This is a genomic window from Streptomyces sp. NPDC056373, assembly GCF_042262425.1.
In the GTDB taxonomy this organism is placed as follows: domain Bacteria; phylum Actinomycetota; class Actinomycetes; order Streptomycetales; family Streptomycetaceae; genus Streptomyces.
In genome coordinates this window covers 217,711-274,346 of the sequence record NZ_JBHJPX010000001.1, presented here as the reverse complement: position 1 = coordinate 274,346, position 56,636 = coordinate 217,711, and the positions used below count along the sequence as shown (strand labels likewise).

Genomic DNA, 56,636 nt, shown 5'->3' with positions numbered 1-56,636 from the left:
GACCGCCTCCAGGTCCTCACCACTCGCCTCGGCCTCCGCGATCGTGCGGCGGTGCAGGATGTTGACCGCGCCCTGGGCGCCCATGACGGCGATCTGGGCGGTGGGCCAGGCGAGGTTGAGGTCGGCGCCCAGGTGCTTGGAGCCCATGACGTCGTAGGCGCCGCCGAATGCCTTGCGCGTGATGATCGTGATGAGCGGGACGGTCGCCTCGGCGTAGGCGTAGATCAGCTTGGCGCCGCGGCGGATGATGCCGTCGTGCTCCTGGCCGACGCCGGGCAGGAAGCCGGGGACGTCGACGAACGTGATCACCGGGACGTTGAAGGCGTCGCAGGTCCGCACGAAGCGCGCGGCCTTCTCGCTCGCCTTGATGTCCAGGCACCCGGCGAGCTGCGTCGGCTGGTTGGCGATGATGCCGACCGGGTGACCCTCGACCCGGCCGAAGCCGGTGACGATGTTCGGCGCGTACAGCGGCTGCGTCTCGAAGAACTCGGCGTCGTCCAGGACGTGCTCGATCACCGCGTGCATGTCGTACGGCTGGTTCGCGCTGTCCGGGACGATCACGTCCAGCTCGCGGTCCTCGTCGCTGACCTCCAGGTCGGCCTCTTCGGGGAAGACCGGTGCCTCGGAGAGGTTGTTGGACGGCAGGTAGGACAGCAGCTGCTTGATGTACTCGATGGCGTCCTTCTCGTCGCCCGCCATGTGGTGGGCGACTCCGGAGGTCGCGTTGTGGGTCCGGGCGCCGCCCAGCTCCTCGAAACCGACGTCCTCACCGGTGACGGTCTTGATGACGTCGGGGCCGGTGATGAACATGTGCGAGGTCTGGTCGACCATGACCGTGAAGTCGGTGATGGCCGGGGAGTAGACCGCGCCGCCCGCGCACGGGCCGACGACCAGGCTGATCTGCGGGATGACGCCGGAGGCGTGGGTGTTGCGGCGGAAGATCTCGCCGTAGGCGCCGAGCGAGGCGACGCCCTCCTGGATCCTCGCCCCGCCGGAGTCGTTGATCCCGATGACCGGGCAGCCGGTCTTCAGGGCGAAGTCCATGACCTTGACGATCTTCTGGCCGTAGACCTCGCCGAGGGCACCGCCGAACACGGTGAAGTCCTGCGAGAACACGGCGACCGGGCGGCCGTCGACGGTGCCGTACCCGGTGACGACCCCGTCGCCGTAGGGGCGGTTCTTGTCGAGGCCGAAGTTGGTGGAGCGGTGCCGGGCGAACTCGTCGAGCTCGACGAAGGAGCCCTCGTCGAGGAGGAGCTCGATCCGCTCACGGGCCGTCAGTTTGCCCTTGGCATGCTGCTTTTCGACGGCACGAGCGGAGCCGGCGTGTGTCGCTTCCTCGATGCGTCGCTTCAGATCCGCGAGCTTGCCCGCGGTCGTGTGAATGTCGGGCTGCTGCTGCTCTTCCGGCTCGGACATCGGGATGCGGCTCCCTGCCTGCTCAAAAGGGGGGACGGTTACTCATCCGTAGACTAGTGGGGTGCCTCCACATCGGCAGTGCGGCGTTTACCACACCTAGGGTGGCTTGCATGACGCCGCGAGATGCATCAGAGCCGAACGGAAGCCGCTGGTCCGACCTGGACCGTCCGCCCCTCAACATCACCGCCCTGCGCCGGGGTCTGGTGCGGCCGGGAGGGCTGTGGTCGGAGGTGGAGGTGGTGCAGCGCACCGGCTCCACCAACTCGGATCTGGTGGCCCGGGCGGCGAAGGGGGAGATCACCGAGGGCGCGGTGCTGATCGCCGAGGAGCAGTCGGCCGGGCGCGGGCGCCTGGACCGGCAGTGGACGGCACCGCCGAGGTCCGGTCTCTTCTTCTCCGTCCTGCTCACGCCGGGTGAGGTGCCCGTGGCGCGGTGGGGCTGGCTGCCCCTGCTCACGGGGGTCGCGGTGGCGACGGGCCTGTCGCGGGCGGCGGGCGTGGACACGGCCCTGAAGTGGCCGAACGATCTGCTGGTCACGGTGGGGGAGCAGGAGCGCAAGGCCGGCGGCATCCTGGCCGAGCGGGCCGGCGACGGCGGGGTCGTCATCGGCGTCGGCATCAACGTCTCGCTGCAGGACGACGAGCTGCCCGTGCCGACGGCGGGCTCCCTCGGGCTGGCCGGGGCGGTGAGTACGGACCGCGATCCACTGCTTCGCGGGGTGCTGCGTTCCCTGGAGAACTGGTACGGCAAGTGGCGCGCGGCCGAGGGCGACCCGGGGGCGTGCGGGCTCCAGGAGGCGTATGCGGCCGGGTGCGCGACGCTCGGGCGGGTGGTGCGGGCGGAGCTGCCGGGAGATCGGGCGGTCGTCGGGGAAGCGGTGGCTGTGGACGGAGACGGGCGGCTGGTACTGGCGACGGAGGAGGGGATGCAGGAGCCGGTCGGGGCCGGGGACATCGTGCACCTGAGGCCGGCGTGAGCGCCTGAGGCGTGGCGCGGGCCAGGCGCTTCCAGCCCGTCCGGCGATTCAGGACGAGGCCGTTCAGGCCGATCGGGGGTCCAGGGGGCGGAGCCCCCTGGAGGCAGCGGGACAGCGCCGAGTCCCTTGTCGGCACCGGGCACCCGTCCCTCGGCTGAACCTCACGGAGTGAGCTGGCGCACACCTGCCGTAGAGTTGAGGCCGGTCGATACATGACCGTGACAGATCGGAAGGGCAACACGCGTGACCGTCGACGACTCGGGTTCCGGCGAGGACGCGCAGGGCGCCGACTCCGGCGAGGATCCGCTCGCCCTGCGCCTCGAAGGGCTCATCCTGGGCGCCGAGCGCCGCTACACCCCGTTTCAGGCGGCCCGCAGCGCCGGTGTCTCCATGGAACTGGCCTCCCGCTTCTGGCGGGCCATGGGCTTCGCCGACATCGGCCAGGCCAAGGCCCTCACCGAGGCCGACGTCCTCGCGCTGCGGCGCCTGGCCGGTCTCGTGGAGGCGGGCCTGCTGAGCGAGGCGATGGCCGTACAGGTGGCCCGGTCCACGGGGCAGACCACCGCGCGGCTCGCCGAGTGGCAGATCGACTCCTTCCTGGAGGGGCTGACCGAGCCGCCCGAGCCGGGCATGACCCGCACCGAGGTGACGTACCCGATCGTCGAGCTGCTCCTGCCCGAGCTGGAGGAGTTCCTGGTCTACGTCTGGCGCCGCCAGCTCGCCGCCTCGGCGGGACGGGTCGTGCAGGCGGCCGACGACGAGGAGATGGTCGACAGGCGCCTCGCCGTCGGCTTCGCGGACCTGGTCGGCTTCACGCGCCTGACCCGCCGCATGGAGGAGGAGGAGCTCGGCGAACTCGTCGAGGCCTTCGAGACGACGGCCGCCGACCTGGTGGCCGCGAACGGCGGGCGGCTGATCAAGACCCTCGGTGACGAGGTGCTCTACGCCGCGGACGACGCGGGCACGGCCGCCGAGATCGCCCTGCGGCTGATCGAGACGATGGCGCACGACGAGACGATGCCGGAGCTGCGCGTCGGCATGGCGTTCGGCACGGTGACCACCCGAATGGGTGATGTGTTCGGTACGACGGTGAACCTGGCCTCCCGGCTCACGTCGATAGCCCCGAAGGACGCCGTGCTGGTGGACACCGCCTTCGCCGAGGAGCTGATCCGTACGCAGGACGCCCCGGCCTCGGAGGCGGAGGCGGCCGAGGAGGCCGTGGCGGCGGAGAAGGAGGGCGAGGAGCCCCCGGCGTACCGGTTCGGGCTGCAGCCGATGTGGCAGCGGCCGGTGCGTGGACTGGGCGTCGTGGAACCGTGGCTGCTCACGCGGCGCGACGGGACACCGTAGCCGCACGTCGGTGCGAGCGGGAGTGCCGGATCCGGGCGGGGGTGCCGGGTCCGAGCCGGAGTGTCGGGTCCGGGCCGCAGTGTCGGGCCGCTGTGCCGGTGCGGGGCCTTGCGGGCCTTGTGCCGGGGTACGGGGCATAGCGCCGGAGCGCCTCGGCGCGGGGCCTCTTGCCGGAGCGCCGGTCCCTGGGCCGGAGTGCCTTGCCCGGCTCGTCACGGGCGGTCGACCGGGGAGTCCACGCACAGGCCGATGACGGGCACGCACAGGTCCGGGTCGTGGGGCTTCTTCGGCTCCTCGGGTGCGGGTGCCGGGGCCGGTGTGGTCCGGGTCGGCGGTGCGGGTGGAGAAGGGGCCGGGCGCGGCCGGTCGCCGGAGTCCGAGGCCTTCGGTGCGGGCCCGGGGGTGTTCGGAGTGCCGGGGATGGTGGTGGGTGCCGGGGCGGCGGCCGTGGCGGTCCCCGGGGTGCCGGCCGTGGCGGACGGGGACGGCCGGGCGCCCTTCGTGACCGGCGAGGGAGTCAGGCCGCCCAGGGCCGTGGGCGAGGAGGGGCTCGCGTCGGGGCCGGCCGGGTGGGTCGCGGCGGTGCGGGAGGCGTCGTCCGTGGAGTCCGTGGAGGTGGCGGCGGGGCCCGAGCGGGGTCCGGCCCCGAGGGTGCCGGCCCCGAGGGTGCCGGCCTCGGAGCCCGGGCCGGAGGTCAGGCGCAGCAGGCTCAAGGCGCCCGCTGCGAGGGCGAGGCCGCCGGCGGCGAGCAGGACCTTGCGGGGGCGGGGCTTGCGGTGGCGACCCCGGACACGCGCTGCGGCGGGGCCGCCCTCGGCCGGGTCCGGCTCGGGGGGCGCGGGCTCGGGGCGGTGCGGTGCCGTCGTGGCCTGGTGGTGCTCCGGCTCGGGGCGCTGGGGTGCCGTTGTGGCCTGGTGGTGCTCCGGCTCGGGGCGCTGGGGTGCCGTCGTGGCCTGGTGGGGTGCGGGCTCGCGTCGGTGTGGTGCCGTCGTGGATCTGGTGGCCTCTCGTGGCCTCGTCGGCGTGTTCGTCGTCCTCACGGTCCCTCCCCGAACCCCTGAAACGGTTCCTCCTCGCAGCACATGCGCCCCCTGTGCGCCGTGAGGGACGCACGCTATGCGCTCCCATGGGCGGTTGTGCCGGAGTTGGGGTGTTGTCACTCGAACGGGTGGACGGGGGTGAGGGAAGCCGGGTGCGTCCGCCCTTTCGCGGGCCCGGTGCGGCTGCGATGATCGAGCCGTCGACCTTGTTAACCCGCGTTAACCGGAGGGTGTCATGAGTGAGGAACGGTTCGGGGAGTTCGTGCTGGTGCGGCGGCATGAGCAGGGCCATGTCGCGGAGCTCGTCCTCGACCGGCCCAAGGCCATGAACGCGGTGTCGACGGAGATGGCGCGGTCCATCGCCGGGGCCTGTACGGCGCTCGGGGAGGACCGGGACGTACGGGCGGTCGTGCTGACCTCGACGCATGAGCGGGCCTTCTGTGTCGGGGCGGATCTGAAGGAGCGGAACTCCTTCAGCGACGCGGACCTGCTGCGGCAGCGGCCGGTGACGCGCGGGGCGTACACCGGCGTGCTGGAGCTGCCGGTGCCGACGGTGGCGGCGGTCCACGGCTTCGCGCTCGGCGGCGGGTTCGAGCTGGCGCTGGCGTGCGACGTGATCGTGGCGGACCGGACCGCGGTGGTGGGGCTGCCGGAGGTGTCGGTCGGGGTGATCCCCGGCGGCGGGGGCACGCAGTTGCTGCCGCGACGCGTCGGTGCGGCCCGGGCGGCCGAGCTGATCTTCTCCGCGCGGCGGGTGGAGGCCGTGGAGGCGGGCGAGTTGGGGCTGGTCGACCAGCTGGTCGAGGAGGGGCGGGACCGGGAGGAGGCGCTGGCGCTGGCGGCGCGGATCGCCGGGAACTCACCGGTGGGGCTGCGGGCGGCGAAGCGGGCCCTGCGGCTGGGGCAGGGGCTCGACCTGCGGGCGGGGCTGGAGGTCGAGGACGCGGCATGGCGGGCGACGGCCTTCTCGGGCGACCGGGCGGAGGGGGTCGCGGCCTTCAACGAGCGGCGCAAGCCGCAGTGGCCGGGGGAGTGAGCTCAGGGCCGGTTGCCCGGTGAGAGGTACCGGGGCCCCACGCCGGGGCGCCGGCGCCGGCGGCGCGGATCGCCGGGAACGCGCCGGTGGGCCTGCGATCGGCGAAGCGGGGGGACCCCGGGGCCCCGGGGTCCCCCCGCTTCGCTCGGGCAGGCGGAAGCCCGGTGGCCGCCCGGGGGGGGGCGGGGACCGGGGACCGGCCGAGAATCGCCGGGAGTCGCACGGTCGCCCGCCCCGCGGCACGGTCGCCCGTCCCGCGGCACGAGCGCCCGCAGCCGGACGGCTTCCCTGTGAATGCCGCCCGCCGCCTGTGAACCCCGGCCCTCCCCGTTCGCCCCGTCAAGAGAACGGTTTGGCCGAAAACTCCCTAGCCTGGAGTGATGGGTGAGGACAGACGGCTCGCGGCCGTCGTCGCTTTGGCTCAGGGGATGGCGGCCGCGCACGGGTCACGTGAGGCGTGGCGCGCCGCGGCCGCCGGGGCGTGCCGGGCGCTGGGCGGGAGTTTCGCCGCGCTGTCGGTGTGGGAGCGCGACCTCGGGCGGCTGCGGGTCCTGGTGAACGTGGGCGAGCTGGCGGAAGGGGAGGAGGAGTTCCCGGAGGACGAGGCCTACCCGGTGCACCAGTTCGCGGAGATCACCGAGTTCCTGCACGAGCAGTGGGCCGGTGGCGGGGAGCCCGACGCATGGGTGGAGACCGCCGAGGGGCCCGCCGCCGGGCGGCCCGGGTACTGCCACCAGCGGGTCGCCGCCCTGCGCCGTCGCGGCCGGGGCTGCTGCGTGGTCGCGCCCATCGTGCTGCACGGTCGGGCGTGGGGCGAGTTGTATGTCGCGCGTCCGGCCGGTGAGGCCGTCTTCGGACGGGGCGACGCCGACTTCGCCACCGTCCTGGCCTCCGTCGTGGCCGCCGGCCTCGCCCAGACCGAGCGGCTGGAGGAGGTCCGGCGGCTCGCCTTCACCGACTCCCTCACCGGACTGGCCAACCGCCGCGCCGTTGACGTACGGCTGGAGCGGGCGATCGAGCGGCACCGCCGGGACGACGCCGTGGTCAGTCTCGTCGTCTGCGACCTGAACGGGCTCAAGAGGGTCAACGACACCCATGGGCACGCCGCGGGCGACCGGCTCCTGGAGCGGTTCGGGTCGGTGCTGTCGCTGTGCGGGGCCATGCTGCCGGGGGCGCTGGCCGCGCGGCTGGGCGGGGACGAGTTCTGTCTGCTCGCGGTCGGGCCGTCCGCCGACCAGGTCGTGAAGGCTGCCGACGAACTGTGCCGCAGGGCAGCCGAATTGGAGCTGGGGGACGGGGTGGCCTGCGGGGTGGCCTCCACCGAGGATCCGATCGGGCCGGTGCGCTCGGCCCGCCGGCTGTTCCGGCTCGCCGACGCCGCCCAGTACCGGGCCAAGGCCGAGCGGGCGGCCAGGCCGGTCGTCGCGGGCCGGGCCGGACCGGACGACCCCGTCGTACGGCTCGCGGACGAGCCCTCCACGGAAGCGGGCGGAGAGCGCCGGCGCTTCCGGGGCCGGCACGCGCCCTGATCCCGCACGCCTTGATCCCGCACGCCTTGATCCCGCCCCCCCTGCCCCTGCACGCCATGCCCCCGCCCCCTCCGGCCGCCCGCGCATCCTGATCCCGCCCGGCCGCTGGAATCCCGCTCGCGCCTGATCCGGCACGCCGTCCGCCCCCGGCCGGGCCGTGTGACGCATTCGGTAAGGGGTGAACGCCGCCCCCAGTGGTGACATCATCGAATTCACTGCGTACGCTCCTGAATATGGATATGCACACTGTGGTGGTGGGGACGGCCGGGGTCACGGCGTCCGACGTGCTCGCCGTGGCGCGCGGCGGCGCCCGCGTCGAGCTCTCCGAGGAGGCCGTGGCCGCCCTCGCCGCGGCCCGCGAGATCGTGGACGCGCTGGCGGCCAAGCCGGACCCCGTGTACGGCGTGAGCACCGGCTTCGGCGCCCTGGCGACCCGGCACATCAGCCCGGAGCTGCGCGCGCAGCTGCAGCGCAACATCGTCCGCTCGCACGCCGCCGGGATGGGCCCGGCCGTGGAGCGCGAAGTCGTCCGCGCCCTGATGTTCCTGCGGCTGAAGACCGTCTGCTCGGGGCGCACCGGCGTACGCCCCGAGGTCGCGCAGACCATGGCCGACCTCCTCAACGCCGGGATCACCCCGGTCGTGCACGAGTACGGCTCCCTCGGCTGCTCCGGCGACCTCGCGCCGCTGTCCCACTGCGCCCTCGCGCTGATGGGCGAGGGGGACGCCGAGGGCCCCGACGGTGTCGTACGCCCGGCCGCCGAACTCCTCGCCGCGCACGGCATCCAGCCCGTCGAACTGCGGGAGAAGGAGGGCCTGGCCCTCCTCAACGGCACCGACGGCATGCTCGGCATGCTGGTGATGGCCCTGGCCGACCTGGACACGCTCTACCGGTCCGCCGACGTCACCGCCGCCCTGTCGCTGGAGGGCCTGCTCGGCACCGACAAGGTCCTCGCGCCCGAGCTGCACGCCATCCGGCCGCACCCGGGGCAGGCCGCCAGCGCCGCCAACATGCTGGCCGTGCTGAAGGGTTCCGGCCTGACCGGGCACCACCAGGACGACGCCCCGCGCGTCCAGGACGCCTACTCGGTGCGCTGCGCCCCGCAGGTCGCCGGCGCCGGGCGGGACACCATGGCCCACGCCCGGCTGGTCGCCGACCGCGAGCTGGCGTCCGCCGTGGACAACCCGGTCGTGCTGCCCGACGGGCGCGTGGAGTCCAACGGCAACTTCCACGGCGCGCCCGTCGCCTACGTCCTGGACTTCCTCGCCATCGCCGCCGCCGACCTCGGCTCCATCGCCGAGCGGCGCACCGACCGGCTGCTCGACAAGAACCGCAGCCACGGCCTGCCGCCGTTCCTCGCCGACGACGCCGGTGTGGACTCGGGCCTGATGATCGCTCAGTACACGCAGGCCGCGCTGGTGAGCGAGCTGAAGCGGCTCGCCGTACCGGCGTCCGCGGACTCGATCCCGTCCTCCGCCATGCAGGAGGACCACGTGTCGATGGGCTGGTCGGCGGCGCGCAAGCTGCGCACGGTCGTCGACAACCTGACGCGCGTGATCGCCATCGAGTTCTACGCCGCCGCGCGCGCAGTGGAGTTGCGTGAGGGGCTGACCCCGGCGCCCGCGACGCGGGCGGCCGTCGACGCGGCTCGGGAGGCCGGAGTCGAGGGGGCCGGGCCGGACCGGTTCCTCGCACCCGACCTCGCCGCGGCGGACGCGTTCGTGCGCGACGGGCGGCTGCTGGCCGCCGTGGAGAAGGTCACCGGGCCGCTCCGATAGGGCAGGAGGGGTCCCGTCGTCGAGGCGGGGCCCCGCCTCGACGGCCGTCAGAAACCGAGGCGTTCCCGGCGCACCGAGTACACGACGAACCCGGCGCCCAGCGTCAGGCAGAGGGTCCCGCCGATCACGTACGGGGTGCTGTCGAAGGTGCCCGTGTCGGCGAGGCGGGTACCGGTGACGGAGGCGTCGGCGGTCGTGGCCGCGATCCGGGCCTGCTCCGTGACCTGCGGCGACGGGCTCGTCGAGACCGCGTCTCTCACCGGGGAGTCCGGCGTCGCGTTAGCGGACGGGACGAACCACATGGCGCCCAGCAGGGACGCCGCGGCGGTGGCGGTCAGCAACGGGCGGCGAGCGGATGACACGGAATATCGATCCCCTTGTGACGTCGGCGAATTGGCCGTGTGGGGCGATGTTAGTGAAAGTCGCGGGTCACGGGAAAGTCACGGGAGGGCCTGGACGTACGCTCCGGCCATGAGCACTCCAGAGACATCACGTTTTGTACGGCTTCGGGTGGACCTCGTTCTTGAGGTCGACGACGCGGACGCGGTCACCAAGGCCGCGCTGCGCAGGATCGCCGACGAGGCGGAGATGCCCGCGGCGGAGCGGGCCCACGCCGAGAGCACTGTGACGGAAGACACCGCGGAGGCCCTCGCGTACCTCGTGGATCCGTTCGACCTGGTCAGCGAGGTGCCCGGGGTCGAACTCCAGCAGGCTTCGTGGAGCAGCGAGCGGGTCGATCACGATCCCGAGTCGCCGGACTGGGACCTGGACGAGGATGATGGCGAGGACAGCGACGGCTGAAACCGTCCGGGAACTCGTGACCCCGGGTGGCAACCGCCGCCCGGGGTCTTCGCGTCTCAAACGGCGCACCGACCGCACCCGTATCGCCGGCACCGTCCGTCACGGACGTGGTGATCCCCACACCTGCGCGACCTGGGGAACCGGACGAGCCGGCCGTAGCGTTGAAAGTTCCGGATGAGGACTCACGAGTTCCGGCGGGGGCACTCAGTGGTGACGGGGCACTCGGTGTGACGGGGACACTCGGGGTTTTGGGGAAATCGGCAACGATGGAGAAGCGTGTGATGACGGTCAGTAAGCGGCGCAAGGGCCTGACGGTCGCGTCCGCACTGCTCGGCGGAGTTCTGATGCTCTCGGCGTGTTCCGGCGGCGACGACAACGCCTCCGGCAACGACGGAGGCGACAGCTCCCAGTCGAAGGTCGACGAGGCCGCGGCGAAGAAGACCTCCGAGGCACAGATCAAGATCACGCCGGAGGACGGCTCCGACAACGCCTCCATCAACAACTCCGCCGCCGTCACCGTGAGCAAGGGCACGCTCACGGACGTCAAGATGACGACGTCCGAGGGCGCCGAGGTGAGCGGCCAGATATCCGCCGACAAGACCAGCTGGAAGCCGACCGCCCAGCTGGAGCGGTCCACCACCTACAAGCTGGCGGCCGAGGCGAAGGACTCCGACGGTCGCGTCGCCCACGAGAACGCCTCGTTCACCACGGTCTCCCCGGCCAACAGCTTCATCGGCAACTTCACGCCGGACGACGGCACCACCGTCGGCGTCGGCATGCCGGTCTCGATCAACTTCGACAAGGCGATCACCAACAAGGCCGCGGTCCAGAAGGGCATCAAGGTCAGCACGACCAGCGGCCAGGAGGTCGCCTGCCACTGGTTCAACGCCAACCGCATGGACTGCCGGCCCGAGGACTACTGGAAGGAAGGCTCCACCGTCACGCTGAAGCTCGCGCTCGACGGCGTCGAGGGAGCCAAGGGCGTCTTCGGTGTCCAGCAGAAGACGGTCACCTTCAAGATCGGCCGCAACCAGGTCTCGTACGTCGACGCGAAGACCAAGAAGATGAAGATCACGCAGGACGGCAAGGTCGTCCGCACGATCCCGATCTCCGCCGGCTCGCCCGAGAACAAGACCTACGAGGGCACCATGGTGATGTCCGAGAAGTTCAAGGAGACGCGCATGAACGGCGCGACCGTGGGCTTCACGGACGACGACGGCAAGGGCGAGTACGACATCAAGGACGTGCCGCACGCCATCCGCCTCTCCAGCTCCGGCACGTTCATCCACGGCAACTACTGGGGCGCGAAGTCCATCTTCGGCAGCGTGAACACCAGCCACGGCTGTGTCGGCCTGCAGGACGCCAAGGGTGCCAACGACCCGAACACGCCGGGCGCCTGGTTCTACAACAACTCGATCATCGGTGACGTGGTGGTCGTCCAGAACACCGGCGACAAGACGGTCGCGCCGGACAACGGCCTCAACGGCTGGAACATGAACTGGGCCGACTGGAAGGCCGGCTCGGCGGTCTGACGGCGCACCGGTTCTCACCGCTCCGCTGACGAAAGGCCGCCGCCCACCCCGGACAAGGGGTGGGCGGCGGCCTTTCGGCTGTTCTCATCCACCTCTTATGCCAGGCTCAAGCCCTCATCACGGACCGTCCCTAGCTTGCGGCCATGTTCTTCACCTACCTGAGGCGCGAGTTGCGCCGCCGCAGAAAGGCGGCCCTCGTCGTCGCCTCCGGACTGGCGCTGGGTATCGCGCTGGTCATCGTCGTCACGTCCGTGTCCGCCGGCATGGGCAGGGCGCAGGACAAGGTCCTCCAGTCGCTGTACGGACTGGGCACGGACATGACCGTCACCAAGGCCGCGGCACCCGCCGCGAGCAGCTCCGAGCGGCCGCGCTTCCGCTTCGACGCCCAGGACGACGGCTCGACCGGTGAGCAGAGCAGCGACCGCGTCATGGTGCGGGGTTTTCAGACGCTGGCGAGTTCGACCGTGGGCAAGGTGGACGCACAGAGCGGCGTCGCCGACGCGGTGGGCGGGCTGAGCCTCCAGGTCGTCAAGGTCAGCGGTGCGTTCACGCGCGGCCGGTTCGAGCAGGGTGCGGGCGGCGGCGGTGGGCAGGGCCGCGGCCGGGGCGGGGCCCTGCCCTCGCCGCAGGGCCGGGTCGAGGGTGGCGGCGCCGACTTCGACGTCAACAACTACTCGGTCTACGGCACCGACGTCACCAAACCGGCCCTCGGCCCGCTGACCTCCTCGAAGATCACCAGCGGCCGTACGTTCACGACGGCCGAGACGAACGCGAAGGTCGCCGTCGCGGACTCGGCGTACGCCAAGGAGAAGAAGCTCAAGGCCGGCTCCACGGTCACCATCAAAGGCACCGCCTTCAAGGTGATCGGCATCGCCACGGCCGACAGCGGTGACGCGGCCGCGAACCTCTACGTCCCGCTGCAGCGGGCGCAGACACTCGCCGGTGCGAAGGGCAAGGTCACCACGATCTACGTCAAGGCCACCGACTCGCAGCGGATCGCCGGAGTCAAGTCGGAGATCCAGAAGAACATCGCGGGCACGACGGTCACCACCTCCGCCGACCTGGCCGACACCGTCTCCGGTTCGCTGTCCACGGCCTCCTCCCTCGCCGCGAGTGTCGGCAAGTGGCTGTCGATCGCGGTGCTCGTGGCCGCGTTCCTCGTGGCGGGCCTGCTGACGTCCTCGGCGGTCTCCCGGCGGGTCCGCGAGTTCGGCACGCTCAAGGCACTGGGCTGGAAGTCGAGCCGGGTGACGCGGCAGGTGGTCGGCGAGGCGGTCGTCAACGGCCTGGTGGGCGGCGCGCTGGGGATCGCGCTGGGACTGGCCGGGGCATACGCCGTGACAGCCGTCAGCCCCACGCTGCAGGCGCAGTTGGGCGGGGGCGGCGGGGGCGAGGGCTTCCGCGGCGGTTTCGGCGGCGGCCCGGGCCGTGCGGCGGCCACGAAGACCCTCGACGTGGCCCTCACCGCGCCGGTGAGCCTGACGACCATCGCTCTGGCGGTGGCTCTGGCCGTGGCGGGCGGGCTGATCGCAGGAGCCTTCGGTGGCTGGCGGGCTTCCCGGCTGCGCCCGGCGGACGCGCTGCGGCGGGTGGAGTAGGCACTTCCCCCCGGCCGGCGGCATTGCACCGGCCTAAGGGCGCCGGGCTGTATCGACATGCGGCTCCGCCGCGTGAGCGCGAACAACCCCCGAGCGCCCGCACTCGACGAATCACCCCAGGAGCCCACACATGTACGACCTCAGAGCCGTGACCAAGCACTACTCCCGGTCCAAAGACACCGTCCAAGCCCTGGACGGCATAGACCTGACCATCCCCGACGGTGACCGGCTGGTCATCCAAGGCCCCACCGGTGGCGGGAAGTCCACGCTGCTCCAGATGCTCGGCGGTCTCGACCGCCCCACCTCCGGCGAGATCGTCCTGGACGGCACCGACCTCGCCGCCCTGCCGGAGGCGAGACTGACCCGGGTGCGAAGCGAAAGCATCGGTTTCGTCTTCCAGTCCTTCAACCTCATCCCGACACTCACCGCGCAGGAAAACGTGGAGACCGCCCTCGTCCCGCTCGGCGTGAAACCGAAACAGCGACGCGAACAGGCCGCCGAGGCGCTGAAGTCGGTCGGTCTCGGCGAGCGTCTCGCCCATCTGCCCGGCGAGATGTCAGGCGGTCAGCAACAACGCGTGGCCATCGCCCGGGCCCTGGTGAAACAGCCGAAGGTGCTCCTCGCCGACGAACCCACCGGAAATCTCGACGAATCGATGCGCGACGAGATCATGGACGTACTCGAACGCATGTGGGCGGAACTCGGCCTCACCTTCGTGATGGTCACCCACGACTCGGCGATAGCGCAGAAGGCCCCGCGCGTGGCAACGATCCGCAAAGGCCGGATCACCGTCAAGGAGAACGCGCGCGCGTAACCACGCGGCCCTGTAACGGAGTTCCGGCGGCCGTGTAACAGTCGGCCGACGGATTTCTTACCGTCCTCTCATCTATTGAGCACCTGATCACCCCTCGGCATACTGCGTGTTCCGGGGGGTGTACGTGCATGCGTACGAGACCACCCCCGGCCGGGTGAACGGGGAATTCACCCGGTTCTTCTGCAAGGGGGAAACTTGCGCAGACAAGTGAAAAGGGCGTACGCGGCCACCGTCGCGACAGCGGCGGCCGTGGCACTGGCGGCGGGCATGACCAGCCCGGCGTCGGCCGACGGCGAACAGGCGGCAGCGGCCGCCAAGCCGGCGTCCCTCACCGCCAAGCACCGCATCACACTCATCACCGGCGACCGCGTCGTGCTGGACGCCAAGGGCCGTGTCATCGGCCTGGAGCACGCCAAGGGCCGTGAGAACGTACCCGCCCAGGTCCGCAAGGTCGACGGCCACACCCTCGTCATCCCGGCCGACGCCGCCCGCCTGGTCGCCTCGGGCAAGCTCGACCAGCGGCTCTTCGACGTCACCGAGCTGAACAAGTCCGCGACCCGCAAGGCCCAGAAGAAGGGCCTGAAGGTCATCGTCGGCTATCGGGGCAGCGCCGCTACCACCAAGGCCGACGTCCGCGAGGCCGGCACCCTGAGCCGCGCGCTGAAGTCCGTGAACGCGGACGCGGTGCAGACACCGCAGAAGGACACCCCCGAGCTCTGGGACGCGGTCACCGACGGCGAGAAGACCGCCGCCGGGATCGCACACGTCTGGCTCGACGGCGTCCGCAAGGCCAGCCTCGACAAGTCCGTCGCACAGATCGGCGCGCCCAAGGCGTGGTCGGCCGGCTACGACGGCAAGGGCGTCAAGATCGCCGTCCTGGACACCGGTGTCGACGCCACCCACGACGACCTCAAGGGCCAGGTGGTCGGCGCCAAGAACTTCACCACCGCGCCCGACGCCTCCGACAAGGTCGGCCACGGCACGCACGTCGCCTCCATCGCGGCCGGCACCGGCAAGAAGTCCGGCGGCAAGTACAAGGGTGTCGCGCCCGGCGCGAAGATCCTCAACGGCAAGGTCCTCGACGACGGCGGCTTCGGCAGCGACTCCGAGATCCTCGCCGGCATGGAGTGGGCCGCCGCCGAGGGCGCCGACGTCATCAACATGAGCCTGGGCGGCGGTGACACGCCCGCGATCGACCCGCTGGAAGCGGCGGTGAACAAGCTGTCCGACGAGAAGGGCGTCCTGTTCGCCATCGCGGCGGGCAACGAGGGCGACTTCGGCGAGCAGACCATCGGCTCGCCGGGCAGCGCCGCCGCCGCCCTGACCGTCGGCGCCGTCGACGACAAGGACAAGCTCGCCGACTTCTCCAGCCGAGGCCCCGGCATGGACGGCGCCCTCAAGCCCGACGTGACCGCGCCCGGCGTGGACATCACCGCGGCCTCCGCCCCGGGCAACCAGATAGCCCAGGAGGTCGGCGAGAACCCGGCCGGCTACATGACGATCTCCGGCACGTCGATGGCGACCCCGCACGTCGCGGGCGCGGCGGCGATCCTCAAGCAGCAGCACCCGGACTGGAAGTACCCCGAGCTCAAGGGCGCCCTCACCGGCTCCACCAAGGGCGGCAAGTACACCCCCTTCCAGCAGGGTTCGGGCCGCATCCAGGTCGACAAGGCCATCACGCAGTCCGTGATCGCCGACCCGGCCTCGGTGAGCTTCGGGGTGCAGCAGTGGCCCCACACCGACGACAAGCCGGTCACCAAGGAGCTGACGTACCGCAACCTCGGTACGAAGGACGTCACGCTGAAGCTCTCGTCGACGGCCACCAACCCGAAGGGCCAGGCCGTCCCGGCCGGCTTCTTCAAGCTCGGCGCCACCTCGGTGACGGTCCCGGCCGGCGGCCAGGCGTCCGTGCCGTTCACCGTCGACACCAAGCTGGGCGGCACCGTCGACGGCGCGTACTCGGCGTACGTGACGGCGACGGGCGACGGCCAGACCGTCCGCACGGCGGCGGCGGTGCAGCGCGAGGTCGAGTCGTACGACGTGACGCTGAAGTTCCTCGACCGCGACGGCAAGGCGGCGAAGAACTACAGCGCCGACCTGACCGGCATCGCGGGCCTGGGCAAGGGCAAGGAGGCCATGCCGTACGACGCGGACGGCACGGTCACCGCCCGCCTCCCCAAGGGCACCTACATCCTGAACACGAGCGTCTTCGTGGGCGACGACCCGGAGAAGTTCGAGGGCGTGGACTGGCTCGCCCAGCCCAAGCTGAACCTCACCAAGAACACGACCGTCACCCTGGACGCCCGCAAGGCCAAGCCGGTGGACATCACCGTCCCGGCCACGGGCGTCAAGTCGGAGTTCGCCTCGGCCGACTACACGGTGGAGACCGATGACACCAGCTACGGCTTCGGCTGGTGGCTGGACTCCTACGACCAGTTCCGCAGCGCCCACGTCGGCCCGCAGATCACCGACGGTTCGGTGACCCAGCAGTGGGACGGCCACTGGTCCAAGGGCGGCGCGGAAGAGTACGACATCATCGCCGGCGGCCCGGTCAAGCAGCTGGCCACCGGCTTCACCAAGCACTACAAGGCGAGCGAACTCGCCACGGTGAAGGCGGGCCTCGGCGCCTCGGCGAGCGGCAAGAAGGGCTCGATCAACGCGGTGGGCTGGATGCCGTGGAGCTCCAGCGCCTCCTCGATCGGCATCCCGCAGACCCTGCCCGGTACCCGCACACTCCACCTGTCCGCCCAGGGTGGCGTGAAATGGCAGCTCGAATTCGCCCAGACCGGCGGGGTGGACGCGGACGGCTTCCCGGTCGACGATGCCGCCTACGCGATGGGCACGCACACGTTCGCCGCCGGCAAGAGCTACTCCAAGACCGTCAACACGGCTGTCTTCGGGCCGCGTCTGACCGGCGACTTCGGCATCATCCGTGAGGGCGACCAGATCTACGGTTCCCTGCCGCTGTTCGCCGACGGCAAGGGCAACGTGGGCTACTCGAAGTTCTCCGCGGTCGACACGACCCTCTACCGCAACGGCACCAAGGTCGGCAGCAACGACGACCCGCTGTTCGGCGACAAGCAGTTCAAGGTCCCGGCCGCCGACGCCGAGTACAAGCTGACGACCTCGGTCAAGCGCAGCGTCAAGGTCGCGTCGGCCTCCACCCGCGTCGACGCGAGCTGGACGTTCCGCTCGAAGAAGACCAGCGGCATCACGAAGCTGCCCGTCTCCACGGCCCGCTTCCTCGCGGCCACGGACCTGGGCAGCAAGGCCCCGGCCGACAAGACCGTCAAGGTCCCGGTCACCGTCGAGGGCGCGGCCAAGGGCAGCAACCTGAAGTCGCTGTCGGTCTACGTGTCGTACGACTACGGCAAGACGTGGAAGAAGCTCACCGTCAAGGACGGCAAGGTGAGCGTCAAGAACCCGGCCAAGGGCAAGGGCATCTCCTTCCACGCCAAGATCGCCGACAAGAAGGGCAACAAGTCGACGATCTCGATCTACAACGCGTACTACGGCAAGTAGACCGCGCGGCGACCGAGCAGTAGCGCGAGCGCATTGACGGGCCCGTCGGGAGCTTCGGCTTCCGGCGGGCCTGCCGCGTCACTCCGACGGAGTCGAAGCCCTGGTCCCGGAGCGTGTGGCGTCCGACCCCCAGCTCGCCAGCAGCCGCAGCGCCTCCGCCGACGGGGTGTCCGGCTCCGCGTGGTAGGTGACCAGGGACTGCTCGGCGTCGTCGACGAGGCGGAACGTCTCGAAGGAGAGGGTCAGGTCGCCGACCAGGGGGTGGCGCATGCGCTTGACGCCGTAGCTCTTCTCCTTGACGTTGTGGGCGGCCCACAGCCGGCGGAAGTCCTCGCTCTTCACCGACAGCTCGCCCACCAGCGCCGACAGCCGCGGGTCGTCCGGGTGGCAGCCCGCGTCCATGCGCAGGTAGCCGACCATGTCGGACGCCTTCTGCTCCCACTCCAGGTACAGCTCGCGGTACTCCGGCCGCAGGAACACCATCCGCGCCCAGTTCCGCTCCTGGGCCGGCACCTCCGCCCAGTCGCCGAAGAGAGCCGACGCCATCCGGTTCCAGGCCAGGATGTCGGAGCGGCGTCCGACGATGTACGCCGGAACGCCCTCGATCGAGTCCAGCAGATGCCGCAGCGTCGGCCGCACCTGCTGGCTGCGGGGCACCGGCTTCTTCTTGTGCTGCTTCGGCTTCGCCAGATGCGTCAGATGCGCGTGCTCGGCGTCGCTCAGCCGCAGGGCCCGGGCGATCGCGTCCAGCACCTCCGCCGAGACGTTGCGGCCGTTGCCCTGCTCCAGCCGCGTGTAGTACGCCACGGACACCCCGGCCAGCTGCGCGAGCTCCTCACGGCGCAGCCCGGGCACCCGCCGCCGCCCGAGGTCGGGCAGCCCCACGTCCTCGGGCTTCAGCCGGGCCCGCCGGGTGCGCAGGAACTCACTGAGCTCGGCGCGCCGGTCCAGGCCGCCGGCGGCCGTCCGCGCGGGGTCGGGATGTTCGTCCATGCGTTCCAGTATTGCCGGTCGTACGCACGCCAGCCTGACCCCGCCAGTGGTACGCACCGTGTGCGTACGCAAAACCGTGGTCTGGGTGAGCCCTCGTGAATCGGGCACGCTGGTGATCGTGCCCGCTCAGAAGATCCAGAAGGCAGCCGGGCACACAACCCCGCTAGGAGAACCCCCGGCATGACCACTGTTGCTGCGTACGCCGCGCCCGCCCCCAAGGCTCCGCTGGAGCGCACCACCATCGAGCGCCGCGAGGTCCGCGAGTTCGACGTCCTGATCGACATCAAGTTCGCCGGCATCTGCCACTCCGACATCCACCAGGCCCAGGAGGGCTGGGGCGAGGCGATCTTCCCGATGGTCCCCGGCCACGAGATAGCCGGTGTCGTCTCCGCTGTCGGCCCGGGCGTCACGAAGTTCGCCGTCGGCGACCGCGTGGGCGTCGGCTGCATGGTCGACTCCTGCCGCGAGTGCGAGAACTGCAAGGCCGGCCGCGAGCAGTACTGCGTGCAGGGCAACGTCCCTACGTACAACGGCATCGGCCGTGACGGCGAGCCCACATACGGCGGCTACGCGCAGAACGTCGTCGTCGACGAGAACTTCGTCGTCCGCATCCCCGACGGCCTCGCCCTCGACGTCGCCGCGCCGCTGCTCTGCGCCGGCATCACCCTCTACTCCCCGCTCCGCCGCTTCGGCGCCGGGCCCGGCAAGAAGGTCGCGATCGTCGGCCTGGGCGGCCTCGGTCACATGGGCGTCAAGATCGCCCACGCGCTCGGCGCCGAGGTGACCGTGCTGTCGCAGTCCCTGCGCAAGCAGGAGGACGGCCTGCGGCTGGGCGCGGAGCACTACTACGCCACCAGCGACCCGAAGACCTTCGAGGAGCTGGCGGGCACGTTCGACCTGATCGTGTCCACGGTCTCCGCCCCGCTGGACTTCAACGCCTACCTGTCCCTGCTGAAGACCGAGGGCACGCTGGCCAACGTCGGCGCGCCCGAGGAGCCCGTCTCCCTCAACCTCTTCTCGGTGATCGGCGGCGGCAAGACCCTCGCCGGTTCCATGATCGGCGGTATCGCCGAGACGCAGGAGATGCTGGACTTCTGCGCCGAGCACGGTCTCGGCGCCGAGATCGAGCTGATCCGCGGCGACCAGATCAACGAGGCGTACGACCGGGTGCAGAGCAGCGACGTGCGCTACCGGTTCGTGATCGACACGGCGACGATCTGATCCCCGCCCGGGTGCAGCGGGCCCGAGGGCCCCGGCCCGGATGCAGCAGCCCTGAGGGCCCCGGCCGTGTGCCGGGGCCCTCAGGGCTTCGGGGGTGCACGGCCGGCCGCACGCGGGGTACACGTGGGGGAGTGCACCGCAGGGGTTCGCTCGCCGGGTACGTCAGGGGAGGCCGTCATGACCGTGCAGCTGAACCACACCATCGTCGCCGCCCACGACAAGCGCGCATCGGCCCGGTTCCTCGCCGGGCTCCTCGGGCTCGAGGTGAGTCCGCCCTACGGCCCCTTCCTCCCGGTCGAGATCTCCAACGGGGTGACCCTCGACTTCATGGACAGCCCCGGCGCCATCACGCCGCAGCACTACGCCTTCCTCGTCTCGGAGGACGAGTTCGACGAGATCTTCGGCCGCATCCAGGAGGCCGGCCTGACCTACTGGGCGGACCCGTTCCACAGCCGCCCCGGGGAGATCAACCACAACGACGGCGGACGCGGGGCCTACTTCGACGACCCCGACGGCCATCGTCTGGAGATCATCACGAGGCCCTACGGCAGCGGCGGCTGAACCGCCGCGTCCCCGCCCGCACCCCCGCTCGTCACATCGTCGTGCCGCCGTCCGTCATACCGGCGAGGGCGACACCGCCCGACGAAGAAGCGGTCACACCGCAGAGCTGGGGAGCAGTCATGACAGCACCGATCCTGGTCACCGGCGGCACGGGCACCCTCGGCGCCCACGTCGTACCGCTGCTGCGCGCGTCCGGCCACGAGGTGCGGATCCTCACCCGGAGCGCCCGCCCCGCCGCCGACGGCGTCGAGTACGTCACCGGTGACCTGCTGAAGGGCGAGGGCGTCGAGGCCGCCGTCGACGGGGTGAAGACCGTGCTGCACCTGGCGGGCGGCCCCAAGGGCGACGACGAGGCGACCCGCGCCCTGGTGGCCGCCGCGGCCCGGGCCGGCGTACGGCACCTGGTCTACGTCTCGGTCATCGGGGCCGACCGGGTCCCGCTGGCCTGGATGCGGACGAAACTGGAGTCCGAGCGGGCCGTCGCCGAGTCGGGCATCCCGTGGACGACCCTGCGCGCGGCGCAGTTCCACGAGCTCACCCTGACCATGGTCGAGAAGATGGCGAAGCTGCCGGTCCTCCCGGTCCCCGGTGGACTCAGGCTCCAGCCGGTCGACTCCCGCGAGGTCGCCGCCCGCCTCGTGGAGCCGGCCCTCGGCGCCCCCTCCGGCCTGCTCCCGGACCTGGCCGGCCCGCACCTGTACGACCTCGCCGCCCTGGCCCGCCCCTACCTGCGCCTGAGCGGCAGGCGCCGCGCCATGCTGCCCGTGCGCATCCCCGGGAAGGCGGGGCGGGCGTACCGGGCGGGGGAGAACCTCGCGCCGGCGGGGGCCGACGCGGGGAAGCGGACCTGGGAGGAGTTCCTGGCGGAGAGGCTGGGCTAGGGCCTGCCCGACGGGACCGGCCGGACAGACCCGGGCCGTGGTCCTACCCGGCGTCCGGCCGGTCCTGCTCCTCGAAGGTCCACACCGCTCGGGACCCCGGGCCGACCACGAGGGCCGAGTGGCCGATCCGCTCCGTGTGCCGGTACGGCACCGGGTGGTTCAGCGCCATCTCGATCTGCTTGAGGCCCACCTGCTCCAGGGGCACGGAGTCGAACCGGATGGTGGTGCCGCCGCCCTTGGCGAGGACGCCCCCGCCCGGCAGGGAGCGGACGGCGAACCCGCCGGCCTTGAGCAGCGGCACCGTGGCGGCGAGGTCGCGTGCGGTCACCGCGAGCCTGATGCCGGTCACGTCCCGCATCAGGTGGTCGCGGTACGCGTCGGACAGGTAGCGCTCGCGGCCCACGTCACCGGGGTGGGAGGCGGGTTCGGTGTTGCTGCGCGGGTCGGCGAAGTACTCCGGCCGGTACTCCATGCCCCAGGCGCCGAAGAGGTCGTACTGGTCGGTGGTGAGGACCGCGTCGAACCAGGGCACGGGGACGCCGTCGCCGAAGTCGCGGGTCTGCGGGAACTCGACCGGGTCGCTGATCCCGGCCTTCCGCAGCCGCTCGACGACCGTGGGCAGGTCGCCGGCGCGCTCGGTGGACACGCCCAGGCCGGCGGAGCCGAGGGTGCCGTCCTTGCCCGGTACATCGCCCACTCCGAAGAGCTCGAAGTAGGTCTCGCGCCCCATCAGATAGCGGCCGGTCCAGGTCTGGCCGCCGGAGCCGGTCGTGGTGCGGACCTGGAAGTGGGCGAAGTCCCGCAGATAGGAGGAGTGCTCGATGGCGTCCGCGGTCTGCCGGTCGAACACACCGTAGGCGTGGTTGTAGAACAGCAGTTGCCACCCGTCCGAGGGTCCGTTCTCCGCCGCCCGTGCCGTGCTCACGCCGCCCTGGGCCGCCCCCGCGAGGGCCAGAGCGATGACCATGATCAGCTGTAACGCTCGTCTGAGAACCATGCGAGGGAGCGTAGGGCGGGAGGAAACCGTTCCGCTGCGGATCGTTCCCTTTGCGCTGTCAGGCCTTGGTCAGTGGGTCCGCCGGCGGGGGCGGCGCCGCTGGTGGCGACGGTGAGGGCTCCTGCCCGCCCTGGTCGAGCCGGAACGGCGGGTACTGGTCCGTCAGCAGAGTGACGTAGGCCGTCACCCGGGCCGCCCAGCGGGCGAGTCCGATCAGGAAGTCGAAGAGGTGCCGCGGGTAGCGGGCGGTGAAGAGCAGGATGACGACGGCGACCAGGGAGAGGAAGGGCAGCAGCCCGCCACCCCGCCAGTCGTCCCCGCCCCAGCCGCCCCCGAGGAACATCGCGACCACGATGTACTGCGGGATCGCCAGCAGCCACCACTTCACCAGGACCAGACCGCGCGACAGCCGCTCGGGATACACGACGTCGAAGCGCGCCGGGTAGTCGGGCACGTCGGCAAGGGTGAAGGGCGGGTACCGGTCGGTGCCGAGCGCGGTGTGGGCGTAGTAGCCGACCCGCCAGTTCCAGCGCAGTACGCCGACGTTGAAGTCGAAGAGGGAGCGCGGGTAGCGGGCGGTGAAAAGGATGGCGAAGAAGGCGATCACGGTGACGACGGTGAACGCGATCCACAGGAACACCAGCACGATGTAGTGCGGGATGGCGAGCAGCCACTTCACCAGCCACATCCACCGGGACAGGCGGGGATCGACGGACGCCTCCAGACGCACGGGTGACGCGGCGACAGCACTCATGGGCTCCTCCTCGCCTGCAGACTCGCAAGCCAGGAGGAGCCCCGCGACCCGGGCGGGGCCGTTCGCGCGTCGGTGAGGCCGGGTGCTCCAGGGACGCCGCCGCGGCCGGGCGGCTACGAGGGGACGGCCACTCCCGCATCCGGCTCGTCGGTGCCCGGCTCGTCGGCCGCCGCCTCGCCCGCCGGATCGACGAGTTGCAGGCGCACGTAGTTCCACACCACCGCGATCAGGGCGGCCACGGGCACGGCGAGCAGGCTGCCCACGATGCCGGCCAGGTTGCCGCCCAGGGTCACCGCCAGCAGGACGACGGCCGCGTGCAGACCGAGACCACGGCTCTGGAGCATGGGCTGGAAGACGTTGCCCTCCAGCTGCTGCACCACGACGATGATCGCCAGCACTATCACCGCGTCCGTCAGGCCGTTGGACACGAGCGCGATGAGCACCGCCACGAAGCCGGCGAACAGGGCGCCGATGATCGGCACGAACGCCGAGACGAAGGTCAGCACCGCGAGCGGAAGCACCAGCGGAACGCCGAGGATCCACAGGCCGAGCCCGATCAGGACGGCGTCGAGCAGGCCGACGGCCGCCTGGGACCGTACGAAGGCACCCAGGGTGTCCCAGCTCCGCGCGCACACGGTCGGCACGTCGGTGGCGAGCCGGCCGGGCAGCTGACGGGAGAGCCACGGCAGGAACCGCGGGCCGTCCTTCAGGAAGAAGAACATCAGGAAGAGCGCGAGGACGGCGGTGACGACGCCGTTCACCACGGTGCTCACCCCTGTGACGACGGCGCCCACCATGCTGCCGACGCCCTCCTGGGCGCGGGAGACCGCGCTGTCGAAGGCCTGGTTGATCTGCGCGTCCCCGATGTTCAGCGGCGGCCCGGCGGCCCACTCGCGCAGCCGCTGGATCCCCTGCACGACACCGTCGGTCAACTCCCCGGACTGGGACGCCACCGGTACGGCGATCAGCGCCACCACACCGACGGCGACCAGCAGGAACAGCACGGTCACCACGGACGCGGCGAGCGCGGGCGGCCACCCGCGACGGCGCAGCAGCCGGGCGGCGGGCCAGGTCAGCGTGGTCAGCAGCAGCCCGACCACGAGCGGCCACACCACGGACCACATCCGGCCCAGCAACCACAACGCCACGGCCGACATGGCGAGCACCAGCAGCAACTCGGCGGAAACCCGCGCGGATGTCCGCAGCGCGGCACGGGACCTCTCGGAACTCAAGGGCGCAGTCACGGGGGAACCCTATTGCCACTGAAGTCCCATGGGCGCGGCCAGTACCACGGCTCTCAATGTTTAGCTGTGCGAGAAGGCGGTTCCTCCTTCTCGCCTACCGCAAAGGCAACGGTCCGGTACGGTAGCGCGCGATGCGAACCGAACGGGGTGGGGGTACGCGACGATGGGTGAGCTGTTCGCTGAGTATCGTGAGGTAAGCGTCGCCGATCCGTTGCGGCAGGGCGACGTCCTGGAGGCGGTGGACCCAGGGGCGACGATGTGGCAGCGCCACCTACTCGTCATGACGGCAGACTGCGACTTCGCCTACGCCAAGCACCAGGGGCGGGTCACGTGCGTCCCACTGCTCGCAGCGGACGAGTATCTGCTGGAGATGCAGCTTCCCAAGATCCGGGAGCAACTCGTCAGGCTGCAGCTGAAGGAATTGCGCCAGATCTTCTCGAAGGCCGCGGTTCCCGCCATCACTGATGGGCGACTCCGGGAGTGGGCGAGTGAACAGACTCCCGCAGACATCGCCAAGGTGCTTGAACTGCGGCAGACGGACGCGCAGAAGACCATGGCCGCTCTCGAAGCCATCGGCATCATGGACACGGTGGCGAACACTCTCAAGGAGGGCGTGGACCTGCTCGTCAGAGCGCAGCTCGTCGGCGTCAGCTCGCCCAAGCGCGACAACGCGGTGAAGAAGGTGGTGAACCATTTGCGAGGGGCCTACGCGCAACCGCCGGGTGACGCACTCTTCTTATCGGCGATCGGCCCCGGAGAGGAGGACGGATACTTCGCCTACCTCCGGCATATTGAACAGGTCTGGGAGCCCGAGATTGCGCGGGGGCCGTCGCACACAAAGGTCGCGTACCGCCGGATTTCTCGTATGCAGGACCGGTTCGCACACGCCCTCGTACAGAGGTTCGCGATGGTGTTCATGTCGATCGGGCTGCCACATCAGTACGAAGAGCTTCGTGATCTACATGCAGAGATCCAGGGAGACAAGGTCGTATGAAGCCGCTGGTCACAACGGTTCGCGTGCTGAGTGAGCTTGCCACCGGCCTGTCTCCTGACGCCGTCGCGTCGTCGTCAGTGCTCTTCGAGTACAGCACGGAAGACGTGGACTGGCTGATTGCCGCAGGTGACGACGAGGGAGTCCAGCGCATCGTCATCATGCGCGACCGAAACACGAAGGAGCCTTTTGTTCCGGAGCATCTCGTCAGTCGGCGGAGAGATGTTCTGAGTCGAATGGCAAGTTTCGCCGAGCGTGCACGGGCATCCGGCCCACTTTCTTTACCGCGACAGTGGCATCAGTACAAGTACAACAACCTGATTGCATTCCGGGCGGCGCCGAAATTCGACGCTCAAGCGAGCCGATGGATCACGGAGGTTACCCCCGGAGATCGCGCCGACATCATCTTCTGGGCAACCACCACGTCGGACAACAAGTCGACGTTGGAGGACTTTGAAACCAGGAGGCCGAAGGCTCCTGCGTTGGACGGTGTCTGGGCGGAGGCGGTTGCTGCCGCGCAGGAACACTTTGCAGAGGCGCGTTCCCAACCCGCCGACCTCGAGATGAGCCTCCCCGCGCTGGAACAGTCGACAACCAAAGGCTGGACCTATGAGCAATGGTTGGGGGCCGTCAGCCAGGAGCAGCGGGCTTTCATCGATGCTGCTACTGACAAGTCGATACGGCTACGTGGTCCAGCGGGTTCCGGCAAGACGCTCGCTCTGACGTTGAAGGCGATCCGGGAGGTCCTTGCGGCCCGCGAAGCGGGTGAAAATGTACGCGTCCTGGTCGTGACCCACAGCTGGGCGCTGGCAGCTCAGATCTCGGACTCCATCGACTCGATGGGTCTGGGGCTACTGCAAGAGATTGATGTTTTTCCTCTCCTTGAGATCGCGAGGATGATCTCCCCTCAGTACGTCCAGGACATTTCTTCCGGCTTCAGTTTGATCGGAGAGGACAGTCTGAGCGGAAAACAAGCTCAACTGGATGAAATCCTGGAAGTGTTGGACGAATTCATTACCGGTGACTGGATCACTTATAAAGCCGGCGTTAGTGAGGGGCTTCGTGCGAGGTTCGACTCGCCAGATGAAGGGGAAAGGCGTGCTCTGGCCTGGGATCTGCTCATCGAGTTCGGGTCGGTCATTGGAGCCGCTGCCATCTTTCCCGGGGCCGGATCCGATCTGCGGTATTTTCAGCTGTCGCGTGCCTCTTGGATGCTGCCTCTCAACTCAAGGGAAGATCAGCGTGTTGTATTCGAGTTGTACGCGCGCTATTGGGCAAGCCTGGACGACCGCTCGCTCACCACATCTGATCAGGTGCTGGCGGACTTCCTGACTCACCTGTCCACGAATACCTGGAATCGTGCTCGCCGAGTGCAGGGCTATGACCTGGTCTTCGTCGACGAGTTCCATCTGTTCAGCCCGCTGGAGCGGCAAGTGCTCCACTACCTCACTCGGGACACGTCGATCTACCCACGGGTCTTCATGGCCGTGGACCCCCGGCAGTCACCCTCCGAAGCCTTCATCGGGCTGGCCGCCGACGACACCAGGTCGTCGAGTGGCGTGCCGACGGACGACAACCTAGGTGACGTCGCGAATTTCGAGCTCACGACCGTGCACCGATTCACCCCACAGATTCTCGAAATCATCAAGCACGTGCATCACGAGTTCCCCACTCTCGACCTCGGAGAGGAGTGGGACATCGATTTCAGTCGTGTGGAGTCAGCGCAGGACGACGGCTCCTTGCCGCGGCTGATCTCCGCTGCTTCTCGTTTCGGGGAGGAGGATGACATCGTCCGTGCGGTGCAGGCCCTGTATCCGGCGGGCCGTTTGGCGCTCGCGGTAGTCGACCACCGTCAGTGGCCGAGGTTCAGCGCGCTTGCCTCCCGGATCGGGAACTCCGGCAAGTTCCATGTGTCCACCGTTTCCGGCCGATCAGACATCGAAGGCCTCGGCTATCGTCGTCGCGGGCTCGTTATCGGGACGGCGGAGTACCTCGCGGGGCTGCAGTTCGACTCGGTACTCGTCGCCGGGATCCCGGATCTGAACGCGTCCGCTCAGACCTCGAACGAGCGCATTCGGTACCTTTCCTTCCTCTACCTTGCGCTGAGCCGCGCTCAGGAAGAGGTGCGTGTGTTCGTGAACGATGATGACGGTGGCGCGCCGGAGGTCCTCCTGCGAGCGGTCACCAATCGCTTGATGGAAGCGGACCGGGGGAGCCTCGTCTGAGGCTGTCTTGCAAGCACCACGATTCCCACGGCCAGGGCGAGGACAGGCTCGGCGGCGGCTGGATCTGGGGCGCGCGCGAACCCGCCGGTCGGCGTTCCCGCCCCACGCCCTCAGCGCCTCCGGAGAAGCGCCCGCCGTCACCCATCGGCCCTGGCCACCCCACTGGGCAAGACACTCCGGCCCCGCCGATGCCGCAGTAGCCCGCGGGGCTGTTGTCGAGGTGGTGCTGGTGTCATTCCTCGATCGGTCAGTGAGCGGTCGTTCGTGCGGTCTTCACAGGCCGGCCGGGTTGCGGGGCAGCCAGGCGCGGTGATCGTCGCGCAGTCGGTTGCGTTCTTCGGGGCTTGCCGCAATGACGTCTGCGCCGCCGTCATAGGGATGGTGCACGCGGCTGATTCCGCTGTCCGTGATGATCACTCCGCTGAGTACGTCGTCCGCAACCTCTCGGAGGATCTCGTCGACCGCGCCCGGTCGCCAGGGTCGGCGGTCAGCGTAGAGGTGCGTGTAGCTATGGAGTTCGGGGTCTGGGTCGTCCTCGTGCGCCAAGGTCGTCCAACGGCTGCCTTCGGGGTGCACCTCGGGCCGTCGTGGCGGGAGTTCGGCTCCGTCCGGTTCCCAGGACCAGGCCACGGTCACGACGTAGACGTCGGTGCCTTCGAAGAGTTCGTCCAGGAGCGTGTTGTACCGGTGGAGGACGATGGCGTACTCATCCTCGGTCTCCGGGTAGCGCTTGGAGCCCGGGAGACTGTGGAAGCGCACCCAGCGGTCGGTGCAGGCAGCGCGGAGTTCGTTCGCGACGGGCGGCACTCTCGGGAACTGCTGCTGCCATAGTGCGGACAGACGGTCTCCGTCGAAATCGCTGCTCATCCCTCGGCCGGCGCCAGTCCGATCGGGCACGACACCCCGGTCCCGCCCAGCCCACAGTACCCGTCCGGGTTTTTGCTGCCTGAAAGGTACTGCTGGTGGTAACCCTCCGCCGGGTAGAAGGGGCGGCCCTCGGTCGTGACGATCTCCGTGGTGATGTCGCCGTGGCCGGAGGACGTCAGGACCTGCTGGTACGCCACGCGGGAGGCCTTGGCGGTGGACTCCTGCGCGGGGCTGTGGGTGTAGACGGCCGAGCGGTACTGCGTGCCCACGTCGTTGCCCTGGCGGAAACCCTGCGTGGGGTCGTGGGACTCCCAGAACGTCTTCAGCAGGCGCTCGTACGGGACCTGCTCCGGGTCGAAGACCACGCGCACGACCTCCGTGTGGCCGGTCAGGCCCGAGCAGACCTCCTCGTACGTGGGGTTCTCGGTGTGGCCGCCCTGGTAGCCGACAAGGGTCGTCCAGACGCCGGCCGGGAGCTGCCAGAAGGCGCGCTCGGCACCCCAGAAACAGCCCAGGCCGAAGTCGGCGATCTCCAGGCCCTCGGGGTAGGGGCCGAGCAGGGGGTTGCCGAGGACGGTGTGGCGGTCGGGGACCGCGAACACCGGCTCCGGGCGGCCTTGCAGCGCCTGCTCCGGGGTCGGCAGCTGGGGCGTACGGCTGTGCAGGAACATGCGGTCTCCAATCGGGGCGACGCCGTCGTCAACGTGCCGCGACCGCCCCGAATTCCGGCAGGCCCCGGGCCCGCGCCGCGACCCGGGCGGGCTTCAGTGCGGCAGGCTCGCCGGGCTGCCGCCGTTCGCCTCGTAACCCGCCACCGCCAGGGCCCGGTACACCGCGAACTCCGCCGCCGGGTCGGCCGACAGGGTCCAGGGCAGGGCGCCCACGTGGCCGTCGATGCGCACCAGCTGGTTCATCGCCTCCGACCAGCGCTCGCCGCGGACGAGGAAGAACACCAGCAGGTGCCGGACATGGGCCGACATCGGGTCGTCGGGGCGGGCCGAGTGCACCGCGTGCAGCGCGCCGTGGACCGCCTTCGTGACGACCTCGCTCTGCCAGAAGCTCGCGACGAGGGTCACCTCGGGGAGGTGCTCGAACACCGCGAACAGAGGCATCGCCGAGAGGAGGGAACCCTGGGGCGCCCGGGCCGCAGCGGCCTCGGCGAAGGCGTACGCCTCCGCGCGCGAGCCGTGCCACTTCTCGCACCAGTAGTGCAGCGCCGCCAGGTGCGCCCCCATGTGGGCCGGGGCGCGGTCCAGGATCTTCAGCCAGACCTGCTCGAAGTCCTTCTGGGAGTAGCCGAGGCCGCGGGCCACCGACAGCTCGACGATGTACGGGATCGGGTCACCGGGGGCGAGCAGCGCCGCCTCACCGCACGCCGTCCTCGCCTCCTCCATGATGATCCGGAACTCGTCGGTCCCCGGCGTCGCCGTGCGCCACGCCTGCTGCACCAGGAACTCGGCGTGCACCGCCGCGCCGCCCGCGTCCTTGGGCGCCTCGGCCCGCCACACCCGGAGCCACTGCCCGCCCGGCGCCTCGCTCACCCCGCCGGGCCGCCGCGCCAGCTCCAGCGAGGCCGCGCCCGCGAAGGCCTGCACGCGCTGCCAGCGCCGCTCGCCCTCCGTCTCGGTGCCCGCCAGGAGCTGCTGGGCGGCGCGGTAGTCCTGCGTGCGCTGCACCACGTCGAGGACGTCGAGCAGGTCCTGGTCGGGGCCCGGCATGCGGATGTCGAGCTCCTCCTCCCGGACGAAGCCGTAGTTCGCCGGGTCCGCGGCGTCCGGGTGGTCCGGCGACACCAGCCCCGTCGCACCGCCGCGCTTGCGCCGCAGGAAGGGGAGCAGCACGAAGCCCAGCATGACCAGTGCGATCAGGACCCAGAGAATCTCCATGCAACAAGCGAACCAGACGGCGCCGACAATTGGCCAACCTGCCCCCGGAACCTGTGGAAAACGCCCGCTCACGCCCTCCCGCGACCTGTGGAGAACCCCGGCTCGTCCCGTCCCCCGGCACGCGTCGCGTCGGCGCACTACCCTCGGTGCTCATGAGCGACAGGCACATCAGTCAGCACTTCGAGACGCTCGCGATCCACGCGGGCAACACCGCCGACCCCCTGACGGGCGCGGTCGTCCCGCCGATCTACCAGGTCTCGACCTACAAGCAGGACGGCGTCGGCGGGCTGCGCGGCGGTTACGAGTACAGCCGCAGCGCCAATCCCACCAGGACCGCGCTGGAGGAGAACCTCGCCGCCCTGGAGGGCGGCCGCCGCGGGCTCGCGTTCGCGTCCGGGCTGGCGGCCGAGGACTGCCTGCTGCGTACGCTGCTCAGCCCCGGCGACCACGTGGTCATCCCGAACGACGCGTACGGCGGCACGTTCCGCCTGTTCGCGAAGGTCGTCGCCCGCTGGGGCATCGAGTGGTCGGTCGCCGACACCAGCGATGCGGCCGCCGTCCGGGCCGCCATCACCCCGAAGACCAAGGTCGTCTGGGTGGAGACGCCCTCCAACCCGCTGCTCGGCATCACCGACATCGCCGCCGTCGCGCAGGTCGCCCGGGACGCCGGTGCCCGCCTCGTCGTCGACAACACCTTCGCCACGCCCTACCTCCAGCAGCCGCTGTCGCTGGGCGCGGACGTCGTCGTGCACTCGCTGACCAAGTACATGGGCGGGCACTCCGACGTCGTCGGCGGCGCCCTGGTCACCGGTGACGCCGAGCTGGGCGAGGAACTGGCCTTCCACCAGAACGCGATGGGCGCGGTCGCCGGACCCTTCGACTCCTGGCTGGTGCTGCGGGGCACCAAGACGCTCTCGGTGCGCATGGACCGGCACAGCGAGAACGCCGTCAAGGTCGCCGACATGCTCACCCGGCACGCGCGCGTGACGAGCGTGCTGTACCCGGGCCTTCCGGAGCACCCCGGTCACGAGGTCGCCGCCAAGCAGATGAAGTCGTTCGGCGGCATGATCTCCTTCCGTGTGGAGGGCGGCGAGGAGGCGGCCGTCGAGGTCTGCAACCGCGCCAAGATCTTCACGCTGGGCGAGTCCCTGGGCGGCGTCGAGTCGCTGATCGAGCACCCCGGCCGCATGACGCACGCCTCCGTGGCCGGCTCGGCCCTGGAGGTGCCCGCCGACCTGGTGCGGCTGTCCGTCGGCATCGAGAACGCCGAGGACCTGGTGGAGGACCTCCAGCAGGCGCTCGGCTAGAGCGGTACGGCCCCTGGCGGGGTCACCAGCCGGTGAGGGGTGGAGTCGTGTCGGACGGCGGCTCCACCCATGGGCGGGCGGTCAGCGCCCACACCGTGAACGCCACGGCCGCCGCGAACAGCAGCAGCCATGTGAGACGGCGGACCAGCGTCCTGCGCCGCAGCATGCGGCCGCCGCGGCGCACCGCCTCCGCGTGGATCTCGGGCGGCAGCGGCCGCGCCGGCTGCTCCAGGAGCCGGCGTACGGTCGCCTCGCGGTCGTTCCCGCTCATGCCGTTCTCCGGCCGGCGGGGCTCACGGCGTCGCCTTCGTGGCCGTCACCGCCGGGGCCGGGCCCCGCGAACGGTGCAGCAGCGCCGAGGCCGCCCGGTGGCATATCGCCCGTACGCGCTCCGGGGACAGGCCCAGCAGGGCGGCCGTCTGCTCCTCGGCGACACCTTCGTGGAGCCGGAGCACCAGAATCAGCCGTTCCTGCGCGGTGAGCGGGGCCACCGGGCTCGTGGGATGGGGCCGAGCGCGGCCGAGCACGCTGTGCCGGTGCCAGGCGCCGCGCGCGAAGCGGGTGGCCAGCTGCCGGCGGGCGTGATCGTACGGATCCTCGCCGTGCAGCCGGTCCCAGCTCGCGTACGTGTGCGCAAGCGACATCGTCAGCAGGCGCCGCGCGCGCGGATTGTCGTCGGCGGACTCGGCGGTGAGCAGCGTGGCGGCGTTCAGCAGCCGCCCGGCCGCGCCCGCGACGAACGCCTCGAACTCCCGGGCGCGACGGGCTGCCCGGGACGCATGCCGCTCCAGCACCGCACCTCCCGCCCGACGGCGACCCTGAGGACGCGGGCACCCGGCCGCGCGCGGCGGGGCCCGGTCTCATATCAGGCCAGGTACGGCCCCGAGGTCAAGAGCCGCGCACGGCTCGGGCGGTGCCACGCACGCGTGGAGCCCGGACAGTGGCACCGCATGCGGTGCGGTACGGCGGTCAGGACTCCGGCTGCGCCTCCGGCCCGGGCACCCCCTGCGCCGCCATCCGGGAGGACAGCGCGGTGTTGAAGCGCGTGAGGAGGTCGCAGAACGCCTCGCGCTCGCCGGGCTCCCAGTCGTGCGTCAGCTCCGCCATCAACTGGCGCCGGGAGGAGCGCACTTCCTCCAGCCGGGCCTGCCCGCGCGGGGACAGCTGCAGCACCACCGCGCGCCCGTCCTCGGGGTGCGAGGTGCGCTTGACCAGGCCGGTGTCGACGAGCGGAGCCACCTGACGGGTGACCGTCGACGAGTCGATCCCCATGCTCGCGGCGAGCGCCTTGACGCCCATCGGGCCTTCCTTGTCGAGGCGGTTGAGCAGCAGATAGGCGGCGCGGTCCATGGAGTTGCGCACCTGCCCGACCCCGCCGAGCCGGGTCTGTTCGGCACGGCGGGCGAACAGCGCCACCTCGTGCTGCAGCGTGTCGAGAAGACCGGTGTCACCGACGGTCGTCATGTCCATCGACATTTCAGGTGTTGTGGGCATGGCCGGGGGCTCACTTCGTGGAGGGCTGGCAGATTGGGGGACAGGGTACGCGGCCGGAGGGCAGGCCGTACCAGCGCTGCGCAAAGCGGGTCTCGGAGGTTGGTCACAACGGTCGTTCCCGCCTGTGAACTGCGATGCTGGAGTCATGAGCTACAGCACGGCTGACTCCTTTCGGCCCGTCACCCTCGACGACGTGCGCGGCGCGCAGAAGATGCTGTCGGGTGTGGCGCGGGTGACCGCGATGGAGGGCAGCAGGCACCTGTCCCAGACGGTCGGCGCGCCGGTCCACCTCAAGTGCGAGAACCTCCAGCGGACGGGCTCGTTCAAGCTGCGCGGCGCGTACGTCCGGATCGCCGGTCTGCTTCCTGAGGAGCGTGCCGCCGGTGTCGTCGCCGCGAGCGCCGGCAACCACGCGCAGGGCGTCGCCCTCGCGTCCGCCCTGCTCGGCGTGCGCTCCACGGTCTTCATGCCGAAGGGCGCCCCGCTGCCCAAGGTGAGCGCCACCCGGGACTACGGGGCGGAGGTGCGGCTGCACGGCCAGGTGGTCGACGAGACGCTGGCCGCCGCGCAGGAGTACGCGGCCGAGACGGGCGCGGTGTTCATCCACCCCTTCGACCACCCCGACATCATCGCGGGCCAGGGCACGGTCGGCCTGGAGATCCTGGAGCAGTGCCCCGAGGTGCGCACGGTCCTCGTCGGCATCGGTGGGGGCGGGCTGGCCGCCGGGATCGCGGTGGCGGTGAAGGCGCTGCGCCCGGAGGTGCGGGTCGTGGGCGTGCAGGCGGCGGGTGCGGCGGCCTACCCGCCCTCGCTGGCCGCGGGCCGGCCGGTGGCGGTGGAGAACCCGGCGACGATGGCCGACGGCATCAAGGTCGGGCGGCCGGGCGACGTGCCGTTCAGGATCGTCGGCGAGCTGGTCGACGAGGTGCGCACGGTCAGCGAGGACGAGCTGTCCGCCGCGCTGCTGCTGTGCCTGGAGCGGGCCAAGCTGGTCGTGGAGCCGGCCGGGGCGAGCCCGGTCGCGGCGTTGCTGAGCGACCCCGGCGCCTTCGAGGGCCCGGTCGTCGCGGTGCTGTCCGGCGGCAACGTCGATCCGGTGCTGATGGAGCGGGTGCTGCGGCACGGCATGGCCGCGCAGGGCCGCTATCTGGCGGTGCGGCTGCGGCTGACGGACCGGCCCGGTGCCCTTGCCACTCTTCTGGGTGTGTTGTCAGTGGTGGACGCTAACGTCCTCGATGTGAGTCACGTCCGAACCGACCCGCGGCTCGGGCTCACGGAGGCGGAGGTCGAGCTGCACCTGGAGACGAAGGGCCCGGCGCACTGCACCGAGGTGGGTCAGGCGCTGCGCGAGGCGGGTTACACGGTCATCGGCTGAGCGGGCTCCCGGCCCGGTCACGATCCCCCCTCGACCCGGACAAGATCCATTCGTCTCACGGAGAGCGACGCGCAAAAACTCATTGTAAGACGCGATACATCGCGTTATGGTGTGTCCGTGAGAAGCTTCACCGGACATCCGTCCGGTCATCCCCGAAGACGTGGAGACTCATATGCCAGGCGCCATCTATGCCGAAGGTCTGGTCAAGACCTTCGGTGATGTAAAGGCCTTGGACGGCGTCGATCTCGACGTGCCCGAGGGCACGGTCCTCGGCCTGCTCGGGCCGAACGGCGCGGGCAAGACCACCACCGTCCGCTGCCTGACCACCCTGCTGCGACCCGACAGCGGACGGGCGGTCGTCGCGGGCATCGACGTGCTCAAGCAGCCCGACGCGGTCCGCCGCTCCATCGGCCTGTCCGGCCAGTTCGCGGCCGTCGACGAATACCTCACCGGCCGCGAGAACCTCCAGATGGTCGGCCAGCTCTACCAGATGCGGGCCAAGGCGGCGAAGCAGCGCGCGGCCGAACTGCTGGAGCAGTTCCACCTCACGGACGCCGCCGACCGCCCCACCAAGACCTACTCGGGCGGCATGCGGCGCCGCCTCGACCTCGCGGCGGCCCTGGTCGTCTCGCCGCCCGTGATGTTCATGGACGAGCCGACGACCGGCCTCGACCCCCGCAACCGCCAGCAGTTGTGGGAGGTCATCAAGCAGCTGGTCTCCGGCGGCACCACCCTGCTGCTCACCACGCAGTACCTGGAGGAGGCCGACCACCTGGCCCACGACATCGCGGTGGTCGACCAGGGGAAGGTCATCGCCCAGGGCACCTCCGACCAGCTCAAGGCCCGCACCGGCGGCGAGCGCGTCGAGGTCGTGGTGCACCAGCGCGAGCACATCCCGTCCGCCGCAGAGGTCCTCGCCGGCTTCGGCAAGGGCGAGACCACCGTCGAGGAGCACATGCGCAAGCTCACCGCCCCCGTGACCGGCGGGGCCAAGCTCCTCGCCGAGGTCATCCGCGAACTGGACACCCGCGGCATCGAGATCGACGACATCGGCCTGCGCAGGCCGACCCTCGACGACGTCTTCCTGTCCCTCACCGGACACGTGGCCGAGGCCAAGGACCAGGAGAGCGGCAAGGAGGCCACCCAGTGAGCACCGTCACCGACACCGTGCGCGTCGCGCCGGCCACGAACCCGGTCAGCCAGTCGATCCGGGACTCGATGGTCGTCGCCAAGCGCAACCTGATCCGCATGTCCCGGATCCCCGAGATGATCATCTACGGGCTGATCCAGCCGATCATGTTCGTGGTGCTGTTCACCTACGTCTTCGGCGGCTCCATGCAGATCGGCAACAGCACCAGCGCCGCCGACTACAAGAACTTCCTGATGGCGGGCATCTTCGCGCAGACCGTCACCTTCGCCACCGCCAGCTCCGGCGCCGGCATCGCCGACGACATGCACAAGGGCCTCATCGACCGCTTCCGCTCCCTGCCGATGGCGCGCGGCGCGGTGCTCACCGGCCGTACCCTCGCCGACTCCGTGCAGACGGCCCTCACCCTGGTCGTCCTCGCGGTCGTCGCCCTGCTGGTCGGCTGGCGCGTCGGATCGGACGGCAGCACCAACGCCGCCAAGGTCCTCGCGGCCTTCGGCCTGCTGCTTCTGCTCGGCTACGCGTTCACCTGGATCGGCGCGCTGATCGGCATGTCGGTGAAGACCCCCGAGGCGGCCACGTCCAGCGGTCTGATCTGGCTCTTTCCGGTCACGTTCATCTCCAACGCCTTCGTGGACACCAGCCACATGACGCCGTGGCTGCGCCACGTCGCCGAGTGGAACCCCTTCAGCGCCACGGTCCAGGCCTGCCGTGTGCTGTTCGCCAGCCCGGGCCAGTCCCCGTCGGACGCCTGGCCCATGCAGCACCCGGTGTGGGCCTCGCTGATCTACTCGATCCTCATCCTGGTGATCTTCCGGACCCTTGCGGTGCGCAAGTACCGCTCGGCCACGGCATGACGATGCCCCCGGCGCCGCAGCGGCACCGGGGGCACTTCAGGGATCGGGTGGCCGGTCAGCCCTCGTACGGCTCGGCCTTGAGGATCTTCACCAGGGCCTTCTTGCCGTTCGGCAGCTCGTACTCCGCGTCCTCGCCGACCTTGTGGCCGATCACGCCGGAGCCCAGCGGGGACTGCGGCGAGTACGTCTCGATGTCGGAGCTCGCGTACTCGCGGGACGCGAGCAGGAACGTCAGCGTGTCGTCCTCGTCACCGTCGAAGGCGATCGTGACGACCATGCCGGGCGCCACCGCACCGTCCGCCGCGGGAGCTTCGCCGACCTTGGCGTTCTCGAGGAGCTGGGTGAGCTGGCGCACACGGAGCTCTTGCTTGCCCTGCTCCTCCTTGGCCGCGTGGTACCCGCCGTTCTCACGCAGGTCGCCCTCTTCGCGCGCCGCGGCGATCTTCGCGGAGATCTCCGCCCGAGCGGGACCAGTAAGGTGCTCAAGCTCAGCCTTGAGCTTGTTGTACGCCTCCTGGGTCAGCCAGGTGACGTTCTCGCTGGTCTGGGTCACAGGTGCTCCTCGTAGGTACTGGGAATACAAAGCATCGCCCTACCCAGAAGAATGTTCCTTCACGGAAGGGCGAAACCACGAGCCTAACAATTCAGGGGCCCGAGGGGGAGGACATAAGCGACGAGAATCACGTCAATGCAGGTCAGGTCCTACGTATTCCAGGTGACGCCGAGCCGTCGTCAGCCGGCGTGGCAGCCCAGCAGCTCGGCTGTCGTCCCCGGGGAGGTGGTACGGAGCGTGACGACCTTGTCGATGCGGGTCCCGTCCCCGTCGAAGCGGAAATCGGCCCGCCCCACCTCGGCCCCGCTCTCGGCCTGCGAGCGCACGGTGCAGTAGCCGTCGGTGCCGGCGTCCTTGCGGACCTCCAGATGCACCTGCACGGAGCTCTTGCCCGCCTCGAAGCTGATCACCTCGGCGCTGATCTCGTTCTTGGCGACGTAGTGGTAACCGAACCAGCCGACGAGCCCCAGCAGTGCCACCGCGAGGACGGCGCCCACGACCTTGAGGGTGCGGTCGGCGCGCTCGTCCGAGGAACGGCCGTATCGGCCCTCGGGCAGTCGCGTGCTCGCCGAACTCATGATCGTCCTCCTGGCAGGGCCGGGATCAAGGTCCCGGAAGGGGCTCCAGGACCGGGCCCCGGAATTATTCGCCCCCCGATTCGGTCACTATAGAAGCCGCTGATTGCGCCGACGCACACAGGGCGCCGACTTACTGAGGATTGAGTCTTGACTGACCAGTTGCGACTGATGGCCGTTCACGCCCACCCCGACGACGAGTCGAGCAAGGGCGCTGCGACCATGGCCAAGTACGTGTCCGAGGGGGTGGACGTGCTGGTCGTGACCTGCACGGGCGGGGAACGCGGCTCCATCCTCAATCCGAAGCTCCAGGGCGACGCGTACATCGAGGAGCACATCCACGAGGTACGCCAGAAGGAGATGGACGAGGCCCGGGAGATCCTGGGCGTCAAGCAGGAGTGGCTCGGCTTCGTCGACTCGGGCCTGCCCGAGGGCGACCCGCTGCCGCCGCTGCCGGAGGGCTGCTTCGCCCTGGAGGACGTGGACCACGCGGCCGGTGAGCTGGTGCGCAAGATCCGCGCCTTCCGTCCTCAGGTGATCACCACCTACGACGAGAACGGCGGCTACCCGCACCCCGACCACATCATGACCCACAAGATCACCATGGTGGCGTTCGAGTCGGCCGCGGACACCGAGAAGTACCCGGAGGCCGAGTACGGCCCCGCCTACCAGCCGCAGAAGCTCTACTACAACCAGGGCTTCAACCGCCCGCGCACCGAGGCCCTGCACCAGGCGATGCTCGACCGCGGCATGGAGTCCCCCTACGGGGACTGGCTCAAGCGCTGGGAAGAGTTCGGCATGAAGCAGCGCACCCTCACCACGCACATCCCGTGCGCCGAGTTCTACGAGATCCGCGACAAGGCGCTCATCGCCCACGCCACGCAGATCGACCCGGACGGCGGCTGGTTCAAGGTGCCCATGGAGATCCAGAAGGAGGTCTGGCCGACGGAGGAGTACGAGCTGGCGAAGGCCCTCGTCGATACCTCCCTCCCCGAGGACGACCTCTTTGCGGGCATCCGCGACAATGCCTGACATGAGCGCAAGCGCAAGCCTGGCAATGACGCACCTCGTCTCCTTCGCCAAGGAGGTCGACGAGGACAAGGTCACCCCCGGCGTCCTCGGCTTCATCGTCTTCGCGGCGATGGCCCTGGCGGTGTGGGCCCTGATGAAGTCCATGAGCCGGCACATGAACCGGGTCGACTTCGCCCAGGCCCCGGACCCCGAGGCCGAACAGCCCGAGTCGGCGGAGCCGTCCCCGACGCAAGCGGAAGCCGCGAAAGCGGAGCCTTCCGGACAGGGCGGCAAGAAGCAGGGCTGACGCCCCCACCCGGGGGCGCCCCCGTCGGTGGCCGACCGGACCCGCCGCCGACGGGCCGCCCGGCTGAACCCGGGCGGGGGCCTGGGGCGTGCCGGGCAGGCGGCCCGGGCGGCCGGTGTATCCGTGTCCGCGTGCCACGGAGGCCGGTGACGGCACCTCCGCACGCACCCTCGGGGGCCTATGCCTTCGGATCCACCGCCACACCCATCACCTCCCGCGCATGCCGGTTCGGCACCATGCCGAGGCGCCAGGCCTGCCAGCCCGCCTCCAGGGTGACGCCCCGCTCCAGCAGCAGCCGGTACGCGTCGAGGTAGTCGTCCAGCTTGCCGTCGCGCAGCCCGTGGCCCGCGCGGGACAGCTGCGCCAGTTCCTCCTGCGCCACCGCCGCACCCACCTCCATGCCACCCGGGGCCGCGTAGGGCAGGAGCGTGCAGCGCAGGAAGCGGGCCCAGTCCTCGCCCCGGCGGTCGCCGTAGGACGCGAAGAGCTCCACCGCCTCGTCGCACAGCGCCAGGGCCTGCTGGGTGCGGGCGTTGCCCGCGTCCACGACCGCCAGCTCCAGACACGTCCAGGCCTCGCCGTGGGCGACGCCGATGCGCTGGAAGTCGGCCCGGGCGTCGACGAGCAGCTGGCGGGCGAAGCCCGAATTGCGCAGGGAGCCCGTCTGGGCCGCCCGCTGGTCCCGGGTGACACGGGCCGAGTGGTGGCGTGCGCAGGCCAGCCCGTAGACGTCCCGCATCCGGGAGAACATCGTGCGGGCTCGCTCCAGCTCGCGCACCGCCTGGTCGAGGTCGCCCGTCTCTTCCAGGGCCTGACCCAGGTAGTACAGCGTCCAGGCCTCGCCGCGCGCGTCCTCGTTGTCGCGGTGGCGCGCGGCCGCCCCGCGCAGTTCCTCCACCGCCGGGGACGCGTCCCCCGCGACCAGCAGCGCCCGGGCCAGCTGGGTCAGCGCCCAGGCCTCACCGCGGGCGTCACGGGTCCGCCCGTACAGCTCCAGGGCCGCCCGCAGCTCGGCCTCGGCACGCGGGACATCGCCCATGCGCAGCCCCAGCTGACCGAGCTGGAAGTGCGCCCACGCCTGGCCGTGCACGGACTCGCCCGCGCGGTGCAGAACCAGGGACCCGGTCAGCAGGTCCAGAGCCTCGCCCACCCGGGCGCGGTCCCGCTCGACGGCCGCCAGGGCGTGCATCGTCCAGGCGCGGTCCGTCGCCAGCTCGGGGGAGGCCTGCAGCGCCAGGGCCTCGCGGAGCTTCTCCGACGCCTCCGTCAGATTGCCCTGGTGGTGCAGCGTGATGCCGAGGGAACAAAGTGCGCGGGCGGCGCCGGCGTCGTGGTGCGCCTCCCGGTACAGGTCCACGACCGACGCGAGGGTGGTGCGGGCCTTGTCCAGCTCGCCCAGCTGCCGCGCCGCGATACCCGTGCGCCACTGCACCGAGCGGACCAGCAGGCCCTCGTCCACCGCCTGGGCCAGCTCACTGATCTCACCCAGCCGGTACAGGTCGCCCCGCAGCAGGCAGTAGTCGCACAGGGCGCCCAGCAGGTTCAGCACCGCCGCCTGGTCCACCCCCTCGGCGTGCCGCAGCGCCGCCGTGATGAAGCTCGACTCGTCGTCCAGCCAGCGCAGCGCCTCGTCGAGGGACGTGAAGCCGTACGGGCTGAAGCGGTTGGTGCGGGTCGACATGTTGCCGTCGACCATCCGCAGCACCGAGTCGGCCAGCTCGGCGTAGTTCACGATCAGCCGTTCCTGCGCCGCCGTACGCTCCGCCGGCTCCTCCTCGTCGAGGAGGCGGGCCTGGGCGAAGGAGCGGACCAGGTCGTGAAGCCGGTAGCGGTCGCCCCGGACGTGGTCGATCAGGCCGGCCCGGGTCAGGACCTCCAGATGGCGCTTGGCCTCCGCCTCGTCGGTGGCCAGCAGCGCCGCGGCCGCCGCGGCACCCAGCGAGGCCCGCCCGGCCAGGGCCAGCCGGCGCAGCAACCGCCGCACGGTCTCCGGCTGGTCCGTGTAGCGCAGCCACAGGGCGCGTTCCACCGGCTCGACCGGCCCGTAGGCGTCGAGGTCCGTGGCCAGCGCCCGCGGGGAGCGCGGGCCGAGGCACGAGCCCGCGATGCGCAGCGCGAGCGGCAGCCCGCCGCACAGCTCCCGGACCCGCTCCGCGGACTCCGCGTCGTACGGCCCGGAGCGGTCCTGCGCCGCCGCGCCCAGCAGTTCCTCCGCACCGGCCGCGTCCAGCGGCTCCACCGCCAGCCGGTGCACCCGCGCGGGCAGGCCCTCCAGCTCCAGCGGGCCCCGCGCGGTCACCAGCACCAGGCTGTCGGACCGCTCCGGGACCAGGGCGCGGATCTGCTCCGCGTCCGAGGCGTCGTCGAGGACGACGGTGACCGGCAGGCCCGTCAGGTGCTGGTGGTACAGCTCGCTCAGCCGTTTGACCTGCTGGTCGGGGGAGGAGCGCTCGCGGAACAGCAGCTGCTCGCGGGGCGCGCCGAGCCGGTTCAGCAGGTGCAGCAGGGCGTCACGGGTGGACAGCGGGGCCCCGGCCGGCCCCTCGGCGCGCAGGTCGACGACGCAGGCGCCGCGGAAGTAGTCCTTCAGGTCGTGCGTGGCGTGCACCGCGAGCGTCGTACGGCCGCTGCCGGGCGTGCCGTGCAGCACCACCACGGTCGGCTGCGTCTCCGTGCTCGCGCGGGCCGCCTGCACCCACTGCCGGATCTGCGCCAGCTCCTGCCGCCGCCCGGCGAACGGCTCCACCGGTTCCGGGAGCTGCCCGAAGGACTGCTCCAGCACGTTGCGACCGCGCGCCGCAGCGCTCTTGTCCGCGCCCCGCAGCCGCGGGCCGCCCGTCTTCTTCGGCCCGGTCGAGGCCGCGAGCACCCGCTGCTGGTCCAGGAACGGCCGGATGCCCCGCACCTCCAGCGCCGTCAGCCACTGCAGCCGCAGCTGTTCGGGCCCGCCCGGCTGGCTCACGGCCCCGGCGCGACGACTCGCGGCCGGCACGTGCGACCCGACGACCTTCACCACCGTCGCCGCCGCCGCCACGACACCCACCGTCACACCGGCCCCGAGAGCGGTCCCGGTCCCCGTGCCCATGGCCATGTCCGCGACCACGGCCGCGACCGCCGCGACTCCGGCCACCAGCAGCGGCGTCCCGGCGCCCTCCCGGGCGTAGCGCTGCCCGAAGGTCAGCTGACCGGCCGCCGCCTCGTCCAGCGCTCGGGTGTAGGCCTCGTACTCCTCGGAGGCGCTCCGCGCCATCACATCGAGCGCCCCGCGCGCCCGCGCGAGCAGCACCTTCCCGTCGGTACGGCCGCCCGAGCGCCGCACCTCCTCCTCCACGGCCCGCCCCAACAGCCGCTCGGCCTCGGCCCGATGACCGTCCCGCATGTCAAGGTCCCCCTCCGGCCACAACTCCTGTGCCTACGAGTGTCCTTGGTGCGAGGCGCGAGCGCGAGGGGGCGACGATCAACGTTTGCCCTCCGGTGAGACGCTCCCCTACCTCCTTCAGCACGCCGACAACCCCCGTCGACTGGTGGCCCTGGTCGTCCGAGGCCTTCGAGGAGGCCCGCAAGCGGAACGCGCTGGTGCTGCTCGGCGTCGGATACAGCAGCTGGGGCCGGAGGCGTCGTTCGCGTGCCTTCCGGGGCCCGGCGCTACCTCTCCGTACGACGTAGGAACTGCCAGCCCAGTACGGCCAGGGCGAGCGTCTGCACGAGAGAAGCGAGCACGAGAAGGGGCTGAACGGCGGGAGAGCACCAGAATGCGGTCGTGCAGACCAGGGGCAGGACCAGGTACGTGAACAGGTCCACCGCAGTCTGCAGCCGCTTGCGCAGGGCGCGGCCCGAAACGTTGCGGTGGTAGACCTCCCAGCCGAACACTGCGCCGTCGGCACAGGCCAGTTGCCCCAGGCGCGGTCCTAGCCCGTCGCGGACGTAGCAGCCGATCGCCGAGATCTTCTCGTCGTTGGCCAGGTAGGTCCAGCCCAGGATCAGACAGATCGCGGGGACGGAGAGCAACAGCCGGGACTGTCCGCTCTGCGCGGTGATCGCCACGACCGCAGTGGCTGCGGCGAGTGTGAAGTAGAGCAGATTGTCGCGAAACCCTATTCGGGTTTTCTGTTCCTCCTTGAGCCGGTCGTACTCGGCCAGCAGGATCTTGCCCTCGCTGACGTCATCCGTGCAGGTCACAGGAACTCCTATGCTCGAGTCGAGGATCAGCCGGCGATCTGGAAGGGCGCCAGACTGTCGGGGCTGTGCCGTTCGAGCCAGTTCTTCCCGTCCGCCGCTATCCCTTCCAGGAGGCGGAAGGTGTGGGTGGTGCCGGCCGCGCTGAGGTTGATCTCGGAGATTTCCTGGGAATCCTCGGTCGGTGCCAGTTGATGGGCGTCGGCGTCCTTGACGCGCATCTTCCTTGCCGGTCCGTTGGTGAGGATGAGCTCCAGGTCGTAGCCGTTGTCGTTCTCCGTCACTTGTACGGAGGTCAGTGCGTCGAATCGGTAGTTGCTCCGCTGCTCATTCCTGCGCGTCGCGTCGGAGAATTTGAACTCGGCACTGATTTCGCGGATACCGTCCTGGGTGAACAGGAACAGGCGGAAGACGTAGTGCGAGTACCGCCATGGGCCGCCTCGGACCCTGCCTCGTTTGTACGAAGGAGCCGGGGCTACCAGGATGGTGTGGGTGATCAGGTCGCGCCAGGTGAGCCGGTGGTGCCGGAGTGCCTCATCGATGAACGTCGACTTGTCGCAAGCGAGCCAGGTCTCCATCTCAAGTTCGCTGGGGCGCGTGGCGTCCAGGAACGACTGCCAGCGCTGGTAGGCGATCTGTCGTGCGGTCAAATTCTCCGTGTACTCCTGAGCCTCCCGGGCCAGCCGGTGCTCTTCACGCCGTACCTCCAGCCATCTGTAAGCGGTCGCGTGCCCCGACCAGGCCGCACCGAGCACGGCCAGGAACGCCCATAGTGCTTGTGGTTGGGCGCCCCCGGAGGCTGCCGTGCCGAACACGGACAGGGCCGCTGCACCGAGAACCGCGAGGGCCGCAATGGTCAGAGCCTTCGTCCTGCCCGGAGTTGGGTCCTGGCGGTGCTGATCGAACAAGGTGCCGTTGTTGTAGCGATCTCGGGCGTTCTCGGCGAGGTACCGGATCAGCCAGTCGACCCGCTCCACACCAATCCGGCTCTCCCGATAGAGGTCCGCGATCTCGGCGGCGAGACTGCTGCGGATCTGCGCCGTGTGGGCGAGCCAGGCGTCCGAGGTGAACCCGTGCGGCCTGCGAACGCTGAAGTAGTGATCGAATGAATGGCGGACGCGCTTGGTGAACCCGTCCTCGGCGGAGTCGGGGTCGCGCGGGTGCGGGACGCGGGCTCCGGCCGCGAGACCCGGCTTGGGCGTCCGGCCCCACCACTGGACGCCGAAGCGGGCCGCAGTCAGGCCCGCGCCGAGCGCCACCGGTAACTCGACGATCGCCCGGGCCGGATTCGCGATCAGTGCCAGGCCCCAAAGAAGCGCACTGCTGACGACGAACAGGGCAGCCCGGACAGGGAGGGCCGCCTTGGCTGCGTCAGCAGTGCTCGGGCGCGGCGGAAGGGCCCGCGCCCCGATCGGGGTGGGGGTGAAGTAGGCCCATACCCGTTGGCCCCGGTCATTGCCGAAGCGTTCTGCATGGGCCTGTTCGAGGGTCTCAGCCCACAGGCCGTCCTTCAGCCCTCCGGTGAGCATGAGGTCGAGGTGGCGGAGGATCGCGTCGTGCTGGCGGGGCGGCAGGCCCTGTAGCTGCTTCAGCACGGGGCCGGTCTCGCTGCCGGTGGTGCTGAGTACCGCCAACAGGTCGAAAGTGACGCGCAGGGCTTCCTTCCACTCGTCCTCGGGGTAGGTCTGTACGAGCCTGGAGGTGTAGCGCAGCCGCTGGACCTCTTCGGTGCTCAGGTCGTGGTGGGTGCGTGCGCTGAGCATGGCGAGCACCCAATGGAATCGAACCTCGGCGGTGTCGTGGCCGCGGGCGATCACATCAGTGATCATTTCTCGGGCTCGGCTGGGGACGCCGTCCTCCAGGAGCTGCACGCCGACCCGATACCTCTCCTGTGGCGAGGCGTCCGGGTGGACGATGTAGATGTTGGAGTCGTGTACGGTCTCGGCCTGGATTCCAATGGTGGAGTTGTACGCGGCCGAGCTGTATGAGGCACCGCCGTTGTCGCTCATGCCAGGTCACCAGCTGCGGCAACCAGGGGAGCCAACGTGGCCACTAGTGCGGGGCACTCCGCGACCAGTCCACGCAGCCTCTTGAGCGTCATGACCGTCCGTTTCGACGATTCAGGGGTGCGCTCCACGGCCGACCGGAGGGCGGAGTCCAGATCGGTCAGGGCCTCCCGGTAGCTGTCCTCGTCGAGGGCGCCTTCGGTGCGATGCCACCCCAGCTGATCGCGGAAGCTGTTCAGTTCCGTGATCAGGTCCGTCGGGCCGGATACTTTCGGGGCCGCATTCACGTGGACACTGCTGCCCGTGACTGAGCTGGCCATGATGCCGACGGTGCTGTTATGGACGGTGTTGCTGACGTTCCGGTCAAACCGGTCGGCCGAAGGGGCCCTGCCATCCTGGGGCATCGCGGCCTCCTCCTGCTCACGCATCAGTTCCACTGCCAATCGGATGGCGAACGCGGCAGCGTTCGCCGCGGCCCGCGGCTGCCAGTGGCGGTCCTCTGAGCTGTTCTTTGTGCCGTCCGCCCGGTCGCTGATCCCCCGGACGATGGCCACCGGCGCTCCGCTGAGATGGCCGGCCTGGGCCACACCGGCCGCCTCCATCTCGATGGCGAGTGCGTCGTTGTAGTGCTGTCGGATCCATTTCGCCTCGGCCGAGAGCCGCGAGTTCTGGACGATCTCGCCGGCGGCGATCGCTCCGAAACGTACCTGCGGTCCATCCTCGTGACCGGCTGTGGGGTCGGCCCAGTCGTCCAGACGGGCCAGGTGCGAGGCGACCTGACTGATGCCGTGCGGCGCTTCCCACGCTCGGGGGCGGGCTTTGAGTCCGTCGTCCTCGCTGGTACCGCCGTGGTACGCGTACACGTGTGACGCCATCACCACGTCACCCAGCCTGGTGGCGTCCCACAGGGCGCCGGCGACGCCGGCGAACACTACGGCCACTGGCGAGAACTCCTGGATCGCGCGTTCTGCGATCACAGCGGCGGAATGGTTCCCCTTGTTCGTCAGGCCGAGCGCTACGCGGCACGATGTGCCGCGTACGGTGCCCACTTCGAACCGGGTACCGCGCTCATGGCGATGCACCTGAAGATCTGTCAGCCTCTGTCGCACGGACTGATATTCAAGATTGAGGGCGGTGAGAATCACCACCGGGCCTTTCGGCATCTACTCCTCTTCCCCTCTCGTGTTCTCTTCCGTCGCAGATGGCGCGGGTCGGATCAGCGGTGGGAACAGCGCGGTGTTCGGGCCGGCCCGGTACAGGCGTGCGGGCCGTCCTCCCGTGGTCCTGCGGTCCGTGCCGGCGGGGACGATGAATCCCTTCGCGGCTTGGACCTTTCGATAGAAATTGCGGGTGTCGAGTGGGGTGCCCCAGACGGCCTCGTACACCTGCTGAAGCTCTGCGATGGTGAAGCTCTCCCCGCAGAACGCAGTCGCCAGCGCCGAGAATTCGATCTTGGTGCGCGCGCGTTCGATCGCGTCCGCGGCGATTCGGCGGTGGTCGAAGGCGAGGGCAGCCTCGCCGGACAGAACGGCTTGTGCGGGAATCCACGCGGCGTCGGTGGCGTCCGTCCCCGCGACAGGGTCGGGCAGCCCCGGTGCGATCGCCAGGTGAGCTACGGAGACGACTCGGCCCCGCGGATCGCGACCCGAGTTTCCGTACACGGCCAGCTGCTCAAGGTGCACCGAGCCGGAGGTCAGCGCCGTTTCCTCACGTAGTTCGCGGTGGGCGGCGTCCAGGATCTCCTCGCCGTCGTGGCTGAGGAACCCTCCGGGTAGCGCGAGCATGCCCCGGAAGGGATCCTCGCCCCGCTCCACCAAGAGGACATGCAGACGGCTCTCGCGCAGCGTCAAGATCACGAGATCGACCGTCAGCAGGACAGCAGGCGGTGACCATGTCTCATCTTGCATGCGAGGCAAGGTACTTCAGTTACTGTCACATGCACAAGAAGGGGTTTGTGGAGGTCGCCCCACCGCTCGATGCCGGGGTTATGGTGCGCCCGGCCGGTCGGCTGGTGGTCGAACATGTCGATTTGCACCCGCCCGCGACGGCGCGCGACTGGCGGTGCTGGTGGAATCAATGGCAGAGCGGGGCAGCCGAAGGGCGTTCGGGGCAATGAACAGCGACCAGATGCTGAACTTGGCACGTTGCGTGAGGAGCTGCCCCGTTAGAAGCTCTTCCGTCGGTGCTACTCGGGTGTCGACAGAAGGCCCTCTTGGTCCTTACGTGTCCCCAAGATCGACCGTGACGGAGAAGGGTGCGGTGGCCCTCACCGTGCCGGTGTACATCTCCCCGTCCCTGTAAGCCTTGGTGGCGGGGTCGAGGATGTAGGTGTAGACGATCGGGACTCCGGTGGCGGCCTGTTCGACCCGCCAGTAGAAGGGGATGCCGGCCTTGGCGTACTGGTCCACCTTCACGATCTGGTCGGTGGTTTCCGAACCGGGCGACACGACCTCGATGACCAGCAGCACGTGCTCGGGGCGGGTGGGTGTGAGGTCGATGGTCTCTGCCCGGTAGACGATGACGTCAGGGCGGCGGTTGGTGAGCGGAACGTCGTGCAGGCGGACGTCGAAGTCGGTGTCCGCGTTCCAGTCCGGGCCTGCAGCTGCGTCCAGGGCATTGGCCAGGAGTCGCGCCAGCCGGTTGTGCCGCTTGGAGGCGCTCGGGCTCACGACGACCATCCCGTCAACGATCTCGATGTCGGCGCACTGCTCCTCGGACCAGGAGTCGTACTGCTCCGCGCTGATCTGCGCATGCATCCACGCGGGCACCACCATCTCGGCGCTCATGGTGTACCTCCTTCGAGGAGACTTGGCAGGTCCGGGGCTGCTGGGCCCAGCCTACTGTTCCGCGGGGTCGGGCAGCCGGTTCGAAGGAGGCATGAGCCGGCCGCCACGAGATGGCCCACACGTGCAAATCGGCTGAGCCGAGCGATCACGTGAAGGCTTCGTCGGTCGCGCCGGACGTTGTGAGAGGCTGGATCTCATGAACCGGCTGGCTGGTGTGACCTCGCCTTATCTGCTTCAGCACGCTGACAATCCGGTCGACTGGTGGCCGTGGGGACCCGAGGCGTTCGAGGAAGCGAAACGGCGCGGTGTACCCGTTCTGCTGTCGGTCGGATACTCCGCGTGTCACTGGTGTCACGTGATGGCCCACGAGTCCTTCGAGGACCAGGAGACCGCCGAGTACCTCAACGCGCACTACGTGAGCGTGAAGGTCGACCGCGAAGAGCGCCCCGACGTCGACGCCGTCTACATGGAGGCCGTGCAGGCGGCGACCGGGCAGGGCGGCTGGCCCATGACCGTCTTCCTCACCCCGGACGCCGAGCCGTTCTACTTCGGTACCTACTTCCCGCCCGCTCCCCGCCAGGGCATGCCCTCCTTCCGGCAGGTGCTCCAGGGCGTGCACCAGGCGTGGGACGAGCGGCGGGACGAGGTGAACGAGGTCGCCGGGAAGATCGTCCGGGATCTGGCCGGGCGGGAGATCTCCTACGGCGACGCGCAGACCCCCGGCGAGGAGGAGCTCGCGCAGGCGCTGCTCGGGCTCACCCGGGAGTACGACCCGCAGCGCGGCGGGTTCGGCGGGGCGCCGAAGTTCCCGCCGTCCATGGTGCTGGAGTTCCTGCTGAGGCACCATGCCCGGACCGGCGCCGAGGGCGCCCTGCAGATGGCGCAGGACACCTGCGAGCGGATGGCCCGGGGCGGGATGTACGACCAGCTCGGGGGCGGCTTCGCCCGCTACTCCGTCGACCGCGACTGGGTCGTGCCGCACTTCGAGAAGATGCTGTACGACAACGCCCTGCTGTGCCGGGTGTACGCCCACCTCTGGCGCTCCACCGGCTCGGAGCTCGCGCGGCGCGTCGCCCTGGAGACCGCCGACTTCATGGTGCGTGAACTGCGCACGAACGAGGGCGGGTTCGCCTCCGCGCTGGACGCCGACAGCGACGACGGGACGGGGCGGCACGTCGAGGGCGCGTACTACGTGTGGACGCCCGAGCAGTTGCGGGAGGTGCTCGGCGAGCAGGACGCCGAGCTGGCGGCCCAGCACTTCGGGGTGACCGAGGAGGGCACGTTCGAGGAGGGCGCGTCCGTTCTGCAACTGCCCGTGCGGGACGCCTTCGTCGACGCGGCGAAGGTCGCCTCCGTCCGGGAGCGACTGCTGGCGGCGCGGTCCGGGCGGCCCGCGCCCGGCCGGGACGACAAGGTCGTCGCCGCCTGGAACGGCCTCGCGATCGCCGCGCTCGCCGAGACCGGCGCCTACTTCGACCGGCCCGACCTGGTCGAGGCCGCCGTCGCCGCTGCCGATCTCCTCGTCCGGCTGCATCTGGACGAGCAGGCCCGGCTCACCCGCACCAGCAAGGACGGCCACGCCGGCGCCAACGCGGGTGTCCTGGAGGACTACGCGGATGTGGCGGAGGGCTTCCTCGCGCTGGCGTCCGTCACCGGGGAGGGCGTCTGGCTGGAGTTCGCCGGGTTCCTCCTCGATCACGTCCTGGTCCGTTTCACCGATGCCGAGTCGGGTGCGCTGTACGACACGGCCGCCGACGCCGAGCGGTTGATCCGCCGTCCGCAGGACCCGACCGACAACGCGGCCCCGTCCGGCTGGACCGCGGCGGCGAACGCCCTGCTGAGTTATGCCGCGCACACGGGATCCGAGCCTCACCGCACCGCCGCCGAGAGGGCGCTCGGTGTCGTGAAGGCGCTCGGGCCGCGGGTGCCGCGTTTCATCGGCTGGGGGCTGGCCGCGGCGGAGGCGGTGCTGGACGGGCCGCGCGAGGTCGCGATCGTGGGTCCGGCCCTCGACGACGAGGGGACGAGGGCCCTGCACCGCACGGCGCTCCTGGGCACCGCGCCCGGTGCGGTGGTCGCGGTGGGGATTGCGGGAGGCGAGGAGTTTCCCCTGCTCGCGGACCGTCCGCTGGTCGGCGGTGAACCGGCCGCGTACGTCTGCCGTAACTTCACATGCGACGCCCCGACGACCGAGCCCGACCGGCTCAGTACGGTCTTGAGTGGCTGAAGTCACGTATCAACGGAAACATGCTCTTTATCTGAACAACCCCCAGGCTTCACAGTTCCCCCCTAATCTCTGCACAGTGACGTGGCGGACGAGGCCCCACCGGCCCACCGTCACGACCGGGGGTTCTGGGATCTGGGGGGATCTGCTTGCTGACGTCTGTCTTCATCGCTGCCGTTTCGCTTGCCCTGTTCTGGATGGCGGCGTTCACCCTGTGGTGGCAGATGCACGCCTGGCGTACGCCGGAAGTGCTCGCCTCCACGCGGTTCAGCAGTCCGGAGGGGGACGAGCACGTCTCCTTCTCGCTGCTGCTGCCCGCCCGGCACGAACAGGCGGTGCTGGACCACACGATCCAGCGGCTGCTGGAGTCGAGCCACACCGACTTCGAGATCATCGTGATCGTCGGGCACGACGACCCGGAGACCACCGCGGTGGCCGAGACGGCCGCCGCGCGTGACCCTCGGGTGCGGGTCGTGGTCGACACGCACGAGAAGAAGAACAAGCCGAAGGCCATGAACACGGCGCTGCCGCACTGCCGCGGTGACGTCGTCGGGGTCTTCGACGCGGAGGACCAGGTCCACCCCGAGCTCCTCGCCCACGTCGACCACGCCTTCCTCACCACCGGCGCGGACGTCGTGCAGGGCGGGGTGCAGCTGATCAACTTCCACTCCAGCTGGTACAGCCTGCGCAACTGTCTGGAGTATTTCTTCTGGTTCCGCTCGCGGCTTCATCTGCATGCGCAGAAAGGTTTCATTCCGCTCGGCGGAAACACGGTCTTCGTCCGCACGGACGTCCTCTCACAAGCCGGCGGCTGGGACCCGAACTGCCTCGCCGAGGACTGCGACCTGGGCGTGCGTCTGTCCAGCGTCGGCAAGAAGGTCGTCGTCGCCTACGACTCCGACATGGTGACCCGGGAGGAGACCCCCGGCTCGCTGATGTCCCTGCTCAAACAGCGCACCCGCTGGAACCAGGGCTTCCTGCAGGTGTACCGGAAGAAGGACTGGAAGCAACTGCCCACCCTCGGGCAGCGCCTCCTCGCCCGCTACACCCTGATGACCCCGTTCATGCAGGCCTTCACCGGTCTGATCATCCCGCTCAACGTGGCGATCGCCCTGTTCCTGGACGTGCCCGTCGGCATCGCCTTCATCACCTTCCTGCCGGCCGTCACCGCCCTGGTCACCTTCGTCTTCGAGATCGTCGGACTGCACGACTTCGGCAGGCAGTACGGGCTGCGCGTCCGCTTCGCGCACTACCTGAAGCTGGTCCTGGGCGGCCCCTTCTACCAGGTCCTGCTCGCCGGTGCGGCCGTGCGGGCCGTGTGGCGTGAGCAACGCGGCCGCAACGACTGGGAGTTGACGACCCATGTCGGCGCGCACCTCGGCGAGAGCGCCGTGACCCGGCAGGACGCGACCCGAGAGGACGTTCCCGCGTGACCTCCACCCTTCCCGCGGCGGCCACTGCCGAGGTCCCCGCGCAGCGCCGGCCCGCGCCCCGCACCGGTGCGCACCGCCGGGTGGAGCCCCCGCGCCGGCTGCGCTCCTCCCGGCCCGACCTGCTCCTGTGCGGTCTCCTCCTCGTGGCGATCCTCGTCGTGCAGGGCTGGAACATCGGCGACTACCCGGCCCTCAGCGACGACGAGGGCACCTATCTCGCCCAGGCCTGGTCGGTCCAGCAGGGCGACGGACTCGCCCACTACACCTACTGGTACGACCATCCGCCGCTCGGCTGGATCCAGATCGCCCTGCTGACCTGGATCCCCGCACTGATCAGCCCCGAGTCGATGACGGTGGGCACCATGCGCGCCGCGATGCTGGTGATCAGCGGCATCAGCGCGGTCCTGGTCTACGTGCTGGGCCGGCGCCTGGCGCTGCCGCGCTGGTCCGCCGCGCTGGGCATGGTGTTCTTCGGGCTCTCCCCGCTGTCGGTCGTCCTCCAGCGGGAGATCTTCCTCGACAACCTCGCGGTGATGTGGACGCTGCTGGGCTTCACCCTGGCCGCCTCCCCGAGCCGTCACCTCTGGCACCACTTCGGAGCGGGCATCGCCGCCGCCACGGCCGTGCTCACCAAGGAGACGATGCTCGTCGTCCTGCCCGCCCTGTTCCTCACCATGTGGCGCCACAGCCACAAGGACACCCGCAAGTTCGCCCTCACCGGAGCCGTCACCGCCTGCGCCCTGATCGGCTTCGCGTACCCCCTGTTCGCCCTGCTCAAGGGCGAGTTGCTGCCGGGCGCCGGGCACGTGTCCCTCTGGGACGGCGTCAAGTACCAGATGACCAGACCCGGTTCGGGCTTCATCCTCGACCAGGGCTCCGGCTCCTGGGGCGTGCTCCAGTCGTGGCTCTACTACGACCGGATCCTGCCCCTCGGCGGCCTCGCGGGCGCCCTGCTGCTGCTCGTCACCTGGCGCTGGTCGGTCACCGCCCGCGCCCTGGCCGGACCGGCCCTGGCCGTGGCGATCTTCGCCGCGCTGGCCCTGCGCCCCAACGGCTACCTGCCCGCGATGTACGTCATCCAGGCCCTGCCGTTCCTCGCGCTGGTCCTCGCCGGCGGAACCGCCAGCGTCGCCCACGGGGTGCTGAGCCGCTGGCGCTCCGAGGCGGAGAAACGGTACGTCAGCGCGGGCCGGTACGCGCTCGCCGGCGTCCTCGCGCTGGCCGCCGGCGCCTACGTCGTCCCGCACTGGTACGACGGTGCCCGTACGGCCGTCACCACCGACGCCAACGCCCCCTACCAGGCCGCTTCCACGTGGCTGGCCACGGAGGTCGAGGACCCGGAGCGCACCCGGGTGCTGGTCGACGACGCGCTCTGGCTGGACCTGGTGCACCAGGGCTACCGGCCGGGCCTGGGCGTCATCTGGTTCTACAAGGCCGACCTCGACCCGGCGGTGACGAAGACGATGCCGCACGGCTGGAAGGACCTCGACTACGTCGTCGCCTCTCCGACCGTACGACGGGACGCGGACGACCTGCCCAACGTCAAGGCCGCCATGGAGCACTCCCACCCGGTCGCCACCTTCGGCACCGGCGAGGACCGCATCGAGATCCGCCAGATCCAGACGTCCGCCGGAGGCGCGCGATGAGCCAGGAGTACACCGTCCCCGGTGAGATCGTCGAGACGGAGACGACCGAGGTCCCCGAGCCGGGCGCCGTCACCATCGTCGTACCGACCTTCAACGAGTCGGCGAACGTACGGCAGTTGCTGCACCAGATCACCGAGGCCGTCCCGGCCCGGCTGCCCTGCGAGGTCCTCTTCGTGGACGATTCCACCGACGACACGCCCGCGGTCATCGAGAAGGCGGCGCAGGACTGCCCGTTCCCGGTGACCGTGCTGCACCGCGAGGAGCCGGTGGGCGGGCTCGGCGGCGCGGTCGTCGAGGGGCTGAAGGCCGCCACGTCCGACTGGATCGTCGTCATGGACGGCGACTGCCAGCACCCGCCGTCCCTCGTGCCCGACCTGGTCGCCACCGGCGAGCGGGCGAACGCCGGGCTGGTCGTCGCCTCCCGGTACATCAAGGGCGGCAGCCGGGCCGGACTCGCGGGCAGCTACCGCGTGTTCGTCTCGCGCGGGGCGACCTGGCTGACCAAGGCGCTGTTCCCGCGCCGGCTGCACGGCATCAGCGACCCGATGAGCGGCTTCTTCGCGATCCGCCGCAGCGCGGTCACGGCGGAGGTCCTCCAGCCGCTCGGCTACAAGATCCTCCTGGAACTCGCCGTCCGCAGCCGCCCGCGCACGGTCACCGAGGTGCCCTTCGTCTTCCAGGACCGGTTCGCCGGGGAGTCCAAGTCGACCGCGCAGGAAGGCTTCCGCTTCCTGCGGCACCTGGCCGGGCTGCGCACCGCCTCCCCGGTCGCGCGCATGGCCGGGTTCGGCCTGATCGGGCTGACCGGCTTCCTGCCGAACCTGGTCGGCCTGTGGGCACTGACCGTCCTCGGCATGCACTACGTACCGGCGGAGATCCTCGCCAACCAGCTCGGCGTCGCCTGGAACTTCCTGCTCATCGAGCACCTGCTGTTCCGCGAGCGGCGCCGGCACCGGCGCTGGTGGGACCGGGCCGGGCGGTTCGCGCTGCTCGCCAACGCCGATCTGGTGCTGCGCATCCCGCTGATCGCCCTGTTCGTGCACCAGTTCCACCTGGGCGTGCTGTCGGCCACCGCGCTCGCGCTGGTGACGACGTTCGTCCTGCGCTTCGCCGGGACCGAAGCGCTGGTCTACCTGCCGCGCCGGGGCCGGGAGAAGCCCGCGCGCGACGGCCGTACAGCAAGGAGAGCCGTGTGAGACCTCGTCGCAGAACGACCGCGCTCCTGTCCGTGGCAGCCCTCACCTCGGGGCTGCTCCTGACCGCACCGCAGCCCGCCTCCGCCGCCAACCTCGTCAAGAACCCCGGCTTCGAGACCGCCGGCGGCGACGGCATGCCCTACTGCTGGGAGAAGTCGGGCTGGGGCGACAACGACTTCGCCTTCACCACCACGACCGACGCGCACTCCGGCTCCAAGGCGATGAAGGTCGAGCTGACCCGCCGGGTCGACGGCGACCGCAAGGCGCTGATCACCGAGTCCGCCGCGTGCGCGCCGGTGGTGACGGCGGGCAAGCAGTACGACCTCGGCCTCTGGTACAAGACGACGACCCCGGACGCGGCGATCACCCTCTTCCGGCACGACACCACGGCCGGCTGGCAGTACTGGACCGACCTCAAGACGCTGGACATGGCCGGGACCTGGACCGAGGCCACCGTCCGCACCCCCGAGGTCCCGGCCGGTACCGACCGCATCACCTGGGGCGTCTCCGTCTACGGCACCGGCTCCGCCACCACCGACGACTACACGATGGACCAGGTGCCCGACCCGGTCCTGCCGCCGCGGTGCACCGGCACCGCCGAACAGTGCGCGAACGGCAGGTGGGACGTGCTGCCCACGCAGAACCCGGTGCGTTCGATGCACTCCGTGGTCCTGCACAACGGCAAGGTGCTGCTGATCGCGGGCTCCGGAAACGACGAGTCGCTGTTCAAGGCAGGCACCTTCACCTCGGCCGTGTACGACCCGCGGAAGGGCACCTACAAGGTCATCCCCACCCCGAAGGACATGTTCTGCTCCGGCCACGTGCAGCTGCAGGACGGGCGCGTGCTGGTGATGAGCGGCAACAAGGCCTACCCGGTGCCCGGCGGGCACGGCTACGAGGGCTTCAAGGACTCCTACATCTTCGACCCGGAGACCGAGACCTACTCCAGGACCAACGACATGAACGACGGCCACTGGTACCCGTCGGCGACGATCCTCGGCAACGGCGACGTCATCTCCTTCGGCGGGCTGCGCGAGGACTCCACCGGATCGGTCACCGCCGAGCTGTTCTCCCAGGCCGAGCAGCAGTGGCAGCCGCTGTGGAAGGTCAACCAGACCTGGTCGTACTGGGGCCTGTACCCGTCGATGATCCTCATGCAGGACGGCCGCCTCTTCTACTCGGGCAGCCACGTCTTCGGCAACAACATCCCGGGCACGGGCTCGGCGATCTACGACTACGGCGCCAACACCACCACCCAGGTGCCCGGCCTGCGGAACAAGGACGAGCGTGACCAGTCGGCGAGCGTGCTGCTGCCCCCGGCGCAGGACCAGAAGGTCCTCACCCTCGGCGGCGGCAACATCGACTCCAACCCGGACGCGAACCGCCTGACCGACATCATCGACCTCAAGCAGCCGAACCCGGCGTACGTCGCCGGCCCGCCGATCCCGCAGGGCACCGTCGACCTCGGCAACGGCCCGGTCCCGCAGACCGGGAACCAGGGCAAGATGTACGTCTCCGCGGTGCTCATGCCCGACGGCAAGGTGCTGGAGACGGGCGGCGCGCTGCACAACCGCGCGGACCCGGTGTACGAGACGTCGATCTTCGACCCCGCGTCGGAGACCTTCGACCCGGTCGCCGTCGACCCCGAGTCGCGCGGCTACCACTCCTCGGCGTTCCTGCTCCCCGACGGCCGTGTGATGACGACCGGCGACAACCCGGGCAACGGCACGTGGAACCACGACGTGTCGGTGTACAGCCCGCCCTACCTGTTCAAGGGCCCGCGTCCGGCGATCACTTCCGTCATCGACAACCGGTGGAACTACGGCGACACCCAGCGGATCACCGTCGACCGGCCCATCGCCAAGGCCGAGCTGATCCGCCCGGCGGCCGTGACGCACTCCTCGGACCCGAACCAGCGGTTCGTGGACCTGCCGCTGTCCGTCGACGGCGACAACGTCGACCTGAACGTCACGAGCAACCCGAACCTGGCCCCGCCCGGCTGGTACATGCTCTTCGCGGTCGACGCGAACGGGGTGCCGTCGGTGGCCGAGTGGGTGCACCTCCAGGGGCCGCAGGCGCTCACGGCGACCGACGCCTCGGCCCACGTCCACGACTTCGCGGACGCGCCCACGGGCAAGGTGGTCGAGCCCGGCAGGAAACGGGCCTCCCAGAAGGTCAGCCCGACGATCTCCGGCTGCGACCGCCACTACGGCTCGATCAACGTCTGCGTGCCGACGGACTTCCCGGCACAGGTGAGGAAGACGGCGGCGGCCCGCTGCGAGTGGCTCGAGAAGAACGACTACGGCCGCCTGAGGATCAACGGCAAGGACGACCCCCTGGGCCTGGACAGGAACAGGGACGGAACCGCCTGCGGCAAGGGAGACCTGACCAGGCGCTAGGGGCGGCACGCCCTCTCAGGGCCGTGGGGGGGCCGGGCGCCGCCGGCGGGGGGGCCGGGGCCCCCCGCCGGCGACGCCCGCCCCGCGCCGCGGGGGCAGCCCCCCCCCCCCCCCCCCCCCCCGCCCCC

Annotated in this window: 48 protein-coding genes and 1 pseudogene (1 of these 49 running past the window's edge); 27 read left to right on the top strand and 22 right to left on the bottom strand. The window is 70.3% G+C overall.

All coding sequences use genetic code 11. From position 1 onward, the window contains the following. Window positions 1-1,419 carry the 5' portion of an acyl-CoA carboxylase subunit beta gene (locus ACFCXS_RS01280; protein ID WP_376640753.1) on the bottom strand. 186 nt of this gene lie to the left of the window's left edge, so only the first 1,419 of its 1,605 coding nucleotides appear in the window; the start codon lies at window positions 1,417-1,419; its stop codon lies off the left edge, out of view. A 110-nt stretch (window positions 1,420-1,529) separates the two neighbouring features. On the opposite strand from ACFCXS_RS01280, the gene ACFCXS_RS01275 reads away from it, so the two are divergent. Together ACFCXS_RS01275 and ACFCXS_RS01270 are read left to right on the top strand one after the other, a co-directional pair. After that, the gene (locus tag ACFCXS_RS01275; protein WP_376640751.1) at window positions 1,530-2,396 is read left to right on the top strand and encodes a biotin--[acetyl-CoA-carboxylase] ligase; all 867 of its coding nucleotides are present in this window, start codon (window positions 1,530-1,532) and stop codon (window positions 2,394-2,396) included. 243 nt (window positions 2,397-2,639) lie between these two features. Beyond that, window positions 2,640-3,746, top strand: a complete 1,107-nt coding sequence (locus ACFCXS_RS01270; RefSeq protein ID WP_376640749.1) for an adenylate/guanylate cyclase domain-containing protein — start codon at window positions 2,640-2,642, stop codon at window positions 3,744-3,746. 212 nt (window positions 3,747-3,958) lie between these two features. On the opposite strand, the gene ACFCXS_RS01265 is transcribed toward ACFCXS_RS01270, so the two are convergent. After that, the gene (locus ACFCXS_RS01265; protein ID WP_376640748.1) at window positions 3,959-4,786 is read right to left on the bottom strand and encodes a hypothetical protein; all 828 of its coding nucleotides are present in this window, start codon (window positions 4,784-4,786) and stop codon (window positions 3,959-3,961) included. 235 nt (window positions 4,787-5,021) lie between these two features. On the opposite strand from ACFCXS_RS01265, the gene ACFCXS_RS01260 reads away from it, so the two are divergent. From ACFCXS_RS01260 to hutH, 3 genes are all read left to right on the top strand, one after another. After that, the gene (locus tag ACFCXS_RS01260; RefSeq protein WP_104777690.1) at window positions 5,022-5,822 is read left to right on the top strand and encodes an enoyl-CoA hydratase/isomerase family protein; all 801 of its coding nucleotides are present in this window, start codon (window positions 5,022-5,024) and stop codon (window positions 5,820-5,822) included. A gap of 380 nt (window positions 5,823-6,202) precedes the next feature. Then, window positions 6,203-7,351, top strand: a complete 1,149-nt coding sequence (locus ACFCXS_RS01255; RefSeq protein ID WP_376640745.1) for a diguanylate cyclase domain-containing protein — start codon at window positions 6,203-6,205, stop codon at window positions 7,349-7,351. 239 nt (window positions 7,352-7,590) lie between these two features. After that, window positions 7,591-9,129 carry a histidine ammonia-lyase gene (hutH, locus tag ACFCXS_RS01250; RefSeq protein WP_376641493.1) on the top strand — a complete coding sequence of 513 codons (1,539 nt, stop codon included), beginning with the start codon at window positions 7,591-7,593 and terminating at the stop codon, window positions 9,127-9,129. A gap of 47 nt (window positions 9,130-9,176) precedes the next feature. Here hutH and ACFCXS_RS01245 read toward each other — a convergent pair whose 3' ends face one another. Then, window positions 9,177-9,491 (bottom strand): hypothetical protein, encoded by a 315-nt coding sequence (locus ACFCXS_RS01245; RefSeq protein WP_376640743.1) that lies wholly within the window; start codon window positions 9,489-9,491, stop codon window positions 9,177-9,179. 109 nt (window positions 9,492-9,600) lie between these two features. On the opposite strand from ACFCXS_RS01245, the gene ACFCXS_RS01240 reads away from it, so the two are divergent. The 5 genes from ACFCXS_RS01240 to ACFCXS_RS01220 all read left to right on the top strand — a co-directional run bounded on the left by ACFCXS_RS01240 (window position 9,601) and on the right by ACFCXS_RS01220 (window position 17,396). Continuing rightward, on the top strand, window positions 9,601-9,930 hold the full coding sequence (locus ACFCXS_RS01240; RefSeq protein ID WP_376640741.1) for a hypothetical protein: 330 nt from the start codon (window positions 9,601-9,603) through the stop codon (window positions 9,928-9,930). A gap of 281 nt (window positions 9,931-10,211) precedes the next feature. Continuing rightward, window positions 10,212-11,462 (top strand): Ig-like domain-containing protein, encoded by a 1,251-nt coding sequence (locus tag ACFCXS_RS01235; protein ID WP_376640739.1) that lies wholly within the window; start codon window positions 10,212-10,214, stop codon window positions 11,460-11,462. 143 nt (window positions 11,463-11,605) lie between these two features. Beyond that, window positions 11,606-13,060 carry an ABC transporter permease gene (locus ACFCXS_RS01230; RefSeq protein WP_376640737.1) on the top strand — a complete coding sequence of 485 codons (1,455 nt, stop codon included), beginning with the start codon at window positions 11,606-11,608 and terminating at the stop codon, window positions 13,058-13,060. A gap of 130 nt (window positions 13,061-13,190) precedes the next feature. Then, window positions 13,191-13,874 (top strand): ABC transporter ATP-binding protein, encoded by a 684-nt coding sequence (locus ACFCXS_RS01225; protein WP_376640735.1) that lies wholly within the window; start codon window positions 13,191-13,193, stop codon window positions 13,872-13,874. A gap of 267 nt (window positions 13,875-14,141) precedes the next feature. Then, window positions 14,142-17,396, top strand: a complete 3,255-nt coding sequence (locus tag ACFCXS_RS01220) for a S8 family serine peptidase (RefSeq protein WP_376641492.1) — start codon at window positions 14,142-14,144, stop codon at window positions 17,394-17,396. A gap of 78 nt (window positions 17,397-17,474) precedes the next feature. On the opposite strand, the gene ACFCXS_RS01215 is transcribed toward ACFCXS_RS01220, so the two are convergent. Then, window positions 17,475-18,389 (bottom strand): helix-turn-helix domain-containing protein, encoded by a 915-nt coding sequence (locus ACFCXS_RS01215; protein ID WP_376640733.1) that lies wholly within the window; start codon window positions 18,387-18,389, stop codon window positions 17,475-17,477. 180 nt (window positions 18,390-18,569) lie between these two features. On the opposite strand from ACFCXS_RS01215, the gene ACFCXS_RS01210 reads away from it, so the two are divergent. The 3 genes from ACFCXS_RS01210 (at window position 18,570) to ACFCXS_RS01200 (ending at window position 21,052) form a co-directional block, all read left to right on the top strand. Continuing rightward, on the top strand, window positions 18,570-19,610 hold the full coding sequence (locus ACFCXS_RS01210) for an NAD(P)-dependent alcohol dehydrogenase (RefSeq protein WP_376640731.1): 1,041 nt from the start codon (window positions 18,570-18,572) through the stop codon (window positions 19,608-19,610). Between the two features lie 177 nt (window positions 19,611-19,787). Then, complete coding sequence (locus ACFCXS_RS01205; RefSeq protein WP_376640729.1) at window positions 19,788-20,171, top strand: VOC family protein; 384 nt, start codon at window positions 19,788-19,790, stop codon at window positions 20,169-20,171. Between the two features lie 119 nt (window positions 20,172-20,290). After that, window positions 20,291-21,052 (top strand): SDR family oxidoreductase, encoded by a 762-nt coding sequence (locus tag ACFCXS_RS01200; RefSeq protein ID WP_376640727.1) that lies wholly within the window; start codon window positions 20,291-20,293, stop codon window positions 21,050-21,052. A 43-nt stretch (window positions 21,053-21,095) separates the two neighbouring features. Here the strand turns inward: ACFCXS_RS01200 and ACFCXS_RS01195 are convergent, their stop codons facing one another. The 3 genes from ACFCXS_RS01195 to ACFCXS_RS01185 form a co-directional block, all read right to left on the bottom strand. Further along, a complete protein-coding gene (locus tag ACFCXS_RS01195) occupies window positions 21,096-22,025 on the bottom strand; it encodes a DUF5829 family protein (RefSeq protein WP_376641491.1) in 930 nt (309 codons plus the stop codon). Window positions 22,026-22,107: 82 nt separating this feature from the next. After that, window positions 22,108-22,803: a DUF4389 domain-containing protein gene (locus ACFCXS_RS01190; RefSeq protein ID WP_376640725.1), complete on the bottom strand. Its 696-nt coding sequence runs from the start codon at window positions 22,801-22,803 to the stop codon at window positions 22,108-22,110. Between the two features lie 113 nt (window positions 22,804-22,916). Beyond that, the gene (locus ACFCXS_RS01185) at window positions 22,917-24,047 is read right to left on the bottom strand and encodes an AI-2E family transporter (protein ID WP_376640723.1); all 1,131 of its coding nucleotides are present in this window, start codon (window positions 24,045-24,047) and stop codon (window positions 22,917-22,919) included. A gap of 163 nt (window positions 24,048-24,210) precedes the next feature. On the opposite strand from ACFCXS_RS01185, the gene ACFCXS_RS01180 reads away from it, so the two are divergent. Together ACFCXS_RS01180 and ACFCXS_RS01175 are read left to right on the top strand one after the other, a co-directional pair. Next, window positions 24,211-25,041 (top strand): hypothetical protein, encoded by an 831-nt coding sequence (locus ACFCXS_RS01180; RefSeq protein ID WP_376640721.1) that lies wholly within the window; start codon window positions 24,211-24,213, stop codon window positions 25,039-25,041. Then, on the top strand, window positions 25,038-27,263 hold the full coding sequence (locus tag ACFCXS_RS01175) for a UvrD-helicase domain-containing protein (protein ID WP_376640719.1): 2,226 nt from the start codon (window positions 25,038-25,040) through the stop codon (window positions 27,261-27,263). The genes ACFCXS_RS01180 and ACFCXS_RS01175 overlap by 4 nt, the downstream gene beginning before the upstream one ends. 137 nt (window positions 27,264-27,400) lie before the next feature. Here the strand turns inward: ACFCXS_RS01175 and ACFCXS_RS01170 are convergent. The 4 genes and pseudogenes from ACFCXS_RS01170 to ACFCXS_RS01155 all read right to left on the bottom strand — a co-directional run. Further along, a pseudogene (locus ACFCXS_RS01170) lies at window positions 27,401-27,495 on the bottom strand (peptide-methionine (S)-S-oxide reductase); the annotation flags it as partial. 41 nt (window positions 27,496-27,536) lie between these two features. Then, entirely contained in the window at window positions 27,537-28,130 is a 594-nt protein-coding gene (locus tag ACFCXS_RS01165) for a hypothetical protein (protein ID WP_376640717.1), read from the bottom strand. Further along, window positions 28,127-28,801, bottom strand: a complete 675-nt coding sequence (gene msrA, locus ACFCXS_RS01160) for a peptide-methionine (S)-S-oxide reductase MsrA (RefSeq protein ID WP_376640715.1) — start codon at window positions 28,799-28,801, stop codon at window positions 28,127-28,129. The genes ACFCXS_RS01165 and msrA overlap by 4 nt, the downstream gene beginning before the upstream one ends. Window positions 28,802-28,894: 93 nt before the next feature. Continuing rightward, window positions 28,895-30,016 carry a hypothetical protein gene (locus ACFCXS_RS01155; protein WP_376640713.1) on the bottom strand — a complete coding sequence of 374 codons (1,122 nt, stop codon included), beginning with the start codon at window positions 30,014-30,016 and terminating at the stop codon, window positions 28,895-28,897. A gap of 152 nt (window positions 30,017-30,168) precedes the next feature. Between ACFCXS_RS01155 and ACFCXS_RS01150 the strand changes: the two genes are divergently transcribed. Then, complete coding sequence (locus ACFCXS_RS01150) at window positions 30,169-31,323, top strand: cystathionine gamma-synthase (RefSeq protein ID WP_376640711.1); 1,155 nt, start codon at window positions 30,169-30,171, stop codon at window positions 31,321-31,323. Between the two features lie 22 nt (window positions 31,324-31,345). Here the strand turns inward: ACFCXS_RS01150 and ACFCXS_RS01145 are convergent, their stop codons facing one another. The 3 genes from ACFCXS_RS01145 to ACFCXS_RS01135 all read right to left on the bottom strand — a co-directional run bounded on the left by ACFCXS_RS01145 (window position 31,346) and on the right by ACFCXS_RS01135 (window position 32,799). Next, entirely contained in the window at window positions 31,346-31,594 is a 249-nt protein-coding gene (locus tag ACFCXS_RS01145) for a hypothetical protein (RefSeq protein WP_376640708.1), read from the bottom strand. Window positions 31,595-31,616: 22 nt separating this feature from the next. Further along, window positions 31,617-32,117 carry a sigma factor-like helix-turn-helix DNA-binding protein gene (locus ACFCXS_RS01140; RefSeq protein ID WP_376640706.1) on the bottom strand — a complete coding sequence of 167 codons (501 nt, stop codon included), beginning with the start codon at window positions 32,115-32,117 and terminating at the stop codon, window positions 31,617-31,619. Window positions 32,118-32,292: 175 nt separating this feature from the next. Next, window positions 32,293-32,799 (bottom strand): MarR family winged helix-turn-helix transcriptional regulator, encoded by a 507-nt coding sequence (locus tag ACFCXS_RS01135; protein WP_376641490.1) that lies wholly within the window; start codon window positions 32,797-32,799, stop codon window positions 32,293-32,295. A gap of 163 nt (window positions 32,800-32,962) precedes the next feature. On the opposite strand from ACFCXS_RS01135, the gene ilvA reads away from it, so the two are divergent. The 3 genes from ilvA to ACFCXS_RS01120 all read left to right on the top strand — a co-directional run bounded on the left by ilvA (window position 32,963) and on the right by ACFCXS_RS01120 (window position 36,196). Beyond that, window positions 32,963-34,192 carry a threonine ammonia-lyase gene (gene ilvA, locus ACFCXS_RS01130; RefSeq protein WP_376640704.1) on the top strand — a complete coding sequence of 410 codons (1,230 nt, stop codon included), beginning with the start codon at window positions 32,963-32,965 and terminating at the stop codon, window positions 34,190-34,192. A 172-nt stretch (window positions 34,193-34,364) separates the two neighbouring features. Continuing rightward, on the top strand, window positions 34,365-35,342 hold the full coding sequence (locus ACFCXS_RS01125; RefSeq protein ID WP_376640703.1) for an ATP-binding cassette domain-containing protein: 978 nt from the start codon (window positions 34,365-34,367) through the stop codon (window positions 35,340-35,342). Next, window positions 35,339-36,196 carry an ABC transporter permease gene (locus ACFCXS_RS01120; RefSeq protein ID WP_376640701.1) on the top strand — a complete coding sequence of 286 codons (858 nt, stop codon included), beginning with the start codon at window positions 35,339-35,341 and terminating at the stop codon, window positions 36,194-36,196. The genes ACFCXS_RS01125 and ACFCXS_RS01120 overlap by 4 nt, the downstream gene beginning before the upstream one ends. Before the next feature lie 55 nt (window positions 36,197-36,251). Here ACFCXS_RS01120 and greA read toward each other — a convergent pair whose 3' ends face one another. Together greA and ACFCXS_RS01110 are read right to left on the bottom strand one after the other, a co-directional pair. Continuing rightward, on the bottom strand, window positions 36,252-36,749 hold the full coding sequence (greA, locus tag ACFCXS_RS01115; protein ID WP_053675429.1) for a transcription elongation factor GreA: 498 nt from the start codon (window positions 36,747-36,749) through the stop codon (window positions 36,252-36,254). Window positions 36,750-36,928: 179 nt separating this feature from the next. Next, window positions 36,929-37,327, bottom strand: coding sequence for a DUF4307 domain-containing protein (locus ACFCXS_RS01110; protein WP_376640698.1), 399 nt, complete (start codon window positions 37,325-37,327; stop codon window positions 36,929-36,931). 147 nt (window positions 37,328-37,474) lie between these two features. Here ACFCXS_RS01110 and mca point away from each other — a divergent pair, with 147 nt between their 5' ends. Both mca and ACFCXS_RS01100 read left to right on the top strand, forming a co-directional pair. Next, window positions 37,475-38,356: a mycothiol conjugate amidase Mca gene (mca, locus tag ACFCXS_RS01105; RefSeq protein ID WP_376640696.1), complete on the top strand. Its 882-nt coding sequence runs from the start codon at window positions 37,475-37,477 to the stop codon at window positions 38,354-38,356. Continuing rightward, window positions 38,349-38,642, top strand: coding sequence for a hypothetical protein (locus ACFCXS_RS01100; RefSeq protein ID WP_376640694.1), 294 nt, complete (start codon window positions 38,349-38,351; stop codon window positions 38,640-38,642). The genes mca and ACFCXS_RS01100 overlap by 8 nt, the downstream gene beginning before the upstream one ends. Window positions 38,643-38,820: 178 nt before the next feature. Here the strand turns inward: ACFCXS_RS01100 and ACFCXS_RS01095 are convergent, their stop codons facing one another. Further along, window positions 38,821-42,021: a tetratricopeptide repeat protein gene (locus tag ACFCXS_RS01095; RefSeq protein ID WP_376640691.1), complete on the bottom strand. Its 3,201-nt coding sequence runs from the start codon at window positions 42,019-42,021 to the stop codon at window positions 38,821-38,823. 29 nt (window positions 42,022-42,050) lie between these two features. Between ACFCXS_RS01095 and ACFCXS_RS01090 the strand changes: the two genes are divergently transcribed. Then, window positions 42,051-42,308: a DUF255 domain-containing protein gene (locus ACFCXS_RS01090; protein ID WP_376640689.1), complete on the top strand. Its 258-nt coding sequence runs from the start codon at window positions 42,051-42,053 to the stop codon at window positions 42,306-42,308. Here the strand turns inward: ACFCXS_RS01090 and ACFCXS_RS01085 are convergent. The 5 genes from ACFCXS_RS01085 to ACFCXS_RS01065 form a co-directional block, all read right to left on the bottom strand. Beyond that, window positions 42,288-42,821, bottom strand: coding sequence for a hypothetical protein (locus tag ACFCXS_RS01085; protein ID WP_376640687.1), 534 nt, complete (start codon window positions 42,819-42,821; stop codon window positions 42,288-42,290). The two genes, ACFCXS_RS01090 and ACFCXS_RS01085, sit on opposite strands and share 21 nt — an antisense overlap. A gap of 26 nt (window positions 42,822-42,847) precedes the next feature. Continuing rightward, the gene (locus tag ACFCXS_RS01080; protein ID WP_376640685.1) at window positions 42,848-44,827 is read right to left on the bottom strand and encodes a hypothetical protein; all 1,980 of its coding nucleotides are present in this window, start codon (window positions 44,825-44,827) and stop codon (window positions 42,848-42,850) included. Then, window positions 44,824-45,987 carry a purine phosphorylase gene (locus ACFCXS_RS01075; protein ID WP_376640683.1) on the bottom strand — a complete coding sequence of 388 codons (1,164 nt, stop codon included), beginning with the start codon at window positions 45,985-45,987 and terminating at the stop codon, window positions 44,824-44,826. Before ACFCXS_RS01075 ends, ACFCXS_RS01080 begins: the two co-directional genes overlap by 4 nt. Next, window positions 45,988-46,731: an NUDIX domain-containing protein gene (locus ACFCXS_RS01070; protein ID WP_376640681.1), complete on the bottom strand. Its 744-nt coding sequence runs from the start codon at window positions 46,729-46,731 to the stop codon at window positions 45,988-45,990. Between the two features lie 312 nt (window positions 46,732-47,043). Continuing rightward, window positions 47,044-47,610, bottom strand: a complete 567-nt coding sequence (locus ACFCXS_RS01065) for a Uma2 family endonuclease (protein WP_376640679.1) — start codon at window positions 47,608-47,610, stop codon at window positions 47,044-47,046. A gap of 196 nt (window positions 47,611-47,806) precedes the next feature. On the opposite strand from ACFCXS_RS01065, the gene ACFCXS_RS01060 reads away from it, so the two are divergent. The 5 genes from ACFCXS_RS01060 to ACFCXS_RS01040 all read left to right on the top strand — a co-directional run bounded on the left by ACFCXS_RS01060 (window position 47,807) and on the right by ACFCXS_RS01040 (window position 56,508). Next, the gene (locus ACFCXS_RS01060; protein ID WP_376640676.1) at window positions 47,807-49,837 is read left to right on the top strand and encodes a thioredoxin domain-containing protein; all 2,031 of its coding nucleotides are present in this window, start codon (window positions 47,807-47,809) and stop codon (window positions 49,835-49,837) included. A 146-nt stretch (window positions 49,838-49,983) separates the two neighbouring features. Then, window positions 49,984-51,267 (top strand): glycosyltransferase, encoded by a 1,284-nt coding sequence (locus ACFCXS_RS01055; protein ID WP_376640674.1) that lies wholly within the window; start codon window positions 49,984-49,986, stop codon window positions 51,265-51,267. Beyond that, window positions 51,264-52,913: an ArnT family glycosyltransferase gene (locus ACFCXS_RS01050; RefSeq protein ID WP_376640672.1), complete on the top strand. Its 1,650-nt coding sequence runs from the start codon at window positions 51,264-51,266 to the stop codon at window positions 52,911-52,913. Before ACFCXS_RS01055 ends, ACFCXS_RS01050 begins: the two co-directional genes overlap by 4 nt. Further along, complete coding sequence (locus tag ACFCXS_RS01045; RefSeq protein WP_376640670.1) at window positions 52,910-54,109, top strand: glycosyltransferase; 1,200 nt, start codon at window positions 52,910-52,912, stop codon at window positions 54,107-54,109. The genes ACFCXS_RS01050 and ACFCXS_RS01045 overlap by 4 nt, the downstream gene beginning before the upstream one ends. Next, window positions 54,106-56,508, top strand: coding sequence for a galactose oxidase-like domain-containing protein (locus ACFCXS_RS01040; protein WP_376640668.1), 2,403 nt, complete (start codon window positions 54,106-54,108; stop codon window positions 56,506-56,508). The genes ACFCXS_RS01045 and ACFCXS_RS01040 overlap by 4 nt, the downstream gene beginning before the upstream one ends. The last annotated feature ends 128 nt before the right edge of the window (window positions 56,509-56,636 follow it).

Excerpts from the sequence above, each read along its gene's own strand:
- ACFCXS_RS01275 (WP_376640751.1), top strand. The coding sequence starts at position 1,530 with ATGACGCCGCGAGATGCATCAGAGCCGAACGGAAGCCGCTGGTCCGAC.
- ACFCXS_RS01260 (WP_104777690.1), top strand. The coding sequence starts at position 5,022 with ATGAGTGAGGAACGGTTCGGGGAGTTCGTGCTGGTGCGGCGGCATGAG.
- ACFCXS_RS01255 (WP_376640745.1), top strand. The coding sequence starts at position 6,203 with ATGGGTGAGGACAGACGGCTCGCGGCCGTCGTCGCTTTGGCTCAGGGG.
- hutH (WP_376641493.1), top strand. The coding sequence starts at position 7,591 with ATGCACACTGTGGTGGTGGGGACGGCCGGGGTCACGGCGTCCGACGTG.
- ACFCXS_RS01240 (WP_376640741.1), top strand. The coding sequence starts at position 9,601 with ATGAGCACTCCAGAGACATCACGTTTTGTACGGCTTCGGGTGGACCTC.
- ACFCXS_RS01235 (WP_376640739.1), top strand. The coding sequence starts at position 10,212 with ATGACGGTCAGTAAGCGGCGCAAGGGCCTGACGGTCGCGTCCGCACTG.
- ACFCXS_RS01230 (WP_376640737.1), top strand. The coding sequence starts at position 11,606 with ATGTTCTTCACCTACCTGAGGCGCGAGTTGCGCCGCCGCAGAAAGGCG.
- ACFCXS_RS01225 (WP_376640735.1), top strand. The coding sequence starts at position 13,191 with ATGTACGACCTCAGAGCCGTGACCAAGCACTACTCCCGGTCCAAAGAC.
- ACFCXS_RS01220 (WP_376641492.1), top strand. The coding sequence starts at position 14,142 with ATGACCAGCCCGGCGTCGGCCGACGGCGAACAGGCGGCAGCGGCCGCC.
- ACFCXS_RS01215 (WP_376640733.1), bottom strand. The coding sequence starts at position 18,389 with ATGGACGAACATCCCGACCCCGCGCGGACGGCCGCCGGCGGCCTGGAC.
- ACFCXS_RS01210 (WP_376640731.1), top strand. The coding sequence starts at position 18,570 with ATGACCACTGTTGCTGCGTACGCCGCGCCCGCCCCCAAGGCTCCGCTG.
- ACFCXS_RS01205 (WP_376640729.1), top strand. The coding sequence starts at position 19,788 with ATGACCGTGCAGCTGAACCACACCATCGTCGCCGCCCACGACAAGCGC.
- ACFCXS_RS01200 (WP_376640727.1), top strand. The coding sequence starts at position 20,291 with ATGACAGCACCGATCCTGGTCACCGGCGGCACGGGCACCCTCGGCGCC.
- ACFCXS_RS01190 (WP_376640725.1), bottom strand. The coding sequence starts at position 22,803 with ATGAGTGCTGTCGCCGCGTCACCCGTGCGTCTGGAGGCGTCCGTCGAT.
- ACFCXS_RS01180 (WP_376640721.1), top strand. The coding sequence starts at position 24,211 with ATGGGTGAGCTGTTCGCTGAGTATCGTGAGGTAAGCGTCGCCGATCCG.
- ACFCXS_RS01175 (WP_376640719.1), top strand. The coding sequence starts at position 25,038 with ATGAAGCCGCTGGTCACAACGGTTCGCGTGCTGAGTGAGCTTGCCACC.
- ACFCXS_RS01165 (WP_376640717.1), bottom strand. The coding sequence starts at position 28,130 with ATGAGCAGCGATTTCGACGGAGACCGTCTGTCCGCACTATGGCAGCAG.
- msrA (WP_376640715.1), bottom strand. The coding sequence starts at position 28,801 with ATGTTCCTGCACAGCCGTACGCCCCAGCTGCCGACCCCGGAGCAGGCG.
- ACFCXS_RS01155 (WP_376640713.1), bottom strand. The coding sequence starts at position 30,016 with ATGGAGATTCTCTGGGTCCTGATCGCACTGGTCATGCTGGGCTTCGTG.
- ACFCXS_RS01150 (WP_376640711.1), top strand. The coding sequence starts at position 30,169 with ATGAGCGACAGGCACATCAGTCAGCACTTCGAGACGCTCGCGATCCAC.
- ACFCXS_RS01145 (WP_376640708.1), bottom strand. The coding sequence starts at position 31,594 with ATGAGCGGGAACGACCGCGAGGCGACCGTACGCCGGCTCCTGGAGCAG.
- ACFCXS_RS01135 (WP_376641490.1), bottom strand. The coding sequence starts at position 32,799 with ATGTCGATGGACATGACGACCGTCGGTGACACCGGTCTTCTCGACACG.
- ilvA (WP_376640704.1), top strand. The coding sequence starts at position 32,963 with ATGAGCTACAGCACGGCTGACTCCTTTCGGCCCGTCACCCTCGACGAC.
- ACFCXS_RS01125 (WP_376640703.1), top strand. The coding sequence starts at position 34,365 with ATGCCAGGCGCCATCTATGCCGAAGGTCTGGTCAAGACCTTCGGTGAT.
- ACFCXS_RS01110 (WP_376640698.1), bottom strand. The coding sequence starts at position 37,327 with ATGAGTTCGGCGAGCACGCGACTGCCCGAGGGCCGATACGGCCGTTCC.
- ACFCXS_RS01100 (WP_376640694.1), top strand. The coding sequence starts at position 38,349 with ATGCCTGACATGAGCGCAAGCGCAAGCCTGGCAATGACGCACCTCGTC.
- ACFCXS_RS01095 (WP_376640691.1), bottom strand. The coding sequence starts at position 42,021 with ATGCGGGACGGTCATCGGGCCGAGGCCGAGCGGCTGTTGGGGCGGGCC.
- ACFCXS_RS01080 (WP_376640685.1), bottom strand. The coding sequence starts at position 44,827 with ATGAGCGACAACGGCGGTGCCTCATACAGCTCGGCCGCGTACAACTCC.
- ACFCXS_RS01075 (WP_376640683.1), bottom strand. The coding sequence starts at position 45,987 with ATGCCGAAAGGCCCGGTGGTGATTCTCACCGCCCTCAATCTTGAATAT.
- ACFCXS_RS01070 (WP_376640681.1), bottom strand. The coding sequence starts at position 46,731 with ATGCAAGATGAGACATGGTCACCGCCTGCTGTCCTGCTGACGGTCGAT.
- ACFCXS_RS01065 (WP_376640679.1), bottom strand. The coding sequence starts at position 47,610 with ATGAGCGCCGAGATGGTGGTGCCCGCGTGGATGCATGCGCAGATCAGC.
- ACFCXS_RS01060 (WP_376640676.1), top strand. The coding sequence starts at position 47,807 with ATGAACCGGCTGGCTGGTGTGACCTCGCCTTATCTGCTTCAGCACGCT.
- ACFCXS_RS01045 (WP_376640670.1), top strand. The coding sequence starts at position 52,910 with ATGAGCCAGGAGTACACCGTCCCCGGTGAGATCGTCGAGACGGAGACG.